This is a genomic window from Streptomyces sp. NPDC044704 (genome assembly GCF_056433525.1).
On sequence record NZ_JBWKGY010000001.1, the window covers coordinates 169,803 to 226,101 of the forward strand.

Here is a 56,299-nt window from a genome sequence, read left to right on the forward strand (position 1 = left end):
CACCCGGACCGCGCTCGTCCCGTACCGGACCGCCACCGGCCCGGCCACCGGCGGCGAGTACCGGGGCGGGGGCATGGGCATCGCGCTCTCGCCGGACGGTGCGCACGCGTACGTCGGGGTGAACGTGCCCGGCGCCCACGGCGTGCTGGAGGTCATCGACACGGCCGCCGGCGAGGTCACCGCCACCGTGCCCGTCGGCCGGCGTCCCTTCGACGTCGACGTCTCCCGCGACGGTGGCGAGGTCTACGTCACCGGCCACGACTCCTTCGACGTCACCGCCGTCGCCGCGGACACGCTCCGGCCCCGCCGCATCGAGGTCGCCCCGTACGGCACCGAGGGCGGGCTCGGCTCCTGGCTGAAGCCGCACTACGCGGCGGTCCGGCCCGCCGACGGCATGCTGCTGCTCCCCTTCGAGGGCGAACGGCTCGCCGTCGTCGATCCGCGCACCGGGCGCACCACCGTCGAACCCATGACGGCGAACACCCACCAGCACGGGGCTGCGGTCACACCGGACGGCCGCCTCCTGGTGGTCGGGACCGGGGCCGTCGACGGGGACGGCGCGGGGCCCTCGCTCACGGTCCGCTCCCCGGACGGGACCGAGCGGGTCCACCCGCTGAGCGGTCCCCACGAGGACGTGGCGGTCTCCCGCGACGGGAAGACCGCCTACGTGACCGGCGGCTTCACCCGGGACGGGTACTGGAACGGCATCACGGTCGTCGACCTGACCACGGGAGGGACCCGGCGGCTCCCCGCGGGCAGCCGCCCGCTGGGCATCGCGGTGTTGTGAACGGGCCCTCGGGGCACCCCGGTCCGGCCCGCCGCTGTCAGCCCAAAGTCAGCCTTTGGTAAGCCATAACATCGGGTTATGACGTCATAACCAGGGGGTGAGTGCCGGGTTAGGGTGTCCTTAGTTTAGGGTTTCCCTTGATCAGTCCGATTTTCGGTCGAAGGGAACCCAGTCATGCCTCGCTCCCTGCGGGTAGCCATCGTCGGTGCCGGCCCCGCCGGCATCTACGCCGCCGACGCGCTGCTGAAGTCCGAGGCGGCTGCCGCTCCCGGCGTGTCCATCGACATCTTCGAGCGGATGCCGGCGCCCTTCGGCCTCATCCGCTACGGGGTGGCACCCGACCACCCCCGCATCAAGGGCATCATCACGGCCCTGCACCAGGTGCTGGACAAGCCCCAGGTCCGCCTCTTCGGCAACGTCGACTACCCGAACGACATCTCGCTCGACGAGCTGCACTCGTTCTACGACGCGGTGGTCTTCTCCACCGGTGCGACCGCCGACCGCGCCCTGAGCATCCCCGGCGTCGAGCTCGACGGCTCCTACGGCGCCGCGGACTTCGTCTCCTGGTACGACGGCCACCCCGACGTCCCGCGCACCTGGCCCCTGGAGGCCGAGAAGGTCGCCGTCCTCGGCGTCGGCAACGTCGCCCTCGACGTGGCCCGCATCCTCGCGAAGACGGCCGACGAACTGCTGCCGACCGAGATCCCGGCCAACGTCTACGACGGCCTCAAGGCCAACAAGGCGCTCGAGGTCCACGTCTTCGGCCGCCGCGGCCCGGCGCAGGCGAAGTTCAGCCCGATGGAGCTGCGCGAGCTCGACCACTCGCCCAACATCGAGGTCATCGTCAACCCCGAGGACATCGACTACGACGAGGGCTCGATCACCACCCGCCGCTCCAACAAGCAGGCGGACATGGTCGCCAAGACCCTGGAGAACTGGGCGATCCGCGACATCGGCGACCGCCCGCACAAGCTCTTCCTGCACTTCTTCGAGTCCCCCGCCGAGATAGTCGGCGAGGACGGCAAGGTCGTCGGCCTGCGCACCGAGCGCACCGAGCTCGACGGCACGGGCAACGTCAAGGGCACCGGCGAGTTCACCACGTGGGACGTCCAGTCCGTCTACCGCGCGGTCGGCTACCTCTCCGACGAGCTCCCCAAGCTCCCCTGGGACGTCGAGTCCGGCACGGTGCCGGACGAGGGCGGCCGTGTCATCGAGAACGGCGAGCACCTGGCCTCGACGTACGTGACGGGCTGGATCCGGCGCGGTCCGATCGGCCTCATCGGCCACACCAAGGGCGACGCCAACGAGACCGTCGCCAACCTGCTGGCCGACCACGCCGAAGGCCGGCTGCTCACCCCGTCCACGCCCGAACCGGCTGCGGTGGAGGCCTTCCTGGCCGAGCGCCAGGTCCGCTTCACCACCTGGGACGGCTGGTACAAGCTGGACGCCGCCGAGAAGGCGCTCGGCGAGGCCGAGGGCCGCGAGCGCGTGAAGATCGTGGAGCGCGAGGGCATGCTGAAGGCGAGCGGCGCGTAACACCCGCGGGGCCACGGGCCCGGTGGACGACTGTGGGGCCCGCCGCCGGCGGGCCCCACAGTCGTCCACCGGCGGACCGGATCAGTCCGTGATGGAGACGAGCTTCTTCGTCTTCAGGTCGGCCTGGACGCGGATCTCGGTCGTGTCGCTGCCCCAGGTCAGGGTGACCGTCGCGTTCGTCTTGCCCATCCCGCTGCCCGTGGACGTCACCTTCCACCGCGTCGGCACGTTCTGCGCGCGCAGCACCCCGTTGGCGTGGTTGGTCTCCTCCCACCGCTCCAGCTCCCGCTGGAGGGGCTCGGAGAGGTAGAAGGCGCGCAGCTGGTCGGCCGTCCTGCCGTCGCCCTCGTACACCGCGTCGATGTAGGAGCCGTAGAAGTCGGCGATCCGGGTGAACGCACCCTCGGGGCTGCCCGAGACGGACGGGGGAGCCGCGGCGGTCGCGGACGTGCCGGAGGCGACGGCGAACGCGAGGGCGGCCGCTCCCGCGGTGGCGGCGACGGCGAGGGAGGTGGTGCGCTTGGAGAACGTGAACATGGATCAGAACCTTTCCCCGTGCTGAGTGCGTGCCATTGCGGTCACTGGCACTGCCCCTGAGGACGGCCTCCCGCACCCGCCGGTTCTTTCCGTCCGGGGAATGGCCGGAATTCGTTCGTACGGGGGATCGCCGGAATGCCGGGGGAGTCGTCGCGGTTGGGGCGGAGGCGATATCCGAACGTACGCACTGGAGAGCTCATGAAGATCGGCATCATCGGCGCCGGCAACATCGGCGGCAATCTCACCCGTCGGCTCACCACCCTCGGACACCAGGTCTCCGTCGCGAACTCCCGCGGCCCCCAGACCCTGACCGCCCTCGCCGAGGAGACCGGAGCCACCCCCGTCACGGTCGCCGAAGCGGCCCGCGGCGCGGAGGTCGTCGTGGTCACCATCCCCTTCAAGAACGTGCCCGACCTGCCCTCCGGGGTGTTCGACGGGGCCGCCGAGGGCTTCGTCGTCATCGACACCGGCAACTACTACCCGCAGCAGCGCGACGGCCGCATCGCCGCCATCGAGGACGAGGGCCGGACCGAGAGCCGCTGGACCGAACAGCACCTCGGTCACCCCGTGGTCAAGGCCTTCAACGGGACCTACGCCGAGGACATCCTCACGCGGCCCCGCCCGGCCGGAGACCCGGAGCGCATCGCCCTCCCCGTCGCCGGCGACGACGAGCGCGCCAAGAAGACCGTCCGGGACCTGATCGACGAGCTCGGCTTCGACACCGTCGACGCCGGCGGCATCGACGAATCCTGGCGGCAGCAGCCGAACACCCCCGTCTACGGGCTGCGCGCGGGCACCGACGCCGTCGTCAAGGCGCTGGCCGAGGCCTCCCCGGTGCGCCCGGAGGAATTCCGCGGCTGAGCTCGCAAACCGTACGCCCGGACGCGGTAACTCTCCGCGTCCGAAGGGATTCCCTGTGCTACGGTAAGATCCAGTTGCGGGTGTGGTTCCCAAATATTTCAAGTGCTCCCGTCGGATTGCCCGGCGGGTGCACTTTTTATTTCCGGATGCTTTTCGGACGGGTCAAACATCACGTCGACTCCGGTGTCCGCACAGTGCGGCCCCGGGTACAGCCCCGAAGGAGAATCCATATGGCATCCGGCACCGTGAAGTGGTTCAACGCGGAAAAGGGTTTCGGCTTCATCGAGCAGGACGGCGGCGGCGCCGACGTGTTCGCCCACTACTCGAACATCGCCACCCAGGGCTTCCGTGAGCTTCAGGAAGGCCAGAAGGTGAACTTCGACGTCACGCAGGGCCAGAAGGGCCCGCAGGCCGAGAACATCGTTCCCGCCTGACCTTCGGGACGCGCGGTACACGAGGGCCGGGGCCCGCACCGACGGTGCGGGCCCCGGCTCGTTCCACACCGTGACCGAAGCGTCATCGCCCGGCCCTCCGCAGGCGGCCCGCCTCCTTGCTACGTTCTCCGGCACCCGGAGCCCCCAGGAGGCCGCCCATGCACGTCAGACCCCGTCTCCTCGTCACCGCGGTCCTGCTGGTGCCGCTCCTGCCGGCGACGGGCTGCACGGACCTGCGGCCGGGCCCGTCGTCCCTCTCCGCCCCGGCCTCCCCGGCTGCCCCGGTCTCCCCGGCCCCGTCCGGCGCGAGCACCGCAGCGACGCCCGCCGCGACGCCCACCGCGGCGTCCCCGTCGGCCCCGGCGCCGGTGACCGCGGCCCCCGTGACCACCGCCGCGACGAACCCGGCCGCGGCGCCGCCGCTCCGTTCCTCCCCGGCCCCCGCCACCCGCCTTTCCCTGTCGGTGAGCACCCGGGGCGGCGGACTCCGCCTGGTGCGGGGCGGTCCGGCCCAGGAATTCACCCTGACCCTGCGCAACGGCAACACCCGGGCCTACCGGCACCTGTTGCTCACCTTCCAGACGGAGTCCTTCGGACCGGCCCCGGGCGACCTCCCCGGCCCGGCGGCCTCCCTGGTCCTCGAACGCCGGGACCCGGCGACGGGCCGCTGGAACCCCGTCGAGCTGCGCATCGCCAACGATTTCAAGCCGTACGCCCTCCACGTCGGCGGCTCGCCCCTCGACCGGGACGCCGTGCGCACCGAGCGGTACCGGCTGCGCGCCACCGCCACCGGCCCCACGGGAAGTTCCCCGCTGGAGGTCCGGGCCCTCGACACCGACGCCCCGGAGGGCGCCGGAGAGGAGCTGGAGCGTCCGGCCCGGCTCACGCTCCCGCACACCACCCGACGGGCCTCCTGAGCCACGACCGCTACCTGGAGCGGCACACCTCCGGGCAGACTGTCCGTCGTGACGACACTGAGCAAAGGCGCCAACCTGCCCGTCGCGGCACCCTCCGTCCGCGCCGTCCTCGGCTGGTCCGCCGGCCCCGGCGTGCCGGACGTGGACGCCTCGGCGCTGCTGCTGACCAGCGGCGGCCGGGTCCGTTCCGACGGTGACTTCGTGTTCTACAACCAGCCGAGACACGCCTCGGGGTCCGTACGCCACCTCGGGAAGCGACCCGGCGCGGACGCGCTGGAGGTGGACCTCGCCGCCCTGGGGGCGGACGTCGAACGCGTCGCCCTGTGCGCTTCCGCCGACGGCGGGACGTTCGGGCAGGTCCCCGGCCTGCACCTGCGGCTCCTCGACTCGGCCTCGGGGGCCGAGCTGGCGCGCTTCGACATGACCGCCGGGGCCGAGACCGCCTTCGTCAGCGGTGAGCTCTACCGGCGGGCCGGCGCGTGGAAGTTCCGGGCGGTGGGGCAGGGCTACGCGAGCGGCCTGGCCGGTCTCGCGACCGATTTCGGGATCACCGTCGACGACGAACCCCCCACCACGGCCGCCGCGCCCGTACCGGCTCCCGCGCCCGTCCGCGCCCCCGCCCCAGCCCCCGCCCCAGCCACCTCCCCCTACCTGCGGGCCGCTCCCGCCTCACCGGCCGTCACCCCCGCGGCCCCGCCCGCCGATTCCGCGGTACGGCTGGTCAAGGGCGAGGAGTGGCTCCCCGTCGACATGCGCAAACGGCTCTCGCTGCGCAAGCAGCAGGTCGCCGTCAGCCTGAGCAAGGCCGGCGCCACCGGGGTCACCGCCCGCGTGATCCTCGTCCTCGACGCCTCCGGCTCGATGAGCGCCCTCTACTCCCGCGGTACGGTGGCGGGCGTCGTCGAGCGCATGGCGGCCGTGGCCGCACAGCTCGACGACGACGGCGAGATGCAGGCGTGGACCTTCGCCACGAACCCGGCCCGACTGCCCGACCTCGCGATCGGTGACCTCCCGGACTGGCTGCGCCTGCACGTGCGCGTCGGCCAGATGAGCCTCTTCGGCCGCAAGAAGCCGCCCAAGGGGCTCCAGCCGGGCCAGGTCGACATGCGCGCCGTCGGCTTCCAGAACGAGGAGCAGAAGGTCATCGCCGAGGTGCGGGACTTCGTCCGCACCCAGTCGTCGTCCGTCCCGACCCTGGTGCTGTTCTTCTCCGACGGCGGCGTCTACCGCAACGACGAGATCGAACGGGAACTGCGGGCCGCCGTGGAGGAACCGGTGTTCTGGCAGTTCGTCGGCCTCGGGCGCGCCGGATTCGGCGTGCTCGAACGCTTCGACACCATGCCCGGCCGCCGCGTCGACAACGTCGGGTTCTTCGCCGTCGACGACATCGACCAGGTCTCCGACCCCGAGCTGTACGACCGGCTGCTGTCCGAGTTCCCGTCCTGGCTGCGTGCCGCCCGGCAGGCCGGCATCCTGCGCTGAACGCGCACCCCGAAAGAAGGAAGACCCTCGTGAGCACCCCCGCCGGCCTCAGGATCCTGCGCGCCGCCGACCGCACCGCCACGCCCTGGAAGAACGGCGGGGGAGTCACCCGCGAGATCGCGGCACGGCCCGAGCACGCCGGCACGGCCGACTTCGCCTGGCGCGTCAGCCTCGCCGAGGTGGACGCCGACGGCCCCTTCTCGGTGTTCCCGGGCGTCGACCGTACGCTCACCCTCGCCGAGGGGGCGGGCATGGACCTCACCGTCGCGGGGGAGCGCCGCCTGGTCGGCGAACGCTACGCACCCCGGCACTTCCCCGGGGACCGGCCCACCGACTGCCGGCTCCTGGACGGACCCGTCGTCAACTTCAACGTGATGTACCGGCGGGACCGCACCGAGGCCCGGACCGCCGTCGTACGCGGCGAGTTGGACCTCGTCGTGGCACCGGACGAGACGGTCCTCCTCGTCGCCCTCGACGGCCCGGCGGCCTTCGACCGCACCGACCCGCCGGGCCCGCCCGCCGAACTGGCGCCGTACGACGCGCTCCTGGCGACCGGCCCGCTCACCGGCCTGGTCCGCACCACGGCCCGGGCGGCCCTGGTACGCCTGAGGACCACCGGGTAGTGAGTTCGATCTTGCAGGCCGGAGGCGGTGCGGGCAGAATCGCCCGGTGACCGAGACCGAAACGGACCAGGACCCCTTCGCGGAACACCGCAGGCTCCTGTTCGCCACCGCCTACCGCATGCTGGGCAGCGTCGCCGACGCCGAGGACATCGTCCAGGACGCCTGGCTGACGTGGCACAAGGCCGACCGCTCGGAGGTCCGTCACCCCAAGGCGTACCTGGTGCGCACGGTGACCAACCTGTCCCTGAACCGGCTCACCTCCGCCCGGGCCACCCGCGAGGAGTACGTCGGCCCCTGGCTCCCCGAGCCGCTGCTGACGGCGCCCGACGCCGCGCAGGGACAGGAAGTCGCGGAGAGCGTGTCGACGGCGATGCTGGTCGTCCTGGAGACCCTCGCACCCGTCGAGCGCGCGGTCTTCGTGCTGCGCGAGGTGTTCGGCTACTCGCACGCGGAGATCGCCGAGGTGCTGGAGCGCCCGGAGCCCACGGTCCGGCAGATCTCCCACCGCGCCCGCAAGCACGTCCAGTCCCGCCGCCCCCGCTACGACACCGACAGCGCGGAGCGCGAGGCGGTCACGGCCCGGTTCATCAGCGCGTGCGCGGGCGGGGACCTGAACGCCGTCATGGAGATGCTCGCCCCCGACGTCACCGCCTGGTCGGACGGCGGCGGCAAGGTCAGGGCGGCGCTCCGCCCGCTGTACGGACCGGACAAGGTGGCGCGCTGGCTGGTGGGCGTGCTGAAGAAGCCCGAGATGGCCCCCGTCACCACCGTTCCGGCCGTCATCAACGGCGAACTGGGCCTCCTCGCCCTCGCCGGGGGCACCCCCATGGGAGCGGTCACCTTCGACCTGGAGCACGGCAAGCTCCGCAACCTCCGCCTCCAGATCAACCCCGACAAGCTCCGCGGCCTGAGCGGGACGGACCCCGAGCGGGCGTGACGCCGCCCCGGCGCGGGGTCACAGGGACTCCGCGCCGCCGCCCGTCAGCGTGCGCAGGACCCGTTCGAGGCGGGCCCTCCGCGCCTGCGGGGTGAGGGACTGGAGCAGCGGCAGGATCAGCTGGTAGCGGCCGGTCCGGTCCAGTGCCCCGAACGCCTCCCGGGCCCGGGGGTCCGCTTCGAGCGCGGCCACCAGGTCCGGCGGCGGCTCCGCCGTCTTCTGCGACGCGTACGCCGCCTCCCACCTGCCGTCCGCCTGCGCCCGGCGCACCTCGGCCAGCCCGGGCTCGCGCATCCGGCCCGCCGCCGTGAGCGCGGCGACCTTGTCCACGTTCACCTTCGACCACAGGCTCCGGGGGCGGCGCGGCACGTACCGCTGGAGGTAGCACCGCTCGTCGAGGGAGCGGCGCTGCCCGGAGATCCAGCCGTAGCAGAGCCCGATGTCGACCAGCTCGTCGTCGGTGACCGAGGGGATGCCCGACCTCTTCTTCCCCACCTTCACCCAGACGCCCTCCGCGCGCGTCCAGTGCTCCGCCAGCCAGCCCTCGAACGCCGCGGCGTCCGCGAAGGCGATGATGTCCACCCCGTCGATCTCGTCCATGGCGCCAGGCTAGGCGGTGTCGTCAGTCCTGTCGTCAGTCCTGTCGTCGAGCGGTGTTCCGCCTACCGTGCGCGGAGCGCCTGCGCCCGGGTCTCGATCGCGGTGATCAGGGCCTCGACGCGCACCAGGAAGATCTGTTCGTCCGTCACCTCGGCCAGCTCGGTGCTCAGCCGGGTGATGTGGGGGAACCCCTGGGCGTCGACCAGGCGGTACTCGCGGCTCCACGAGGACTCGTCGGCCGCCCGGACGTCCGGGTCGAACAGCAGGTAGGCGGCGCGCTGGCCGACGTACGCGAGGAGGGAGTCGCCGACCATCCGGTAGTGGACCGCGGCCTCGGCGCCGTCGAGCCCCGCTTCGCGCACGGCGCCGAGGATGAGCTCGACGACGCGGAACTCGTTGGGCCTGCGGGTGGTGCGGCTGGCCATCGTCGAGCCGACCACCGGGTACTTGAGGGCGACCTCCAGGGAGCCGGCGGCGAGCGCGCGCAGCCGGTCCTTCCAGCCGAGGCCCTCGGGGATGCTGTCGAGGACCTCGCCGAGCGTGCGGTCGGCGACCGACAGCAGCAGCTCGTCCTTGTCGCGGAAGTGCCGGTAGATCGCGGTCGGGTCGGCGCCCAGCTCCTCGCCGAGACGCCGGACGGTGAACGCGTCCTGGCTGCCGCGCGCCGCGATGCGCAGGCTCGCTTCGATGATCGCGTCGGGCGTGAGCTGACTGCCGGCGCGCTTGGACCGGGCGGGTGTGTCGGATGACTTCGGCATGGTGCGGCCAGTGTAACGATGTGGAACAGAGCCAGCGCAACACCGTTGACAACAATGTTGCGCTCCCGTTCACTCCTCCTCAACAACACGCCGTGCGGGCCCCGCCCGCCGAGCCGGAGGATGCGCCGATGTCCGACACCAGGCAGCGCGACACCCAGCGGGCCGACACCGTCTTCGTGGGGGGCAAGGTCTTCACCGGGACCGGCGACGCCCCCGTCAGGGCGGCCGTCGCCATCGGGGGAGGCCGCGTCCTGGCCGTCTCCGACGACAGCGGGGTCCGCGCCCTCGCCGGCCGGACCACCGAGGTGGTCGACCTCGAAGGCGGCCTGCTCGTCCCGGGGTTCCAGGACGCCCACGTCCACCCGGTGGTGGCCGGGGTGCAGATGCTCGGCTGCGACCTCAGCGGGCAGCACTCACTCGACGGCTACCTGAAGGTGGTGGCCGACCACGCCCGGAGCCACCCGGAAGCGGCCTGGATCCGCGGCGGCGGCTGGTCGATGGACGTCTTCCCCGGCGGCACCCCCACCCGCGCCCTGCTCGACGCGGTGGTCCCGGACCGGCCGGTCCTGCTCACCAACCGCGACGGCCACGGAGCCTGGGTCAACACCCGGGCCCTGCGCCTCGCGGGAGTCGACCGCCACACCCCCGACCCCGCGGACGGCCGGATCGAGCGGGAACCCGACGGAAGCCCGGCCGGCACCCTCCAGGAGGGCGCGGTGGACCTCGTCGCCCGCCACGTACCCCTCGCGACCCCCGACGAGTCCCACGCCGGACTGCTGGCCGCCCAGGAGCACCTCTTCTCCCTCGGCGTCACCGGCTGGCAGGACGCCATGATCGGGGCCTTCCCCGGAAACCCCGACAACCACGACGTCTACCTGCGGGCGGCCCGCGAGGGATCCCTGCGGGCCCGCGTCGTGGGCGCCCTGTGGTGGGACCGCGAACGCGGCCTGGAACAGATCCCCGAACTGGAGGAACGCCGCCGCACCGGACGGGCCGGCCGCTTCCGCGCCACCAGCGTGAAGATCATGCAGGACGGCATCGCCGAGAACTTCACCGCCGGCATGCTCGACCCGTACCTCGACGGATGCGGCTGCGCCACCGCGAACTCCGGGCTCAGCTTCATCGAACCGAAGCTGCTCACCGAGGCGGTGCGCCTCCTCGACCGGTCCGGGTTCCAGCTCCACTTCCACGCCCTCGGAGACCGGGCCGTCCGCGAGGTGCTGGACGCCCTCGAAGCGGCCCGCACGGCCAACGGCGCCAACGACAACCGCCACCACCTCGCCCACCTCCAGGTCGTCCACCCGGACGACATCGGCCGCTTCGCCCGGCTCGGCGCGGCCGCCAACATCCAGGCCCTGTGGGCCGCCCACGAACCGCAGATGGACGAGCTGACGATCCCCTTCCTGGGACCCGAACGCGCCGCCCTGCAATACCCGTTCGGCGACCTGCACCGCGCCGGCACACGCCTCGTCGCCGGCAGCGACTGGTCCGTGAGCAGCCCCGACCCCCTGGAGGGCATCCACGTCGCCGTCAACCGGCAGGTGCCCGAACAGGACCCGGGCAGGCCCTTCTTCCCGGAACAGGCGCTGACCCTGGCCCAGGCCCTGACCGCCTACACCGCCGGCAGCGCCTGGGTGAACCACCTCGACGGGGTCACCGGCACCATCGAAGCGGGCAAGTACGCCGACCTCGCCGTCCTCGACCGGGACCCCTTCGAGCACCCCGCCCAGGAGATCGCCGCCACCCGCGTCCGCCGCACCTACCTGGAGGGCGAACAGGTCCACGCGGCCGCCGGCTGAGCCCCCGCCCTCCGGCCCACCCCCCGCCCCACCTCCCGCTCCGCCCCGCGCACCCGGCGGGACCGGCCGGGCCGCCACCGGCCGTGCACACGTACCCCACACGCTCACCCCTCAGGGAGCCAGACCATGCCATCAGCCCGACCGAGAGCGACCCGCCCCAGCCGGATCCGGCACACCGCGGCAGCCTGCCTCGCGGCGGCCGCGGTACTCGTCACCAGTGCGTGCAGCGGCACCGCGGGCCCCGCGGAGGAACCCGCCACCGCCTTCCGGATCACGGACCGCACGCCCGCCGCCACCGCAGCCGTGGACTCCTTCACCTGGTCGACCTTCGCCGAACCGGCGACCATCGACTACGCCTACTCGTTCGACTACCCGCCCAACCAGATCCTCGCCAACGTCTGCGAGGGCCTGCTCCGCTGGAACCCGGACCTGACGACCTCCCCGAACCTCGCCACCTCGTACGCCAACCCCACCCCCACCACCTGGGTCTACCAGATCCGCCCCGGCGTCCGTTTCCACGACGGGACCGAGCTCACCGCGGACGACGTCGTCGCCTCGCTGCGCCGCAACCTCGACCCGCAGGTCGCCTCCGTCTGGGCCTACCCCTTCAGGAACGTCACCTCCGTCGACCGGACCGGCCCCCTGGAGGTGACCGTCACCCTGTCCCAGCCGGACTCCACCTTCAACAAGTACCTCGCGGCCAGCCCTGGCACGGTGGAATCCGCCGCCACCCTCGCCAAGTCCGGCAAGGACTACGGGAACCCGCGGACCGGGGTGAACTGCACCGGCCCCTTCTCCTTCGGCTCCTGGACCTCCGGCCAGTCGCTCACCCTCAAGCGCTTCGACGGCTACTGGAACCAGGACCTCAAGGCGAAGTCCGGCGAGGTCAAGTTCGTCTTCCTGACCGACGCGACGACCCGCGTCAACGCCTTCCAGAGCGGCGAGGTCGACGGCGGCTGGATGGTCCCGCCGAACTCGTACGCCCAACTCGGCTCGACCCGGGCCGGAACGCTCTACTTCGGCCGCAACACCACCGTCGCCCAGGAGGTGGTCGGCAACCTCAAGGGACCCCTCGGTGACGTCCGCGTCCGCCGGGCCCTCCTCATGGCCATCGACCGCAAGGGCATCGTCAAGGCCGGAGCCGGCGGGGCCGGGGAGGTCGCCGACTCCCTCGTCACCGACAACATGTGGAACGAGGCGCCCGCCGCGGCCCGCGAGGCCCTCCTGAAGGACCTGCAAAAATACCCCTACGATCCGGCCGGGGCCAAGGCGCTCGCCGCCGAGGCCGGGGTCTCCGGGCAGAAGGTCGTGATCGCCACCAGCCCGCTCGACTCCCAGACGACCATCATCACCCAGGCCGTCGCCCAGGCCGCCACGGCCATCGGACTCACCCCGCAGATCGACAGCGTCTCCGCCGAGAAGTACTCGACGCTGTTCACCGACCCGGCCGCCCGCGAGGGCATCGACCTGTTCCTCACCTTCTGGTACACCTCGATCACCGACCCGCTCGACATGTACGGCTCCCTGCGCACCGGCGCGTTCAGCAACTACGGCGGCTGGTCCGAGCCCGCCTTCGACGCCGCCGTGGACCGGGCCGTCGCCGCCCACGACCCGGCCGAACACGCGGCCGCCAACGCCGAGGCCCAGCGGATCGCCCTGCGCGAACTGCCCTGGCTGCCGCTCTACACCCAGCCCGTCAGCGTCTTCCTCGGCAAGCGCATCACCGGCGTCCAGCCCTCCATCGCCTACCTCTACTACCCGTGGGCCGCCGAGATCGGGGCCAGGGGATGACGGGCAAGGCCGCCGCCGCGGCGGTGTCGGCCCGTGCCGGACGGGTCCTGCGCAAACTGGCCGGCATGGCCGCCACCCTGTGGGTGACCTCCTTCCTGGTGTTCTCCTCCCTCTACCTCGCCCCCGGGGACCCCGCGAGCTTCCTGGTCCGGGGCCGCAGCCCCGGCCCGGAGCAACTCGCCGAGATCCGCCGCCAGTACGGCTTCGACGAGCCCTTCCCGGTCCGCTACTGGAACTGGCTCGAAGGCGTCCTGCGCGGGGACTTCGGCCGCTCCCACCTCTTCCACCAGGACGTGGCGGCGGTGATCTGGTCGCGGCTGCCCGCGTCCCTGCTCCTGGTGTCCACCGCGGCCCTGATGATCGCCGTCGCGGGCGTCGGTGCGGGCGTCGTCGGAGCCCTGCGCCGCGGCACCCGCACCGACCGGGCGCTGATGCTGGCGGTCACCGTCGGGGCGGCCGCACCCGCCTTCGTCGTCGCCCTGCTGCTGCGCTCCGTCCTGGGCGTGCGCCTGGGCTGGTTCCCGACGATCGGCAACGGCGCCGGCCCCTGGGACCGGCTGCACCACGTGCTCCTGCCGGCCCTCGCCCTGTCGGTGACCTTCATGGCCCTCGTGACCCGCGTGACGCGCTCCGCCATGCTCGACGAACTGCGCCGCGAACACGTCGAGGTCGCCCTCAGCCGGGGGACGCCCCGCCGGACCGTCATCCGCCGGCACGTCCTGCGCAACGCGCTCGGACCGATCGTCACCGTCTCCGCGCTCCTGGTCTCGGGGATGCTCGTGAGCACCGCGATCGTGGAGACCGCCTTCGGGATGTCCGGCGTGGGCTCCCTGCTCGTGCAGTCGGTCGACCAGCTGGACTTCCAGGTCGTCCAGGCGATCGTGCTGCTGGTCGTGGCCGCGTTCGTCGTGGTCAACGCCCTCGTCGACCTGCTCCACCCCCTGATCGATCCGCGTACGGCGGCGGCGGGGAGCGCCCGGTGAAGACACCCGCCCCCCACCTCGCGCCCGCCGCCCCCGGCACGCCGCAGGCCGTCCCGGCCGCGGGCGCCCGCCGCCCCCGGTTCACCCGCCTGCGCGTCCTCGGCGGCAGCCGGCTCCAGCGGGCCTGCCTGCTGATCCTGCTCCTGTTCGTCGCGGTCGCGCTGGCCGCACCCTGGATCGCCCCGCACGACCCGGAGTTCGGCAGCCTCGGCGACACGCTCCTCGGCCCCGGCCCGGGCCACTGGCTGGGCACCGGGCAGGGCGGCCACGACACCCTCTCGGCGCTCCTCGTCGGCGCCCGGACCAGCCTCGTCGGCCCGCTCGCCGTCGTCCTGTTCTCCACCGTCGCGGGCATCGCCGTGGGCCTGTTCACCGCGTGGCGGGGCGGCTGGGCCGACGCCCTCGCCGGCCGGGTCCTCGACGTCGTGTTCGCGTTCCCCGCACTGCTGCTGGCGATCCTCGCGGTCGCCCTCTTCGGCAAGGGGACGACCGCCCCGGTCCTGGCCATGTCCCTCGCCTACATGCCCTACACCGCACGCCTGGTCCGCGGCCTCGCCCTCCAGGAGAAGGCCCGGCCCTACGTCGCGGCCTACCGCGTACAGGGCCACTCCGCGCTCTTCGTGACCGTCCGCGCGATGCTGCCGAACATCGCCCCCACCCTGCTCGCCCAGTCGGCCGTCAACTTCGGCTACGCACTGCTCGACCTCGCCGCCCTCTCCTTCCTCGGACTCGGCGTCCAGCCGCCGACCCCCGACTGGGGCGCGATGATCAACCAGGGGCAGGCCGCCGTCCTCCAGGGACAGCCGCTCTCCGCGATCGTCCCGGCCGTCGCGGTCGTCGTCGTGGTCGTCGCCTTCAACGTCGTCGGGGAGAACCTCGGCGACCAACTCGCGGGGAGGGACTCCCGATGACCCTGCTCCAGTACGAGGACCTGCGCGTCACCCTGCCCGGCACGGCCCGCCCGGTCCTCGACGGCATCCGCCTCCACGTCGGCGCGGGCGAAACCGTCTCCCTGGTCGGCGAATCAGGGTCCGGCAAGTCCGTCACCGCCCGCGCCGCACTCGGCCTGTTCCCCGCCGGCGCCGAGGTCACCGGCCGCGTCCTCGTCGACGGCACCGACCTGGTCGGCGCGGACACCGCGCGCCTGCGCGAGGTGCGCACCGCCAAGGCGGCGATGATCTACCAGGATCCCCGGGCCGCCATCAACCCGGTCCGCCGCGTCGGGGACTTCCTCACCGAATCGCTGCGCCTCGTCCACGGCTGGACCAAGGACCGCGCCCTGACCCGGGCCGCCGAACTCCTCGGCGCGGTCGGCCTGCCCGACCCCGCCCGCCACCTGCGCCAGTACCCGCACGAGCTGTCCGGCGGCATGCTCCAGCGCGTGGTGATCGCCGCCGCGCTCACCGCCGAACCGCGCCTGCTGCTGTGCGACGAACCGACCACCGCCCTCGACGTCAGCACCCAGGCGGAGATCCTCGCCGTCCTGGGCCGCCTCCGGCGAGAACGCGGCCTCGGACTGCTCCTCATCACCCACGACGTCGAACTGGCCGCCTCCGTCAGCGACCGGATCTACGTCATGTACGCGGGCCGGATCGTCGAAACCGCCCCCGTCACCGAGCTGTTCACCGCACCCCGCCACCCCTACACCGCCGGCCTGATCGCCTCCTCGCCACCCCTCGACGGCCACCCGTCCGGCCGCCTCACCCCCATCCCCGGCGCCCCGACGGGCCTGACGGAATCCGCCCCCGGCTGCGCCTTCGCACCCCGCTGCGCCTTCGCCGAGCCCGGCCGCTGCGACCGGTCCGTGCCCGCCCTGCAGGCGCACGGCCCGTCCCGTGCCGCCTGCCACCGCGCCGGCGAACTCACCCTGACCCCGCACGCGCACCAGGAGACCAGGTGACCAGCCCGCCCGCTCCCGCCCTGCTCCAGGTCAACGGCCTGCGCAAGACGTACGGAACCGGTTCCTCGGCCGTCGTCGCCGTCGACGACCTGTCGTTCACCCTGCCCCCCGGCGGAGCGCTCGGCATCGTCGGCGAATCCGGATCCGGCAAGACCACCACGGCCCGGATGCTGATCGGCCTCGAACGCCCCGACGCCGGACGGATCCTCGTACAGGGCCAGCCGCTCGCCCCGTCCGTACGCGGGAAGGCCGCCCGGCTGGCCCGCGCCAAGGCCGTCCAGATCGTCTTCCAGGACCCCTACCTCTCCCTCGACGCCCGGATCACCATCGGCGCGACCCTCGACGGGGTCCTGCGCCTGCACGGATCCCGCGATCCCGCCGCACGGGCGGACCGGGTCCGCGCCCTGCTCGCCCAGGTCGGCCTCGGTGACCGCGAAGCGGCCGCACTGCCCCGCCACCTGTCGGGCGGCCAGCGCCAGCGCGCCGCCATCGCCCGGGCCCTGGCCGTCGAACCGGCCGTCCTCGTCCTCGACGAGGCCGTCTCCGCCCTGGACGTGTCCGTACAGGCGCAGGTGCTGAACCTGCTCACCGACATCAGGCGCGGCACGGGGATCGGCCTCGTCTTCGTCAGCCACGACCTGGCGGTGGTCCGCTACGTCTGCGACGAGGCGCTCGTCATGTACCGGGGCCGGACCATGGAACACCGCCCCGTCGCCGACCTGCTCGGCGACCCCCAGCACCCGTACACCCGGCTCCTGCTGGCGTCCGTACCCCGCCCGGGCTGGGACCCGGACTCCATCAGCCGCCGGCGCCGCGGCCTGGACCTCCGGGCGCCTTGACGGGCGAGGGGGAGCGGCGCCCGTCACCACCGCCGGCCCACCGGAGCGGCGCCCGCGCGGCCCATCACGCCGTGCGGGGCCGCCCGCGGCGGCTCACCATGGGAGGGCGGCCTGCGACGGGAGTGGACGAATGAGTGCCGAACGGTACGAGCTGGTGTTCCCCGACAGCGAGGGACGAGGTCAGGACGTCGTGCTCGTGGACCGGACGGAGGCGAAGGGGCCGGGAGGCCACCCGGTGTACACGGACGCGACCGGCATCGTGCGCGCCGAGATCAGTGACCGGGGCGAGGTCCGCATGCTGGCCACGGGAGCCCAGCAGGCCCCCCTGCGCCGGGTGGTGGCCCGCTCCGTGGAGGAGAACCCCTCCTGACGCCGCCGCCGGGGGTTCGGGCCTCCCCGGTCGCCGGCCGGGCCGTCAGGGTGCGCCCGCCGGGGCGTACCCGCGGGCGACGACCAGGTCCCGGGCCAGTGTCGTGAAGGCGCGGGCGGCGGCGCTCAGGTAGCCGCCGTCGCGCCGGAGCAGGGTGACCGTCCGCGGCGGCAGGGCCGGGACCAGCGGGACCGGGGTCAGCCGGGGATGGTCGTCCGTGACGGCGTCGGGCAGGACGGTGGCCAGACCCGTCCGCCGCACCAGCTCCGTCAGCGCCTGGACGGAGTCCGTCTCGACCGCGACGCGCGGCCGGACCCGGTGGGCGGCGAGGTAGGCGTCGATGTGGGTCCGCGTGGCGAAGTCCCCGCTCAGCAGCGCCAGTCGGAGCTCCGCCAGCCGTGCGACGGGCAGCGGGTCCGGCGGCCCGGCGGGGGCCGGGCCGGCGACGACGAGGCCGAGGGTCTCGGTGTAGAGCGCGGTGGCGGCGATGCCCGGCGGGTGGGGGCCGTCGAAGGCGATGCCGAGGTCGAGGCCGTCGGCCAGCAGCCCGGCCTCGATGCGGTCCTGGGCCAGCTCCCGCACGTCCACGGTGACGCCGGGGTGGGCGGCGTGGAGGGCGGCGAGCAGCGGGCCGAGCAGGTACGCGGTGAAGGTGGGCGTCATCGCCAGCCGCAGGTGGCCGCGGGACAGGTCGGCGACGTCGTGGACGGCGCGCTCGGCGGCCGCGAGGTCCCGCAGCGCGCGGCGCGCGTGCTCGGCGTAGGCCTCGCCCGCGTCGGTGAGGCGCACCGTACGGCCGCCGCGGTCCAGCAGCTGTACCCCCACGGTCCGTTCCAGCTGCTTGATCTGCTGGGAGAGGGTGGGCTGCGAGATCCGCAGCTCCTGCGCGGCGAGGGTGAAGCTGTGGTGCTCGGCGACCGCGAGCAGGTAGCGCAGGTGACGCAGTTCCGGAGCCATGACAACAACTATAGATGCCATCGATGATGTTCATGGATTTTCCGTCTTGGACACTATGACCACAGCTCATGCATGGTGGAACACGTCAGCCCCACGGGGCGGATCCCAACACCGGGGAGTGACCATGCACGGCCTGACCGAGGGCGTCGCGCGTTTCCGGCACGACGTCTTTCCCGCCAAGGCGAAGCTCTTCGCCGATCTGGAGCACCACCACCGCCCGCCCGCCCTCTTCATCGGCTGCTCCGACGCCCGGGTGGTACCCGAACTGATCACCCAGAGCGAACCGGGCGAGCTGTTCGTCATCCGCACGGCGGGCAACCTCGTCCCCGCCCACACCCCGGCTCCGGACGGGGTCGCGGCCAGCATCGAGTACGCCGTCGCCGTCCTCGGCGTCACCGACATCGTGGTGTGCGGGCACTCCGCCTGCGGCGCGATGACCGCCCTCGCCGAACGGCACGACCTCAGCGCCGCACCGGCGGTCGCCGGCTGGCTCCGCCACGCGGACGCCTCCCTGGCCCGCACCGCCGGGGGAGTGGACTCCCTCGTACGGGAGAACGTCCGGGCCCAGCTGGCGAACCTCGCCACCCACCCCTCGGTGGCCCGCGCCCTCGCGGAACGGACCCTCACCCTGCGCGGCTGGGTCTACGACATCCCCACGGGCGCGGTCGAACAGCTCGACACCGCGGACGGCCCGCCCGCCCTCGCCGCCTGAACCCCCACCCGTCCCCCTCCGAAAGGATTCCCTTCCCATGCCGCACGCCCTGTTCGACACCACCGTCCGCCGCGAGCTCGCCGACGCCGCCGTGGCCGCCAAGATCCGCAAGGACCTGACCTGGCGCCAGATCGCCGACGTCACCGGCCTGTCCGTGGCCTTCGTCACCGCCGCCGTACTCGGCCAGCACCCGCTGCCCGAACCCGCCGCCCGGGCCGTCTGCGAACTCCTCGGCCTGGACGACGACGCCGCGCTGTGGCTGCAGACCGTTCCGACCCGCGGCGGCGTCCCCGGCGCCTTCCCCACCGACCCGACCGTCTACCGCTTCCACGAGATGCTCCAGGTCTACGGGACCACCCTCAAGGCCCTCGTCCACGAGGAGTTCGGCGACGGCATCATCAGCGCCATCAACTTCCGGCTGGACGTCAAGAAGGTGGCCGACCCCGACGGCGGCGAGCGCGCCGTCATCACCCTCGACGGCAAGTACCTGCCGACCAAGCCCTTCTAGGCCGCAGGGCGGCTGAGCCGCTGAGCCGCTGAGCCGCAGGGCCGTCAGGTCCGGGCCAGGCAGGTCAGCGCGGCCTCCGTCAGCGCGGTGACCCCGGCCGGGAGCGCCGTGCGGACGTCCGGGGCGAAGTCCGGGGCGTGGTTGGCCGGAAGCGACGCCAGCTTGCCCGCGGCGCCTTCCCCGGGCGCGGCCGCCCAGGCCGCCGGACCGATCGCGCCCAGCATCCAGTAGGCCAGCCGGACCCCCTCGGCGCCGTGCACCTCCCGCCCGGCGTCGCCGAACAGCGCGAAGTCCTCGGTCGCGAGCGACGGCGGCCACATCGCCACCCGCTGCGCACCGAACCGCGCGGTGTGGGCGTCGCGGACCGCCGCAGTCGTCGCCGGATCGGGATGGGTGACGGGAGAGGCGCTCTCACGGACGATCTCCGGCTCCCGCGGGCAGCCCGAGGCGGCGCACTCGGCGCGGACGATCCGCTCGACCCCGGCGGCGGCCCGCGCGAGCGCCGCCTCACCGGCCGCCCGTACCGTGATTCCCAGCTCGGCCCGCTCCGGCACGATCGCGGCGCGCTCGCCCGCCCGGAACGAGCCCACGGTGACGGCCACCTGCTCGGACGGGGCCGCCTCACGGGCCACCACCGTCTGGAGCCGGGTCACCAGGTGCGCGGCGGTCACCACCGGGTCCACCGTCAGGTGCGGGGCCCCCGCGTGCCCGCCGCGGCCGTGGACGACGACCCGGAAGGTGACGCTGCCGGCGGTCACCGGCCCGTACGCGTGCGCGACCATGCCCGCCGGCAGCGGGGCGGAGTGCTGGGCCAGGACGGCGTCCGGGCGGCCGACGCGCTCGTACAGCCCGTCCGCGAGCATCGCCCGCGCACCCTCCAGGGTCTCCTCCGCGGGCTGCCCGACCACGATCAGCGTGCCCCGCCAGTGCGGCGCGTCCGGACCGGCCAGCAGCGAGGCCGTCCCGGCGGCCGCCGCCAGGTGCAGGTCGTGCCCGCAGGCGTGCGCGACCGGGCCCTCGCTCGCGTACGCCAGCCCGGTCGTCTCCCGTACGGGCAGCGCGTCCAGTTCGGCGCGCAGCATCACCGTCGGCCCCGCGCCCCGGCGCAGGACCCCGGCCACCCCGTGGCCGCCGATCCCGCGCGTGGTCTCGTACCCGGCGGACTCCAGCCACCCGGCGAAGGCGCCGGCCGTGCGGACCTCCTCACCCGAGAGCTCCGGGTTGCGGTGCAGGTCCAGGTAGAAGGCGGTCAGCGGCCGCAGGAGCGCGGGCAGTTCCGGGTACGGGGTGGAGACGGTCATGCCGCCCATCCTCGGGCATCGGCTCCGGCCGGGTGCGTCATACCGCTGACACTTCCTGTCAGCGGTATGACAGGAGATGAGCGGGTGATGTGACGTCGCGACCGGCTTTCCTGGAGGAGCACCAGAGAACGACGGTAGCGGTCACCCGTCCGGCGACCGCCCAACCCAAGGAGTCCCCATGCAGAAGTCGCCGCTGGCCTCGCTCGCCGACGAGATCCTGGAGCTGGAGTCGGAGACCTTCGAGATCTCGGACTACTCGGACGCCAGCGAGGTCGTGCTCGCCGGTTCCACGAGCTGCAGCTCCACCTCGACCTGCTCCTCCACCACCAGCACCACCTCCTGCAGCGCCTGACCCGAGCGCGCACACGGATGCCCCGGACCCCACCTGCGCGGGGTCCGGGGCATCCGGCGTACCGGCCCCCTCAGGGGAAGGGGTGCGGCACCATGCGGATCTCCTCCGGCGTCAGATCGCCGTCGCGCAGCCCCGCCCGCCGCGCCGCCGTCCGCAGCCGGGGCATGTACGGGGCCCGCTGGCGCGACCAGCCGAAGTCGATCGGCAGCAGCCCCGGCACGACCGCGCACACCGTCCGCAGCCCCATCGCGCGCTGCTCCGGCGTCGTCTGGTCGACGACGATCACATCGTGTCCGGCACCGGTCAGCTCCCGCACGCACCACAGCAGATCGTCGCGCAGATCACCGCTCACGGGCCGGCCGCCCGCCTCCCACGCCCGGTAGAGCTCCGCCATCGGCTTCACGGCCACCGGTTCGCGGTACGTCCGCACGTGCGGGGCCATCGCCGGCAGCCCGTACAGCTGCGCATGGTCCTTGAGGTGCCTGACGAGCCCGAAGTCCCGGCTCATCGCCTCCAGTTCGCCCCGCCGCTCCGCCACCTGGCCGGGCAGGTGCGGAATGTACGTCAGCACCTCCGACAGCGCCGCCTCCACCGCCGTCCCCGGATCCAGGGCCGCGCCCGCACCGAAGGAGTACAGGCCGGGGCCGCCGTCGCGGCGCACCGCGAGGCCCGTCACCACGGGCACCGCCAGGTCGATCCGGTTGTCGAAGGCGTGGACGTCGTACCCCTGGAGGGCCGCCCGGTCCACCATCATCCGCACCGCCGGCCCCGGTACGGAGGCCAGGTCGATCTCCGTCAGACGCTGGCCGCCGTACCAGGCGAGCAGGAAGGCGTCCCGCTCGATCAGCTCCAGCAGCGCGCCGAGCAGCGCCTCCTCCAGGCAGCTGCCGATCGCGCAGCCGTTGGAGCACTCGAAGACGAAGTTGTCGGAGGCGAGCCCGGCGCTGTAGTAGGCGAGCCGGGCCGGCACCAGCACCGGCCGGTCGTCGCGCAGGGAATGCCCGTACACCCAGGGGATCGGCCGCTCGGGGTCGAACGGCGACACCAGCGGGTCGTCGCGGTAGGTCGCGTCCGGGTAGAACCCGCACTCCGCCGGGTTCAGGGCCCGGTCGCCGAGCTCCGCGTACGAGGCGGTGAGCACCGAGGTGCCGGTGCGCCGGTGGGTTCCGGCGTACCGCTCCAGCCCTTCGAGGAAGGCGAGGTCGCGGCTGGCCGCGAAGCTGTTGGCCTGACCGCTCCACGTGACGTCCGTCAGGCCCGCGTAACCGCGCATGAAGACGCTGCCCGCGACCGGTGCGGTGGTCGGCGAAGTGACGTTGATCCAGGTTCCGCCGCCGAGGACCCCGGTCACCGGATTGGCCAGTGCCGTCCGCGGCATCGGGTACGCGGAGGCCTTGCGCAGCCGCTGCGCGCCCGGGACGGGTGTGGGCCGGGAGACGGGCGTGAAGGGGGCGGGCCCGTCGGTGCCGCCCGGCCCGCAGCCCGGGCACAGCGGATCGGCGGCCAGGGGGTACGTCCGCACCTGGAGGGTTTCCAGGTCCAGGCGGGACACCTGGGGCAGGGCCCGGTCGGCGGCCGCCGGGCCGGGGGCGACGGCGGTGGCCGCGTCGCCGTGGACGGCGGCGTGCAGGGCGAGGGTGGCGTCCAGCGCGTACGGGGACAGCCGGGGCCAGTCCGCGGCGACGGCCGTGACCGGGCCGCTGCCGGTCTCCAGCGCGTCCCGCTCGCTGCGGCTGCGCAGCCGCTGCCAGCGCATGGCCAGGCACTGCCCGCAGGCGGGCGCCGAGCCGTCGCCGCCCCAGGGGCCGATCAGTACGGCCCGGGCCGTGAGGTGGACGGTGGCGGCCGGGCGCACCGCGGCGAAGGGGTCGCGCCCGGCCGGGCCGAGGGCGTCGTGCACGCCCAGGGTGACCACGGGCGCCCCCTGGCCGGAGCCGGCCAGGGCCCCTTCCAGGTGGCGCCGGGCCGTCTCCATCGGGGCCCCGTCGGGGGCCTGGGCCCGTACGGCCCTCAAGGAGGCCGCCGTCATGACGAGTTGCTCCAGCGGAAGGTCTTGAGTCCGATGCCGCCGAACAGCAGGGCGAATCCGAACAGCGCGGCGCAGCCGATGCCGATCGTGGACAGGGAGCCCGAGCCGGTGAGCGCCCCGGTGGCCGCGTCGTTGAGGTAGCGCAGGGGCAGCACCCGCGAGACGCCCTGCAACCAGGACGGCATCATGTCCAGGGGCAGGAAGGAGCCGGACAGGAACGCCATCGGCACCATCATGCAGTTGGCGATCGCGGCGACGGCCTCCGGCGTGTTGGCGTAGGTGCCGACGATCACCCCGATCGCCATGAAGGCCGTGATGCCGAGCACCAGCGCGGGCAGCACCAGCGGCCAGCGCCCGTCCAGCTCCAGGCCGAACCCGGGCAGCATCGCGACGGCGACGAACACCGCGGCCTGCACCACGCCGACCACGAGGGCCAGTACGTACCGCGAGGCGAGCACGGTGGTCAACGGGGTGGGGGTGAGGCGGATCAGCCGCAGCAGGTCGTCGCGCCGCCACTGCATCAGGGTGAAGGCGATCCCGAAGACGGCGGCGTTGGCGACGCCCCAGGACATCACGCCGGGCGCGATGTACGAGATGTAGGGGCGGCCGCTCTCCTCCACGTCCTGACCGCTGAAGATCAGGCCGAAGACGACGAGGAAGAGGAGGGGGAAGGCGAAGGTGAAGAAGAGGGTGGCCTTGTCGCGGACCTGGGCCCGGTAACCGGCGGCGGTCAGTGCCGTGTATGCGCTCATGCCCGGGACTCCGTGGTGGTGTGTGCGGTGGTGTGGCCGGTGAGTTCCAGGTAGACGTCCTCCAGGGTCGCGGTCCGGGTCATCACCCCGTCGAGGCCGGTGAGCGCGTCGACGGCCTGGAGGACCCGGCCGGGCGCGGACGTCTCCAGCACCATCGAGCCGCCCTGCTCGGTGACCCGGTCCACGCCCGGCAGCGCGGCGGCCTCGTCCGGCGCGATCCGGCCGGCGGGGACGAGCAGCCGGGCGGGGGCGCCGGCCGCGGTGACCAGCCGGTGCGGCGAGTCGAGCGCGGCGACCCGGCCGGCGACGAGGATGGCCACCCGGTCGCACAGCGCCTCGGCCTCGTCGAGGTGGTGGGTGGTGTAGACGATGGTGCGGCCCTCGCCCTTGAGGGCGCGCAGCACCTCCCACAGGTCGCGGCGGGCCTGCGGGTCGAGCGCGGCCGTAGGCTCGTCGAGGAAGATCAGCTCCGGGTCGTGGACCAGGGCCGAGGCGATGGCGAGCCGCTGGCGCTGGCCGCCGGAGAGGTTCTCCACCATGACGTTCCGCTGCTCGGTCAGCCCGACCGTCTCCAGCGTGCGGTCGGCGGCGGCCGCGTCCTTGCGGTAGAGCCCGGCGACGGTGGCCAGGTGCTCGCGCGCCGACTGCCGGACGAAGAACGCCGAGGCCTGGGTCTGGACGCCGATGCGCGGCAGCAGGGCGGTGTTGCGGGGCCACGGGCTCTGTCCGAGCACCCGGACGGTGCCGGAGTCGGCCTGGCGCAGGCCCTCGACGATCTCGATGAGGGTGGTCTTCCCCGCGCCGTTGGGGCCGAGCAGGCCGAAGAACTCGCCGCGGCGCACGTCGAGGGAGATCCCGTCCACGGCCTGGCGGTCGCCGTAGCGCTTGCGTACCTCCTGGACGGAGACGGCGGGGGTTTCGGGCGGTGGGGTGCTGTCAGTTGTCATGGGCGGTGCGGTTCCCTCGGTGTCGGAAGGTGTCTCGGGCGGGAGGTGGTGGGTCGCAGTCGGGGTCGGGGTCGGGGTCTGGGTCGATGGCGGGCGGGCGGGCGGGTTCGGGTTCAGGGGCCGGCGCGGCCGACGGCGAGGAGCACGGCGGTGACCGCCGCCGCGGCGAGGAGGAGGACGAGCACGGCCGAGCCGATCCCGTAGCCCAGGTAGAGCCGCCGGGCCCGCGCCGGGTACGCGGCCGCCGCGGCCCGGTCGCGCACCCGCAGCCGCAGGTACGCCGAACTGGCGGGGGCCAGCCGGGTCACGCGCAGCGCGTGCCCGAGGATCGAGTACCCGTCGAGGGGAGGCAGCGGAACCAGGTTGACCAGGGCCTGCGCGCTGCCGAGCAGCAGGAGCGCGCCCAGCACCCGGCCGGTGGCGTCGCCCTCGGGCAGCGCCGCCCACCAGCCGAGGAACGGCAGCAGGAAGAGGAGGTTGGCGAAGGCGCCCGCCCCGGCCACGGCCAGCTGGTCCCGACGGCGCCGCAGGTAGCGGTAGTTGTCGACGGTGCAGTACATGATCGCGACCGGCAGCCGCCAGCGCAGCCCGATCTCCCCGACCGTGCCCCCGACGTGCCGGGCCGCTATCCCGTGCGCGAACTCGTGCAGGGCGGTGCTCAGCCACAGCAGCGTGGCCACCGCGACCAAGGGCACCGGACGGGACAGCAGCCACCACAGGTCGCCGAGGAGCCGCCCGGCGGAGGCGGCCAGCAGCCCCTCCATGGCCAGGCACACCAGCAGCAGTACGCCCAGCACGGCCGGCCGCAGCACCGGCCGCAGGAACGCGTGCAGCCGGGCCGTGGTCGCGTCGGCGTCCGCGACCAGCCGCAGGGTGCCCTTCAGCAGGGTTCCGGTGCGCTGCGGCCCCGGCCCGGCCGCGGGTTCCGGGGCCGGGCCGCCCGCGAGCAGCCGCCGGCTCCCGAGCAGCCCGAGCAACTGCTGCCAGTTGCGCTCGCCGAGCCGCCGCCCGAAGGTCCGCCCGTACGCCTCGCCGATCTCGGCGAGGCTGCGGGACCCGTCCAGCCGTGAGACCAGGAAGTACTCCTTCGGGCCGATCTCGAACGCGGCCCCCGACGCGGGGTCCTTGACCAGGTGCACGACGGCGGCGCCGTTCAGCAGGGGCGGCGACAGCAGGATCCCCGGGCGCAGCGCGGGCCGGTGCTCCGGCATCCCGGACGGCGCGGGTGGGGTCACGGCCCGACCACCCCGGCCGTACCGGCCTCCGTACCCCCGGCGGGGTCCGCTCCGGCGGCCGCGCCCTCGCGCAGGACCCGGCCCAGCAGGTGCGCCAGGTAGGCCTCGTCGCGGATGGTCACGTGCAGCCGGTTGTTGGTCATGTGCATGTACGGGGAGAGCAGCAGCGGCAGCGCCACCGCCGGATCCGTCACCTTCTCGTCCCGGGTGCCGTCCCAGGACCGGAAGACCAGCTCGCCCGAGAGCGCGAGGGCCTCGGCGCGCCGGCGCAGCTCCCGGCAGTGCTCGGCCCAGCCGGCGAGGAAGCCGGGCAGCCGCCCGGTCTCGCCGGAGCCGACGGCCTCCAGGACGGCGGCGAAGCGGCGCCCGAGCCCCGGGCCGGTCTGCGCGTAGGTGCGGTCGTACTCGGCCGATCCGATGAACCCGGTACCGGGGAAGGCCTGGTGCCAGAACCGGTAATAGCGGTCGAGGTAGCCGCCCAGCTCCTCCCGGTCGGGCAGGAACACCCCGGCCATCACCATCATCAGCTGGGCCGCGGTCCCCAGCAGCACGGTCCGCACGTGCAGGTTCATCCCGGCCAGCGCCTCCATGACGAGGTCGCTGGAGTGCGCGAAGTGCCATTCGGCCAGCTCGATCCCGGCCGGGCCGCCGTACTTGCCGTACTCCGGCTCGTAGGGCTCGTAGCTGTACGAGTTGTTGGGCCGCAGGTTCATCCTGCCGTCGGGTCCCATGAAGGCGGCGCGGTCGCCCTCGGGGAACTCGATGTCGAACAGGGTGTTGTAGAACTCGTTGAGGAAGCCCGAGTCCACCTCGTACAGGGCCGGGCGGGCATTGAGGAACGCCGACACCGCCTCCTCGGCACGGCGCCGGACCTCCGGTTCCGCCTCCGGGCAGGCCGGACGCAGCCGCAGCCGTACGTGCGGACCCTCCAGCCAGTAGTTGATGAAGAAGTGGCCGGCCAGCAGGCCGTCCTCGGTGAGCGAGGCGATCAGCGGGCGCACGCAGTTGACCAGCAGCGGCTGCGGGTTGGCGGCGTAGAAGACGTGCATGGCCTGCCACGCGCCGCGCGTCGGGGTCATCTCTGACATCGGGGTCCGCCCTCCGGGCTCGGGGTGTTGGAGTTCGTGGTCGTCGTGAAGGTCTCCACGGCGAGCTCGGAGACGTGCGCGCCGCGCTCCGAGCGGGTGTGCAGGCCCCCGGGGTCCGGGAGCATCTCGCGGAACACGACGCGGTGGCCGGGCTCGCGCAGCAGCGGTTCCAGGGCGGCCAGTGACAGCAGGCTCGCGAAGTCCACGTACTGCGGTTTGGCGCCGAGCGCGGACGGGCCCGCCGACACCGTCGCGAAGACCCGCTCCGGCAGTCCGTGCGCCAGCCGCCAGCGCTGCCACTCCAGGAAGTGCGCCGCCTCCTGCGCTCCCCGCGCGGGCAGTTCGCCCGCCGTCGTGGTCCAGCTGCGGCGGCTGAGCACCAGGTCCCCGTGCACGACCCGCGGCCGTGTCGTCACTCCGCCGTGCGACACCGCCTCCGGCACCCCCGCCCACACGTCGAGCGGGGACATCGAGGACGGCGACAGGAGCAGCAGGGTGCGCGGTACGGCGGGCAGCGCCAGGGGCACCAGGTAGCCCAGGTAGACCGGGATCACCTCCGTGCCGAGCCGCCGCGAGCGCAGCACCACGCGGCCGGTCTCCGGCACGTGCTCCGCGTACAGGTCGTCGAGCCGCAGCAGCCGGTCCTCCGGCAGGGTGCCGCTCTCGCCCGGGCACACGATCTCGTAGTCGGTCAGTCGCCCGTGCAGGTTCAGGTTGGTGGTGACCGGACCTCCGGTGACCTCCGCGAACACCGCGCCCGGCGGGGTGACTTCGGCGGCCGTGGCCCGCAGCTGCCCGTCGAGGGCGTCCTGCCCGCCCTGTTCCTCGTACACGTGGGTGAAGCGGCTGAAGGGGAAGGACAGCCCGCCGTAGGAGCGGTTCAGCACCGTCAGCGGCCCGCCGGTCTCCGGGTCGCGGGCGAACTGGAGGTGGTGACAGCGCGGGGCGAACCCCGGTACCACCGCGTCCAGTTCACCGGCCACGTCCGCCAAGTCGGCCTCGTCCAGCCGCAGTTCGGTCCCGGCGTGTTCCTCGTACGCCGCCCAGTGCGCCCGCATCCGGCCGACGAAGGACCGCCGCGCCGCGTCCAGGGCCCGGATGCCCGGCAGACCCAGCCAGTTCTCCTCCGGCACGTACTCGCCCTGCGCGTCGAAGGGGTGCGCCGCGCCGAGAACGACAGGTACTGGTCGAAGAAGTCCTCGTGGAAGTCGTGGACCAGACCCAGCAGGTCGTCGCAGCGGCCGCCCTGCCCGTACCGGGCCGTGAAGAACCCCTCGAAGGTGATCCGCTGGGCGAGGGTGAGGTCGAAGGCCGGCAGGATCCGCTCCACCGAGCGCAGCGCACCGCCCCCCGAAGCCGCCCACGCGGGGCGGGCGGCCGTCAGGTCACGGCCCGCGCTCACGTCCTCGTACACCAGCGTCTGCGGCAGCGGGGTGTCCGGCGCCGCGCCCAGCTCCGCCTGCACCCGGCGCAGTCCGGCGCGCAGGGCCACCAGCAGCCGTGCGCGCTCGTCCCGGTCCGCCGCCGGATACCGCTCCAGTACCCGGGCGGGCTCCTCCAGCAGCCCGGCGAGGTGGTCGGCCCAGGGCCGCTCCAGCCCCGCGAGCGAGCGCTGGAACGCACGCACCGGATCGCCGCCGTGCACCTCGGTGTCCAGACAGGGCACCCGGACCATGCCGAGCTGGAGCAGGGCGCCGATGTACGCCTCGCACTCGACCGGGTCCGCGCCGTGCTCCGCCGCCAGCCAGTCGGCGAGCTCCCGGTGGCGCAGGTCGCCCCCGCCCGGGCGCTGCGCCCGCTCGGCGAACAGGGCCAGCAGCCGGTCCAGGGTGCCGCTGCGGCGCAGGAAGAACAGCCGGTCCTTGACGGCGTCGAAGGTGACCGCGGCGGCGTCGTCCCCGGCCGTGACCTGGCGGCGCACGTAGCGGATCCGGTCGTCCTCGCGGCCCCAGCCCGAGGCCGGCCGCAGCGGCAGGTCCCGGCGGCGCACCGGGTCGGCGAGGATCAACTCCGCGAGCCGCGCCAGCACCACCACGTTGAGGCGGACGTGACTGTTCCACCGGTCCTCGACCCGGATCCCGCCGGGGGTGTCCCCACCGGTGTCCGGGTCGACGAACGTGCCCGTCGCCACCCCGGTGAAAGTGCTGAAGGGGCTGGTCTTGCAGGCGGTGCGGTAGAGGTACGAGAGCACCGAACGTTCCGCCTTGCGCGCCCGGCCCCCCGGAACCCGGTCCCCGGCGGTGGCCGCGGCGTAGGCGTCGAGCTGTCCCTCCAGGACCGGGGAGGCGAGCAGCAGACCGTGCCGCAGCCGTTCGTCGCCGAGGAGCCCGCGCAGTGCTTCCCGGCCCCGTGCCAGGTCGGCCGCGAGCAGCGGTTCGCCCTCGGCCAGCAGCTTCTCCAGTTCGCGCAGCCGGTTCAGCCATCCGGCCAGCCGCTCGCCGACCGCCTCGGCACCGGCTCGGGCACCGTCACCGGCACGGCCGGCGGCATCAGGGCCGTCCAGGGCCGCGACCGTCCGCAGCGCGGCGTCCGGATCGGCCGGCAGCCTGCCGTTGTGGATCTGGCGGCGCAGCTTCAACAGGTCCCGGCGCAGGGCCGCGCCCGGCCCGCCCGGTTCCGGATCGGTCGCGCCGACCGCCCGGTGCAGTACCTCGCTCAGCCACTGCGCGTCGGTGCGCAGGACCTCCTCCGCCGCGAGGACGTCGGCCGCCCAGCGGCCGGCGTCGGGACAGCGCAGCGCGTCGGCCGCGGAGAGGGGCAGCCCGGCCACGCGCAGCATGAAACGGTCGCCGGCGTGCCATCGAGTGGTGGTGTTCATCCTGGTCTTCCTGCTTCTCTCGTCGCCCGCTCAGGCGATCTCGTGGCGGAAGTCGGCGGGCCGCGGCCGCTCGTGACCGAGCAGCATGATCAGCAGCGGTGCCTCGTCGGTGCCGGTCAGCCCGAGCCGCTCGCGGTACGAGACGTTGTCGAAGCCGAGCGCCACGCCCGCGCCGAGACCGTGGGCGGAGGCGGTGGTGTAGAAGGTCTGCGCGACGGCGCCGACGGCGGCCCCCACCAGCCGGTAGCCGCGGTCGCCCACGGCGTCGAGGACGGCGGTGGTCCGCACGGTGGGCACGAGCACCGCTCCCGCCTGCTCCAGGTTGTAGTTGGACAGGAAGTAGTTGCTCTGGAGGAAGGGCCCGGGCGGACCGGGAACCACGAGCCGCAGCGCGTGGGCCCGCGGGTCGTAGGCGTAGCTGCCCGGCGCGATTCCCTCCACGTGGTTGACGAAGGCGTACAGGGAGGTGAGCCGCGGCCCGTCGGGGCCCTCGGCCTCGCAGCCCACCGAGGTGGCGGCGCAGTCGGCGAGGGCGGCCGCCAGTTGCTCCGCCGGGACGGGCCGGTTCGCCTCGAACCGGCCGAAGCTGCTGCGCCGGGCCCGCAGCGCGTCCGCCGCGCCCAGCGGGGCCGGGGCCGGCGCGGGCAGGGCCACCGGGTCCGCGCCCCGGGGCGGGTGCGCGGCCGCCGCGTCCAGGGCGCCGGGAGCCGGACGGTCGGCGGCGCGGCCGAGGGTCGCCTCGTGGATCCGGCGCAGCGTCTCGAAGGCGAGCACCTCACGGGAACGTTCGCAGTCCCGGTGACGCACCCGCGGCCGCTCGGCCGGGACCCCGCCGCGCGCCACCGGGCCGCTGCCCCGCGCCACCGGCGCCGCGGCCTCCCACTCCAGCGGGACGACCGCGAAGACGCCCTCCTCCTCGGGGGCCACGCCGAGCAGCCGGGCCAGCCGCTCCTCGTCGAACCAGAGCACGGGCGCGATCCGCAGCCCGTACTCCCGCGCCCACAGCCGCCAGGTCTGGAGCACCGCGCCGATGTCCATGCTCACGGCGTGGAAGGAGAAGCTGTTGTACTTGAAGGCGTTCTGCCAGTACTTGACGCTGAGCACCAGGTACTGCGACGCGCCGTCCGCCACCCCGCCGAGCGCCTCGCGCACGTCACCGGTCACATCGCCCGTCAGCAGCCGGCGCAGCCCGTGCTGGTGCGGCGCGTAGTGGTACACCCCGGGCGTCAGCGGCCCGCCCGGCCCGGCCGCCCAGTACACCCCCACCGGATAGAGCCCGCCGCCCGAGGCGGTGCCCCGCGACCAGTTGGCCTGCGTGTAGTGGGGGAGCGCCGACAGGTCGGTGTTGGCCTGCACGCCCAGCCGGCGCCCGGTCAGCCCGTACGAGTCCTGGAGCATCCCGGACAGCAGGGGAAGGGTGAACCCGCCGGCCGGCGCCGGGCCCGCCGCCGCGGCGGGCTCCGGCAGCGGCAGGGTCTCCGCCTCCGGGTAGTACTTGGCCTTGCGGGGGCGGTCGGCCCAGTCGGGCACGAAGTCCACGGGCTCCATCGGAACCCGGCCCCGGTGCATGATGGCACTGGCGTAGTCATGGGCGTAGCCCACAAGTCCTCCTCGGTTCATGTCGGACACGACGGCTGCCGGGTCAGGGGAAGGGGTGCGGGGCCGGGTTCAGGTCGGCGGGCTCCAGATCCCGCTCGCGCAGCCCCGCCTCGCGCAGCGCGGTCCGCAGCCGCGGCATCCCGAGCGCCCGCTGCCGCGACCAGCCGAAGTCGATCGGCAGCAGACCCGGCACCAGCACGCTCACGGTGTGCAGGCCCAGCGCCCGCTGCTCCGGCAGCGTCTGGTCGACCACGACCACGTCGAACCCCTCGGCGGCCACGGCCTCCACGCACCGGTCGAGGTCCTCACGGACGTCGGACGCCACGCCCCCGGGCGGGGCCAGCGCCGAGACGGGCCGCAGCGGTTCACCCGTACCGCCGCGCAGCAGGAAGTCCGCGTGCCGGCCCATCTCCGGCACCCCGTACACCAGGGGGTGGTCGTGCAGCGCGGTGACCAGGTCGAAGTCGGCGGCCATGGCCCGCAGCCGCACCTCGTCCCGTTCGGTGCGCCCGGGCAGGTTCACGGCGTCCGTGGCGATCTCGCACAGCGCCGAGTCCAGCGCCGACTCCGGGTCCAGCCCGGCCCCGGCGCCGAAGCACATGCGCCCCGGCCCGCCGTCGAACCGCTCCGCCACGCCCGTCACCACCGGGACCGGGAAGCTGATCCGGGTGTCGAAGAACCGGGCCCGGTACCCGTACAGCGCGAGCCGGTCGACCATGGCCCGCGTCGACGCCCGGGAACTGGTCGCCGGGTCGATCTCCGGCAGCGGCTGGCGCCCGTACCAGGCGAGCAGGAAGGCGTCGCGCTCGACGACCTCCATCAGCCCGAAGTAGCAGGCCTCGGCCAGACTCCCGCCCGAGGCGCACCCGTTGGAGCTCTCCTGCACGAACCGGTTCTCCAGACCCGGCGCGTGGTAGTACGTCAGCACCTCCGGGACCAGCCGCGGCTCGCGGTCGCGCAGCGACCACCCCCACACCCACGGGATGGTCCGGTCCGGGTCGAAGGGACGTACCCTCGGGTTGTCCCGGTGGAACGCCTCGCTGTACAGGCCCACCCGGCGCGGATCGACGGCCCCGTCGCCGAACTCCCGCAGCGAACCGGTGACACTGGTCGTACGGGACCGCGCCCGCATGCCCGCGTACCGCTCCAGACCCTCCAGCACCCCGACCCGCGCGCTGCGGTCGAAGGTGTCCGTGTGGCCGCCCCAGAACGTCTCGCGCAGGTACTCGCCCGAGCGCATCGAGAAGCACCCGATGGTCGCGGAGGTGGAGGTGGAGGAGACGTCCTGGACCAGCGAGGGCCCCAGCGCCCCGCACAGCGGGTTCGCGAACGCCGCGACCTCGATGCCGTACGCCTCCACGGGCCGCGTACGGAAGCTCCCCGGCCGGTACTTGGGCGCCGCCCCGGCCACGAACTCGCCCGGCGCGTCCACCGTGGGCGTACCGCACACCGGGCACTCCGGGTCGGGCACCAGCGGGTAGTGCCGCACCACGCCGCTGCGCAGGTCCAGCAGCCGCACCTCGGGGAACACCCCGCGATCCGCACCGGCGCCCCCGGGCGCGCCCGGACCGGTCAGCGCCACGACCAGCGCGGCCAGCGCGTCGGCGGCGAAGGCGTACGCGTACGGCCACTCGCCCGCCGCCAGCGTCCCGCCGCCCAGCTCCAGCGCGTCCCGCAGCGCCACGGACCGCACGGCCTGCCAGCGCCGCTCCAGACACCGCGCGCACCCGGCCCCGCCCGCCGCCGCGGCGACCGGCCCGACCACGGCCTGGTACCCGTACAGGCTCACCGGAACGGCCCCGGCACCCGCCTCCTCGGCCGGAGCCGCGAAGGCGTCGCGCAGCCCGAGGGCGGTCAGGGCCACCGGCGGCCCGCCGAGTACCGACAGGGCCCGCTCCAGCAGGTCCGCGAACCGCCGCGCCGCTTCGGCGCCGAGTCCGTCGGCGACGGCCGCCCCGGCCCGCACCAGCGGCGCGGCGAGGCCGTTACGCGTCATCGCCCGGCTCCCGGACCGCCGTGAGCAGCACCCGCACCGTGTGGATCCCGGCGCCCGCCAGCTCCCGCGACCCGGTTTCCGCGACGTACGCGTCGAGCCCCGAGGCGGCGAGCCGCTCCCGTACCCCGTCCCACGAGGCCGCCGGCTCCGCGCCCAGCGGCCCGGCCGCACCCGACACGGCCAGCGCCCGCGCGTCGAGGTCCGCCAGCAGCGGGTCCCCGGTGTCGGCCGGCCCGCCGCCGCCCGCTTCGTCCGCCTCGTACTGCGCCGCGCCCAGCAGCTCCCGCAGGGCCGCGACCGCCGCCGTACGCCGGTCCAGTCCCGCACCGAGCGCCCACCGGCCGCCGGAACGCGCCAGCAGCACCGCCGCTCCGCTGCGCGCCCCCTCGCCGAGGTCCAGCAGCTCCGGCCGCATGCCGAGCCGCTCCGCCGACCGTACGAGGAAGCCGAGTTCCGCGTCCTCGCCGTCCGGCGCCGGCAGCGGCACCGCGGCCGCCGCCGCACCCCGTACGGCCCGCAGCAGCGCGGCGTGCCCGAGCGCGGACAGCAGGCCCGCCGCGGCGGCGTCGGCGGGGGAGGGGCCCGCGCCCGCTCCGGCCCGGGACCGCTCGAAGAGCCGCTCGGCGTTGTGCGGGCCGAACGGCCGCACCGCGCCCGCCGGAACCAGTACGGGCTCCTTCGTCAGCAGGGAGAACGCCCGCTGGTGCGCACCGGCTCCGCCGGGGATCCCGCTGGACGTCGCGAGCGCCGAGGGCGCCACGGGGGTTTCCCGCCCGGTGTCGGTCAGCAGCCCGCGCGCGGGCACGACGTGCTCCGCGTAGACGAGGGCGGCCGCGTCCAGGGCGCGCATCCGGGCCCCGGCGACGTGGTGGATGTCGAAGGCGGCCACCGAGCGGGGCCCCGCGTGCCCGATGCCCAGTTCCACGACGCCGAGCTTCAGCGGGAGCTGCGTCAGTTCCTCGTCGGCGTACCGGGTGAACACCCCGGCGGCCGGGCGGACCAGGGCCGAGCGCCGGTTCAGCTCCTCGACCAGGGCGTCCGCGTCGCGGGCCGTCTCCAGGGTCGGCAGTGCGGGGGTGTCCGTGGTCCCGGCCGCGGCGAGGTCGACCGGCGCGCCCGGTTCCGCGTCCGCGCAGAACGGGCAGCGCGGGTGCGGGAACAGCGGCTCGGCCGTCACGTCCAGCGAGGCCATGTCCTGGACGAGCAGCCGGCCGGCGGTCTCGGCGGGCAGCGCCCCCGACGTCGCGCGGAACACCTCGTACCCGAGCAGGTTGCCGATCATCGCGGCCAGCGGCCGCCCCGGCACGGGCCCCGCCGCCGGCCCGGCGTCCGGCAGCGCCAGGGAGCTCCACAGCTCGGCGGCCCCGGCGCCGCCGCGGGCCGCACCGAGGCGCAGCGCCGCGCAGGCCCAGCATCCGGCGGTGCCCCGCGTCATCAGCGGCCCGACGACCGCGTCACCCCCGTACGTCCAGGCCGGCAGCAGGCTGCGCCCCTCGGGTATCCCGGCGCGCAGCAGCGGGAAGAGCCGGCCGGGAGCGGCCGTCCCACCGGTCACCACGACGAAGTCGAAGCCCGTCAGCTTGTCCCAGTCGAGGGCTCCTTCGGGGTCGGGCAGGGTGTGGATCCGTACCGGGGCGCCGTCGGCCCGCGCCTCCTCGGCCTCCGCGAGCACCTCGGCGCGCTCCAGTCCGGGCAGCAGGCCGATCTCCGCGCAGCCGTTGCGGACCAGGCTCAGCGCGCACCAGAGGGCGACCCGGTCCTCGCCGAGGACGGCGACCCGGGTGCCGCGGAAGCGCAGGAAGCGGGCCTCGGCGTCGTCGGCGTAGTGGTCGGCGTAGGCGATCTGCGGGGCGAACCGGCGGGCGACATCGGGGTCCGCGGCGGCGGCGCCCGCCGCCGGTTCCGGCTCGGCGACGGATCTCGCGAAGTCCCGCTCGTACAGGGTCTTGACGAGTTCGCCGACCATCGCGCGCTGGGGTTCGCCCAGCCCCTGACAGAGCTCGGCCACGGAGTGCTCGCCGGTGAGGTGCGGCACGATCAGCGTGGCGAAGCGGTACGCCGTCTTGGCGTTGAGGCGGAAACCGCCGTCGGAGTTGTGGAACAGCACTCCCTCGGGCGTCTGCGTGAAGAGCACGTCCCGGCGGATCCGGGGCCGGGAGGTGGCGACGGCTTCGTAACTGGCTTGGGACATGGAACACCTCTGATTGCGGTCTGGGTGGGACGGTGACGTGAGGTGGGAAATGCCGGTGAAGGGTGTGCGGGGGTGGGGCAGGGGTGTGGAGGGTGCTCAGTGGGCCAGGGGTGCCACGGCCGCGCCGTCGTGCTCCCGGGCCAGCCACCGCGCGTAGACCCGGAGGAAGGCGTGGATCCGGTACGGCTGGCCGGGCGGGCCGTCCTCCAGCAGCCCGGCCTCCACCAGCTGTTCGAGCACCGGCCCGGTGCCCGCGGCGCAGGGGCCGGGGCCCGGCTCCAGGGAGCCGAACCGCAGGAACGTCTCCCGGAGTTCGGGGGCGAGGGCGCTGAGGGCCTGCCCGAACACCTCCGGGACGGAGAGCCGGGGGTCCTCGGCCAGCGCGAGCCGCCCGGGGGTGTCCTGCGACAGCCAGGCGGCGCAGTCCGCGACGGACAGCCCCGGCCGGGTCAGCAGCCGCCCGGCGGCGATCCGCAGGGCGAGCGGGAAGTACCCGCAGACGGCGGCCAGTTCGCGGGCCGCCCGCTCCTCGGCGGCGATCCGTTCGGCGCCGACGAGCCCGGCGAGCAGCCCGTGGGCTTCGGACGGGCCGAGGACGTCGAGGCGGTGGACCGCGCCGCCGTGCGTGGCGACGACCGCCGCGAGCCCGCGCCGGCTGGTCACGAGCACCGACGCGTCACCGGACGCGGGCAGCAGCGGCAGCACCTGGCCCGCGCCGGCGGCGTTGTCGAGGATCAGCAGCCTTCGTCCGGCGCCGGGCGCGGGCAGCAGCCCGCGAGCCTCCCCTGTCGGCACGCCGCTGCCGTCGGGGCCGGACAGGTCGATGCTGAACACCCCGCCGGGGAAGGCGTCCTGGACCTGGTGCGCGCACTGGCGGGCGAGGGCCGACTTGCCGATCCCGGGGGCTCCGGAGACGACGAGCAGCCGGGGCCCGTCGGGGTCGGCGAGCCGCAGCGCCATGGTCCGCAGGTCCGTCGCGCGCCCGGCGAAGCCGGGCACGGGCGGTATCCCGCCGGGCTCGGCGGGCCGTACGGAGGGCAGCGCGGGCGCCGTCGCGGGCGCGGGCGGGGCCTGCTCCCCGGGCCGGGCGGGCCCCAGCTCCTCGGACCGCAGGATCGCCAGCTCCAGGCGCCGCAGGCCGGGACCGGGGTCGACCCCGAGCTCGTCGCGGAGGCGGTCGCGCACCGTGCGGTACTCGGCCAGCGCCTCGGCCTGCCGGCCGGTGCGGTAGAGCGCCTCGATCAGCTGCTCGGTGAACCGTTCCCGGACGGGGTGCCGGCGCCCGCTGTCGTAGAGGTCGACGAGCACCTGGTGGCAGTTCCCGGCGGCGAGTTCGAGATCGCAGACCCGTTCCAGCACGCGCAGCCGCTCCTGTTCGAGCGCGGGAACCGCGTCCCGCTGGAGCATGCGCGAGGCGACGTTGGCCAGCGGCTGGCCCTGCCAGAGCGAGAGGGACTCGCGGAGCCGGTAGAGCTCCTCGTCCGTACCGGCGGCGGCCCGCGCCTTGGCCGCGAGTAAGCGGAAGAGCACGAGGTCGAGCGTCCCGGTGTCGTTGAGCATCCGGTATCCGCCCGGCACGGCCTCGATGGTGGTCGCGGATATGCCGTATTTCGCGAATAGCCTCCGCAGCCGCAGCACGCACGTCTGCAGGGCCGCCCGGGCCGTGGCGGGCGGTTCCTCGTCCCATACCGCGCGGAGCAGATAGTCGGTGGAAACGACCGTGCCGGGATGGAGGAGAAGAGCGGCCAGCAGGCTGGTCGGCTTGGACGGTTTGAGAACTACGGTCTCGGGGCCGTGCGCGATGCTCAGGGGCCCCAATAGCTGGAACCGCATGATGGTCCCCCGTGTCGGGTCACATGACTGTCGAGATGGGCGTGACGGGGGCGGTGGTCTGCCGAGCCCCGCCCCCGACACACTCCGGAAATAGTCCGGACCAGTGCCCGAGGATGCCCGCCGCCCCCCGTTGGACGGTGAATGACTGGAACACTACATAACGGATCTTGTGAAAGTCGAGTCGTCGGCTGGCTCAATTCGAACCCACCGTTCGGACTTCTCCTCTCAGTCACCCCGACGCCTCGCGGAGTTACTGTCGACCCGCCAAGACTGTTCATAGCTAAACGAGTTCCGATGGCCGGATCGCTTGAGTCCTAATGGAGAAATCCGCGCCGCCGCATCTCCACCACGACCGGATTGCAGCGCTCCGCCCGGCGGATTCCGACCTCGACAACCGGAATCCGCCCTGATGGCGGCGGGGGAGGGCGGGTTACTCGAACCGTGCGGTGTCGCCCGCGCCCCGGCGAACGATTTCGGCCTCGCCGCTCGAGAAATCGATGACGGTCGTCGGCCGGGTACCGCAGTCGCCCGAGTCGAGGACCGCGTCCACTTCGTGGTCGAGCCGCTCCTTGATCTCCCATCCCTGCGTCATCGGTTCCTCCTCGTCGGGCAGGAGCAGGGTGCTGGAAACCAGCGGTTCGCCGAGTTCCGCGAGCAGCGTCTGCGTCACGAGGTGATCGGGAATCCGGACACCGACGGTCTTCTTCTTCGGGTGCAGCAGCTGGCGCGGCACCTCGGAGGTCGCGCGGAGGATGAAGGTGTACGGGCCGGGGGTCGCGGCCTTGATCGCGCGGAACACGTCGTTGTCCACGTGCGCGAACTGGCCCAGCTGTGCGAAGTTCTGGCACACGAGGGTGAAGTGGTGCCGGTCGTCGAGGTCGCGGATCGACCGGATCCGGCCGAGGGCCTCCCGGTTGCCCAGCTGGCATCCGAGAGCGAAACAGGAGTCGGTCGGGTACGCGATGAGCGCCCCGGAGCGGATGCTGTCGGCCACGCTGCTGATGGTGCGCCGCTGAGGATTCTCGGGGTGCACGTCGAAGTACTTCGCCATCCGCCGAGCCTACGGGACCGGAACCCGCCGTTCGGCCGCCGTCGCGCGGGACGCCGCGGGGGCCCCGGCTGCCGCGAACGGCCCGCCCCCGCAAGCGGAAGTGCTCCGTCCGGGTTCTCTTCGGGGACCCGTTCGGCCCCAGGGCCGAGTTTGTGATCATCGTTTTGGCTCCCGATCGTTTTGATGCTGCCATCCGGCCGTGCGATATCTGGGAGGGCTGCGTGGCGATGCCGCGGACGAAACGGACGAGGGCCTGGAGTGTCGTGGCCGCGGTGACGGGCGCCGTACTGGTCGTGGCCGCCGCGCCGGGCCGGGCCCCCGGCGCGGACGTCCCGCGCCGCGGCGCGGGTACGCCCCCCGGGGCGGCCGTGACCCTGCTGGTCGCCCGCGCGCTCGACGTCGGCCGCGGGTCCGGCGGGGTGCGGTGCGCCGCGGGGACCTACCGGGCCGGCCTGTGCGGTGCCTGGCGCGAACAGCGGGTGCTGGCGACCGCCCGGGGCGACGGAGCCGTCCTGCGCGGCCCGTACGCGGTCGCGGGGGACGTCCTGCCCACCGACCCCGACGGCCCCCTGGAGATCGCCGCCGAGTCCGCGGGCCGCCTCACCGACGTGAGCGTCCACGACGCCCACGGCCGGCACCTGGCCGGCGAACTGCTCCCCGGCACCGGCCGCTGGCGCAACACCGAACCACTGCGGGCGGGCGAGAGCTACACCGTGCGGGTCGGCGCCCAGGACGGGTCCGGCGCACCGGTCGGCGCGACCATGGCCTTCAGGACCTCGCCGCCCGCCGACGGAGGCCGCCTCACCGCCGAGTTCGGCCCCCTGCCCGGCACGTACGGCGCGGGCGAGATCGTCACGGCCGAACTCAGCCGCCCGGTGCCCGCGGCCGACACCGAAGCCCGCGTCCGGCTGGAGCAGGCGCTCCAGGTGACCTCGGAGCCGCACGTCGAGGGCGCCTGGCACTGGGTCGACGACTCCACCCTGCACTTCCGGCCCCGCACCTACTGGCCCGCCCACACCGTCGTCCGCGTCAGCAGCGGACTCGACGGGGTCGAACTCGGCGACCAGGGGTACGGGGGGCCCTCCGAGCCCCTCCGGTTCACCGTCGGCGACCGGATCGAGGCCGTCACCGACTCCGCCGCCCACGAGATGACCGTACGCCGCAACGGACGGGTCATCAGGACCATCCCCGTCACCACCGGCAAGGCGGGCTTCCTGACCCGCAGCGGCATCAAGGTCGTCCTCGGCAAGGAGCGCAAGGTCCGCATGCGCGGCGACTCCGTCGGGATCAAGCGCGGCACCAAGGAGTTCTACGACCTGCCCGTCCTCTACGCGACCCGCGTCACCTGGAGCGGCGAGTACGTCCACGCCGCCCCCTGGTCGGTCGAGGCGCAGGGCGAGGAGAACGTCAGCCACGGCTGCACGGGCATGAGCACCGAGGACGCCGCCTGGTTCTTCGAGACGGTCCGCGAGGGCGACATCGTGGAGGTGGTCAACAGCGGGGGCGACGAGATGCCCCCCTTCAGCAACGGCATCGGCGACTGGAACCTGGACTGGCGCACCTGGCTGTCGGGCAGCGCCCTCGCCGCCGCACCCCCACGGGACCCCGCCCCGCTCCGCGCGTCCCGCCTCCACCCGACGACCTGACCCGCCGTCGGCCGGCTGACCCGCCGTCGGCCGACGGGGCGGCCGGCGCCCGCCGGGCCGGGGCCGATGTGCTGAACCGCACGGCCCCGAGGCATCCCCGCCCCGCGCACCGGGCACCCACCACCGGTGACCCCTCTCCAGCTGCGCAGCCCCGCACCGCAGGCCGTCACCCGCCCGCGCCGGGCCCTGGTCGCCGGCGCGGCGGGCAACTTCGTCGAGTGGTACGAGTTCGGCGTCTACGGCTGCTTCGCCACGGTCATCGCCGCCCGGTTCTTCACCCCGGACCCCGCGACGGGCCCGGCCGGCGCCGGACCGCTCATCGCCACCTACGCCTCCTTCGCCGTGGCCTTCTTCTTCCGCCCCGCGGGAGCCCTGCTGTTCGGCCGGCTCGGGGACCGCGTCGGCCGCCGCCCCACCCTCGTCCTCGTCATCTGCCTCATGACGGCCGCCACCGCCCTCATCGGCCTGCTGCCCACCCGGGCCACGGCCGGCGACGCCGCCCCCTGGCTGCTCACCCTGCTGCGCGCCCTCCAAGGCCTTTCCGCGGGAGGCGAGTTCGGCGGGGCGGTCGCCCTGATGACCGAGTACGCGCCCGCCGGGCGGCGCGGCCGCTACGGCGCGTGGCAGTCCTTCACCGTCGCCCTCGGCCTGCTCGCGGGCGCCGCCACGGCCGCCACGGCCGCCTCCCTGCTCTCCCCGGCGGCCCTGTACGACTGGGGCTGGCGGATCCCGTTCCTGCTCGCCCTGCCCCTCGGCGCGGTGGCGCTGTGGCTGCGCACCGGCCTGACGGAGCCGCCGCCCCCGCCCCGGGCCCCCGCGCCGCCCCCGCGGGATCCCGCCGCCGCGGCGCCCGCGGCCCCCGGCACCGCCCGCGCCGTCGTGCTCGGCATCGGCCGGATCATGGGCTGGTCGGCGGCCGGGTACACCTTCCTCGTCGTGCTCCCCTCCTACCTCCAGTCCACCCTCGGCGCGACCTTCCGGGAGGCCCTGATCGCCACCACCGTCGCCAACCTCGGCTTCGCCGCCGCGATCCTGCCCGCCGGCATCCTCAGCGACCGCGTCGGCCGCCGCCCCGTCATGCTCTGCGGCGCCCTGTGCGTCACCCTCTTCGCCCTCCCGCTCCTGCACCTCCTCCAGGACCCGGCCGCCTCCGCGACGGCCAAGGCGGCCGCCGTACTCGGCGCGGGCGCCGCCGTCGGCCTGCTCGCCGGCCCCGGGCCCGCCATGCTCGCGGAGATGTTCCCCGCGTCCGTGCGCTGCACCGGGCTCGGGCTGGCCTACTCCCTCGCCAACGCCGTCTTCTCCGGCTGCGCGGGCCTCGCCGTCACGGCCCTGACCGCCGCGACGGGCGACACCGACGTCCCCGCCTACTACGCCGCCGGCGCCTGCGCCCTCAGCGCCCTCGCCCTGGCGGGCCTGCGCCGAGACGACCACCTGCGGCCCCTGCGATGAGGGTCGTCGGCCTGATGTCGGGCACCTCCTACGACGCGATCGACGCCGCCGCCGCGGACCTCGCGTTCACCGACGGGGGCGACGCCCTGCGGCTGGTCCCGCTGGGCATGATCAGCGCCCCCTACGAGGACACCCTGCGGACCGCGCTCGCCGCGGCCCTGCCCCCCGCGGCCACCACCCTGGCCGACGTGTGCGCGCTCGACACCCGCATCGGGCAGGCCTTCGCGGCACTGGCCGTCCGCGCCGACCGCGAACTGTGCGGTGGTCAGGCCGAGTTGATCGCCTCGCACGGGCAGACCGTCTACCACTGGGCATCCGGCGGAACCGTGCACGGGACGCTCCAGCTCGGCCGTCCCGCCTGGATCGCCGAGGCCACCGGCCGCCCCGTCGTCGCCGACTTCCGCCCGGGCGACGTCGCGGCGGGCGGCCAGGGCGCCCCGCTGGTCAGCCTGATCGACCTGATGCTCCTGCGCGGCCGCCCCGGCGCGCCGGCCGCCCTCAACATCGGCGGGATCGCCAACGTCACCGCCCTGCCCGCGTCCGGACCGCCGCTGGCCTTCGACACCGGGCCCGGCAACGCCCTGCTGGACGCGGCCGCGCGCCGACTCGCCCCCGGCGGGCCGGGGTTCGACGAGGGCGGCGCCCTCGCGGCCGCCGGACGGGTCCACGCGCCGCTGCTGCGGCGCCTGCTGGCCGAGCCGTACTACCGGCTGCCCGCACCCAAGACCACCGGCAAGGAGCTCTTCCACCCCGGCCACCTGGACGCGGCCCTCGCGGGCTTCGGCGGCCTGCCGCCGCAGGACGTCATGGCCACGCTCACCCGGCTCACCGCGCGGACCGTCGCCGACGCGCTGGGCCCGCTCGGCGTCACCGAGGTCTTCGCCTCCGGCGGCGGCACCCGCAACCCGGTGCTCATGGCCGCGCTCCGGGAGGAGCTGCCCGCGGACACCGCCCTGCTGGACTCCGGCGTGCTCGGCCTGCCCGCCGGCGCGAAGGAGGCGTACGCCTTCGCCGTCCTCGGGTTCCTGGCCCTGCACGGGCTCCCCGGCAACGCCCCCGCGTGCACCGGCGCCCGCGGTCCCCGGATCCTCGGCTCCCTCACCCCGGGCCGGGGCCCCCTGCGCCTGCCGCCCGGGCCGGCCTACCCGCCGGCCTCCCTGGTCGTCGTCCCGCCCCCGACGGAAGGATCCCGGCCCGGATGATGCACCGTCCGTGAGGGCACTACGGAGGCGACCGGCTGTCGAACGTACATCCGAACGACGGGTGCCCCGCCTCGCCGGAACGGTCCGCCGTCCGCATAGTGAGTGGAGGAACGGCAGGCGGAAGGGGACGTCCCGTGCCATCGGTGCGACCGGGGGGCGAGCAGGCTCAGGGCCCCTTCCGGTCCGAGCCCGGAACCCTGCTCGAACACGTCTCCGTGGCCGTCTTCGGCATCGACGACCAGGGAGACGTCTGCTACTGGGGCCCCGGCGCCCACGACCTCTTCGGCCACCACGCGGGCGAGATCCTCGCGCGGCCCGGCGGGCTCCTCCTCGCCGAGGGCCCCGCGGCGGCCTCCCGGCTGGTGGAGCGGGCCAGGACCGAGGGCTACTGGCGGGGCCGGCTCACGGCACGCCACCGCGACGGCACCGCCTTCGCCTGCGGATTCCGGGTCTTCCCCGTGACCGGCACCGGCGGCCGCTCGGTGGTCATGGGCCTGGCCAGCCGCAGCGAGGAGCTCGACCGGGTCAAGGGCAACCTGGCCTTCCTCGACGCGCTCTTCGAAACCTGCCCCATCGGCCTGGTCATGCTCGACCAGGACCTCCGCTACGTCCACCTCAACCAGGCCCTCGCCGACATGGACGGCCTGCCCATCGCGGAACACCTCGGCCGCCGCATCGACGAGGTCATGATCGTGACCGACGGCGACGAGTTCCGGAGCATGCTCCACGCGGTGGCCGACGAGGGCGCACCCGCCGTCGGGGTGCTGACCGGCCTGCACCCCCTCGGCCATCCGGACCGTGACCAGGTGCGCTCGGTGAGCTTCTTCCCCCTCAGCGGCGCCGTCGGCACGCGGCCCGGGCTCGGCGGACTCATCCTGGACGTCACCGACCGGGAACGGGCCATCCTGGAAGCCGCCGCGGGACGCCGCCGCCTCGCCCTGCTGGACCGCGCCTCCACCACCATCGGCACCACCCTGGACGTGGGGCGGACCGCCCAGGAGCTGGTCGACGTGGCGATGCCCGAGTTCTGCGACGGCGCCGTGGTCGAAGTCGTGGAGTGGATGGACGAGACCGAGCTCTTCGACCCCGACCGCCCCCTCCTCACCCGCCGCATCGCCTCCGGGACGGTCCTGCCGCCGCCCGCCACCGAACTCGTCAGCGGAGTGGAGCGGGTGCGCTACCCGCCCGGCTCCGTCATCCACGACATGCTGCGCACCGGCCGGCCCGTCTCCGCCACCGTCGACGAGGACTTCCTGACCCGCACCGTCTCCATCGAGTCCCGCGCGCGCCTCATGGCCGAGAGCGGGGTGGCCTGCGTCCTCGTCGCACCCTTGATCGCCCGGGGCACCGTCCAGGGCATCGCCGTGTTCGGCCGTTCCGGCGGCCGCCCGGCGTTCACCGGGGACGACCTCGCCCTGGCCGGGGAGCTGGCCTCCCGCGCCGCGATCTGCCTGGACAACGCCCGCCTGTACAGCCGCGTCCAGGACATCTCCCTCACCCTCCAGCGAGCCCTGCTGCCCAGCGCGCAGGCGACCAGCCCCTACGCGGAGGTGGCGCACCGCTACGTCCCCGGCGGCCGCGTCACCGAGGTCGGCGGAGACTGGTACGACGTGATCGAACTGCCCGGCCACCGGGTCGCCCTGGTGGTCGGCGACGTGATGGGGCACGGGGTCCCGGCCGCCGCGGCCATGGGCCGGCTCCGCATCACCACCAAGGCCCTGGCCCGGCGAGAGGTCGAACCGGCCGCCATGCTCGGCGAGCTCGACGCGCTCGCGCGGGAGGCCGGCATCGAGCTGGCCACCTGCCTCTACCTCGTCTACGACGCGACGACCGGACGCGCCCGCATCGCCAGCGCCGGCCACCCCCCGCTCCTGGTCCTCCACCCCGACGGCACGGTACGGACCGTCGACGAGGTCCTCGGCGTGCCGCTCGGCGTCGGCGGCTTCCCCTTCCGCACGACGGAGATCGAACTCCCCGAGCGGGCGGTCCTCGCCCTGTACACCGACGGACTCGTCGAGGCGCGCGGCCGGGACATCGAGGCCGGGCTCGACGCGCTGCGCGCCGAACTCGGCCGCCCGGGCGGCCCGCAGGACACGCTGGAGACGACCGCCGACCGCATCCTGGCCAACCTGCTGCCCGACCCGGCCGCCGACGACACGGTCCTGGTCCTGGCCCGCGTCCGCCGCGCGCCCTGACGGGACGGGGAGGTGCGCCGCGGGCCCGCCGGGTCCAGGGTGGAAGGGGGACGTACGCACCACTGACCGAGGTGAGCGAGGGACGATCCATGACGGCGACGACGCGCGAGAACACACCGGTGGAGATCGAGGGCGGCGGCGTCGAGCTGCGCACCCGGGAGATCGGCGGCGGCCTGTCCGTCGCCTTCGTGCGGTTCCCCGCGGGGACCGACATGGCTCCCGCCCTCAAGGGCATGCCGGACGACCTCTGCCCCTGCCCGCACTGGGGCTACCTGCTCAAGGGCCGGCTGAAGATGGTGACGAAGGACGGCGAGGAGGTCTACGAGGCGGGTCAGGCCTTCTACTGGCCGGCCGGCCACGCCCCCGTGGCCCTGGAGGACTGCGAGTACGTCGACTTCTCCCCGACGCGGGAGTTCACCGAGGTCGTGGACCACATCAAGGCCCAGGGCTGACCCGCCCGCCGCCGCCCCCCGGCGGCCGTTCGCGCCGCGGCCCGCGCCCGCCGAACAGCACGAGGCCCCGGGGCGTCGCGGCCCCGGGGCCTCGTACGGTCACTTCGCTTGACCGCCGGTTCAACGATCCGGGGCCCGGTACGTCACGCCGGGACACCGCCTAGGGTGGCGTCGTGACGAAACCGAACACGGGCGCGAGCGGGTACCGGGTGCTGTACGGGTGCATGGGGCTGGGCGGGAGCTGGGATCCGGCGCCGTACGGGCCCGCGGACATCGACGCCGCCGAGGCGGCCGTCGAGGCGGCCCTCGACAGCGGCATCACGGCCTTCGACCACGCCGACATCTACCGCCACGGCAAGTCCGAGGCGGTCTTCGGCGAGGTCCTCGCGCGGACGCCCGGACTGCGCGAACGCATCACCCTCCAGACCAAGTGCGGGATCCGCCTCGCGGACGGCACCGGCCCGGGCCGCTACGACCTGCGCGGCGAGAGCATCACGCGGCGGGTCGAGGAGAGCCTGACCCGGCTGCGGACCGACGCGGTCGACGTCCTGCTCCTGCACCGCCCCGACCCCCTCGCCGACCCCGACGACATCGCGCGGGCCCTGACGTCCCTGCACCGGCAGGGCCTCGTGCGCGCCTTCGGCGTGTCCAACATGGGGGCCGCGCAGATCGCCCGGCTCCAGGCGGGGATCGGCCTGCCGCTCGTGGCGAACCAGCTGGAGATGAGCCTGCACAGCCGCGACTGGGTCGAGGCCGGGGTGCTGCTCAACACCCCCCGGGCCGCCGCCAACGGCTTCCCCTTCGGCACGCTGGAGCACTGCGCCGACCACGGCATCCGCCTCCAGGCCTGGGGCGCGCTGGCCCAGGGCCGCTTCACCGGCCGCCAGGAGACCCCCGCCGAACGGGCCACGGCCGACCTCCTGGCCAACCTCGCCCACCGCAAGGGCACCACGCCCGAGACGGTCCTGCTGTGGTGGCTGATGCGGCACCCCGCCGGCATCGCCCCGGTCATCGGCAGCGCCCGCCCGGACCGCATCCGCGCCTGCCGCGACGCGGCCCGGCGCGAGCCCGACCTCACCCACGAGGAGTGGTACGAGCTCTGGGTCACGGCCCGCGGGGTACCGCTGCCCTGAGCAGCGGCACCACCGCCCCGAGCATCGGGTTCCGCCGTGTCGTAACACCTCCGCGACCTCGCCCGGGGCCGATAGTGGGGCGGTGAGCGAGAGCGCGGAGGGACCCGGCCCGGCCGGTGACGGCGGCGGCGCGGCCTGGTCCGGGAGCGAGGGCGCGCAGGCCTTCGCGGCGGTGGAGGCGGCCACGGACTGGCTCCTCGGCTACCCCTTCGTCTTCCGGGCCCTGTCCGACCGGATCGGCGCCGGCTCGGTCCTCGTGGACTACGGCTGCGGCCCCGGCAAGGTCGCCGACCGCGCGGCCCGCCGGCTCGGCGCGTACGTCATCGGGGTCGACACCTCGCCCGAGATGCTCGACCTGGCCCGCGACCGGGCGCGGGCCGTCGCCGAGTTCCACCTCGTGGAGGACGGCCGGGTCACCGCCCTGGCGGACGGCTGCGCCGACGCCGTCATGTGCAACCACGTCCTGGCCTCGCTGCCCACGCGGGAGGCGGTCCTCGCCGTCTTCACCGAGATCCGCCGGCTCCTGCGCCCCGGCGCCCCCTTCGCCCTGCTGAGCACCGACCCCGCCCGCAGCGGCACCGCGTACGCGTCGCTGCGCATCGGTGAGGCGGGCGAGGAGTACGGGCCCGGCGACCCGCTGACCGTACGACTGCTGCGCACCGACGGCTCCTGGCAGGAGATGAGCAACCACGCCTGGCCCGTCGGCGTCCTGCCGGCCCTGCTGGACCGCGCCGGCTTCGGGGACGTCGTCCAGCACCACCCCACCGTCGACGAGGCGCTCGACGTCGCGGACCCGGACCTCGTCCGCAGCCGCCCGTGGCGGGCCGAACGGGCGGACCCGCCCCTGGTGGTCACCACCGCCCGGGCGCTCTGACCACCCGTCGAACCCGGCCGGAGGCCCGCTGGAGCCCGGGCAGCGGCCCCCGGCCCCCCGCCCCCGGCCCCGCCTAGGATGGCCGCATGACCGCTGCCTCCCCCGGCCCGACGGCCGCCCCCGCCCCGAGGAACCACGGCGGCTCGCTGGCCAGGTCCCAGCGGTCGTTGGGCGATCCACGGCTGGAGTACCCGCTGTGGCCGCCGCTGCCGCGCGGCTGCCCCGGTACCCGGACGGAGCGGACGGACTTCCCCCTGGAGGTCGACTACGCCTACGAGCACACCCCCGCCGGCCTCTTCGACGCACCGGTGCGCGCCGGACTGGAACGCTGGGCGCCGCTCCTGCCCCCGCTCGACGCACCCGGGCTGGGGGAGGGCGCCACCCCGCTGCTCCCCTTCGGCGACGGAGTCTGGATCAAGGACGAGTCGCGCAACCCCACGTGGAGCCACAAGGACCGGCTCAACCGGGTCACGGTGAGCGCGGCCGTCCACGAGGGAGCACCGGGCATCGCCGTGGCCTCCTCCGGGAACCACGGCGCCTCGGCCGCGGCCTACGCCGCCCGCGCCGGCCTGCGGTGCGTGGTGCTCGCCTCCGCCGGCGCCCCGCCCGCCGTCGCCTCGTTCCTGCGGGCGTACGGCGCCGTCGTCCTGCCCGTTCCGGCGCCCGACCGCTGGCCGCTGCTGAACGAGATCACCGACCGGCTCGGCTTCCACCCCGTCAGCAACCTGACGCGCACGCACACCGGACACCCCTTCGGCGCGGAGGGGTACAAGACCATCGCCTACGAGATCCACGCCGAGATCGGCGTCCCCGCCGCCGTGTTCGCCCCCACCGGGTACGCCGAGATGCTCTTCGGCATCGGGAAGGGCTTCGCGGAACTGCGCCGGCTCGGCGTCACCGACCGGGTGCCGCGCATGATCGGCTGCGAACCCGCCGCGGGCGGCCCGCTGTCGGCGGCGATCCGCTCCGGCACCCCCGCCGCCGTCGTACCGGTCGGCCCCACCGACGCGTACGCCATCAGCTGCGCGGCGGGCGGACACCGGGGGGTCCGCGCCGTCCTCGACAGCCGGGGGGCCGCCCTGCTGGTGACGGACGCCGAGCTGTCCGGCGCCCAGGCGGCCCTGGCCGCCCAGGGGATCTGGGCGGAGCTGTCCGCCGCGGCCGGACTGGCGGGGCTGCGGCAGCGGACCGCCGCCGGAGAGGAGTTCGACGGGCCCGTGGTGTGCGTGTCCACCTCCAGCGGCTTCAAGGGCCTCGGCGTGGGCGCCGAACCCCTGGAACCCGTCGACCCCGCCTGGGACACCGTCTCCCGGCTGCTGGAGGACGCCGGCATCGGCTGACGCGCCCGGGGGAGTATTCCGGTTGCCTCCCGGGGCCCCCGGCTGACAGGGTCCCCGGATGCCCACCTTCACCACCGCCGACGGAACCCGCCTCGCCTACCGCGTACTCGGGGACGGCGATCCGCTCCTCTGCGTCCCGGGCGGACCGGCCGACTCCCGCTACCTCGGTGACCTCGGCGGACTGTCCGCGCACCGCCGCCTCATCGCCTTGGACCTGCGCGGCACCGGCCGCTCCGAAGTCCCCGAAGACCCCTCCTCCTACCGCTGCGACCGGATCGTCGACGACGTCGAGGCCCTGCGCGTCCACCTCGGTCTCGACCGCACCGACCTGCTCGGCCACTCCGCCGGCGCCAACGTCGCCACCCAGTACGCGATCCGCCACCCGGAGCGCCTCGGCAGGCTCGCGCTGATCACCCCGGGCAGCCGGGCCGTCGGCATCGAGGCCACCGGCGAGGAACGGCGCGCGCTCGCCCGGCTGCGCGCGGACGAACTCTGGTTCCCCGGGGCGTTCGCCGCCCTGGAGGCGATCACCCGCGGCACCGGCGGCGACTGGGAGGCCGTCAGCCCCTTCTTCTGCGGCCGGTGGGACGACGCGGCGCGCGCACACCAGGCGGCCGCCCGCCCGGCCAACGGGCAGGCCGTCGCCGGATTCGGAGCGGAGGGCGCCTTCGACCCGCCGGGCGCCCGGGAGGCGCTCGCCGGCTGCGGGGTGCCGACGCTGCTGCTGGCCGGGGAGTACGACCTGAACAGTCCCCCCGGGACCGTGGCCGCGTTCGCCGGCCTGTTCCCCGACGCGAGGCTCGTCGTACAGCCCGGGGCCGGGCACTACCCGTGGATCGACGACGCCGACCGGTTCACGGCGGCGGTACGGGCCTTCCTCGGCTGACCGGAGCCGCCCGCGGAACGCCGCTCAGCCCGTCGGACGCCGCTCAGCCCGCGGACGGCAGCGGATGGCCGTCGTTGTCGGTCGGGTCGAGCTGGCTGGAGAACCGGTTCAGGAAGGCGTCGTACCAGCCGTCCGGCCGCCGGGTCAGGGTCGCGCCGTCCTGCCAGGTGCCGTTGTCATCCCACCACTGGCTGTCGTACGGGTCGCCCTGGTTCTGGTGGATGTTGTGCATCCCCAGGCCGTGGTGGCGGAACGGCTCCCCGAAGACCAGGATCTCCCTCCCGGGTACCAGGATCGGCTCCAGCGCGCGGGCGGCGTCGAGGTTGGAACCGGAGGTCCACGGCCGCTGCGGGCTCCACCGGTCCGCGAGCGCCCGGAGCAGGGCGGGAGGGCGGCGCAGGAAGAGGCAGCCGGACCGGTCCGCGAGCGCCGGGTGCCGCAGGTAGTCCAGGGCGCCCGAACCGGAGCTCATGGAGAGGTCGTGGTACCCGGGAGCCAGGGACGGCACCGGATCGAGCACCGAGGGCGCGAGCACGAGCGTCTTCCACCGCACCCCGGTGGCCGACTCCTTGCTGTCCACGTCGACGGCGCACCGGTAGCGCCCGGCGGGAGCGTCGACCTCCAGATTGACGTGGAACCAGGCGCCCTGGGTGTCGGGCCGGTCGCGGAAATGGCGGTGCAGCGTCCCTGACAGCACGCCGTAGGCGTCGAGTGGCATGCCGTCCAGTCAACCACCGGCCCGCCGCCCGCGCCCGGGACGCGCGGGGAACCGGTACCCGTGATCCGGTCCCCGCGCGGCCCCCGGTCCTCCGTCCTCAGGACGGGCGGCGGCGCAGACGCGTCGTCAGGTGGTGCTGGAGCGGCTGCCCCACGGCCGCCATGTCCTGCAGCACCGTCAGCTCCCCCTCGCCCAGCGTGTAGTGGCGCCGGGTCGCGGTGACCTCCTTGGCCCGCGGGGTCAGCGCCACCTCCTTCGTCGCGATCTCGATCTCGGAGCCGGTCACCTGCCCGACGTACGTCTCGACGATCCCCGTGGGGTGGGCGAGCACGACCTCCAGGGACGCGTCGGGCAGCACCCGCCACCAGCCGGCCTCACGGCCCGCCGGCCGCACCGGGGCACCGGAGCCGTCGATCAGCCAGGCCCGCGCCTCGTACCGCAGGAAGGGGCGCCCGTCGTGACTGAAGGTGATCTCCTGCTCGTAGCGGAAGTCCGCGTCGAGGGTCGGGTACTCGCCCTCGCCCCGTCCGTGCCAGCGGCCCAGCAGCGGCAGCACCGGAGCCAACTGCGGATGCGGGGCCGGTCCTTCACCGAGGACGTGGGTGTCGGGGTAAGGATTTTCCTGCACCGGATCGAACATGTTCACCTTGTCTCTACGGGGCGTCGCGCGAACCGCAGCCTAGTGCCGTGACCGGAAAGGTCCACCGGCCACCGACCTAGCGGGACGGCCGGCCGGCTCCGCGTCCCGTCCACCGGGCGATCTCCTGGTCCAGTACGCCCGGGGGGAGGTACTCCGCCGGACCGTTCCACGCGTCCCGGTCCTCGTACGGGGGGATCCCCGGGAAACCGGGGTAGCCGGGCTCACCCAGCCGGACGCCGAGCCGGACGGCCACGTCCTTGCGCAGGCGGGGGAGGAGCGCGTACAGCCGGTCGCCCGGGCACGCGGTGTCGTTGAAGTCCCGGTGCCCGTGGATCTCGGACGGATCGATGCCGTACCGGTCGCAGACGTGCGTGCACAGCGCCACCAGGGCCTCGAACTGCTGGGCCGGCGGCTCCTCGCTGGTGTACGTGCCCTCGTTCTCGATGCCGACGGACACGTCGTTCTGGCCCACGCAGTGCGCGGACCGCACCTGCCGCAGGCCCGAGGTCAGCTCGGCGAGGGAACGGTGGCGGCCCTCGGTGACGAAGGCGCCCCGGCTGATGGTGAAGTGCTGACCGGTGTCGATCCAGCCCTGCACGTCCATGTGGTAGTTCTGGATCGCCCGCGCCAGCGCGAACGCGCGCTGCTGCGAGTAGTCCGTCACGTTCTTCGTCGCCGTGTGGTGCACGACGATCCGCCGCGGCGCGGAAGCCAGGACCACGACGGACTCGGACGGCTCCCGGGCACCCCACGCCTCACAGCCGAAGACCGCGGGACCGGTGGCGGCCGACGCGTGGGCACGTCCGGCCCCCGGCCACCCGGCCGCCGCCCCCAGCCCGAGCGCGCCGGCCAGGACCATCCGGCGGCTGAGGCCGGGCGAAGAGAGGGCGCGAGCGCGCATGGGAAGCTCCTTCTCACGAGGACGGGGCACCGCGGGGCCGCGGCGCCTACCGCCCAACGAGCAAAGGATCACCGGGGAACGGACCCGCCCCCGGACGGCGGAGCGACCGGACCCGGCCGGCCGTACGCCCGAACGTATGATCATCCTCCGTCGGACCCGGTCCGGGACCGTCCGCCCCCGCCCGCGCCACCGCCCAGGAGACCCGCGCATGACCGGCACCGCCGACCAGACCGAGCAGACCGGCCGACCGGACGGGGCCGACCAGGCCGAGCGGATCGCCCGCCGTCTCGCCGGCTACGAGAGCCACTTCGCCCGGCTCTTCGCCGCGTACTTCGACGGACTCGAAGGCACCCTCGACGCGCCCCCGCACAGCGCCTTCGCCCCCGAATGCCTGTCCCTCCTGCGGGACCTGTCCCTGCGCGGCGGCAAGCGCCTGCGCGTCGCCCTGCTCCACGAGGCCGCCCGCCTCGTCACCACCGACCCCCTCCCGGGGCTGGACGACGCCGCGCTGAGCATCGAACTCCTCCAGACCCACGGCCTGATCCACGACGACATCATCGACAACAGCCCCACCCGCCGGTCCGGCCCCTCCACCCACCACGCCTACCGCGCCCGCTTCCCGGACCACCCCCGGGCGGCCCTCGGCCTCGCCGTCCTCGCCGGAGACCTCGCCGCGTTCCTCTCCCAGCAGGTCCTCCTCCGCTCGGCGGCGCCCCTGCCGCTGCGCCACGCCATGCTGGAGGTCCAGACCGGGGCGGCCACCGCCACCCTGCTCGGCCAGATCGCCGACCTGGAACGGGACTTCACCGCCCTCCCCGACGAGGCGACCCTGCACGAGGTCGCCGAGTGGAAGTCGGCCCGCTACTCCGTCCTCGCCCCGCTCCGGCTGGGCCTGCTGGCGGCCGGCGCCGACCCCCGGCGGCACGACGCGGAGCTGCGCCGCTACGCGCGCCTGGTCGGGATCTGCGGGCAGATGCGCGACGACTACCTGGACCTGTTCGGCGACGCCCCGGACCTGGACAAGGGCGCGGGCAACGACCTGCGCGAGGGCCGGCGCAGCTACGCGGTCACCGCGGTCCTCGCCGCGGCCACCGGCCCGGACCTGGCCGTGGTCGAAGCGGCCCTCGGCGACCCGGACTGCTCCGCGGACACCGTCGGGGCGGTGCGGGACATCGGCCGGCGCCGCGGCGCCGAGGACCGCCTGCGCGCGGGCATCCGGCGCCACGCCGCACTCGCCTCGGCGGAGGCCGCCGGCTGGCGGCCCCGCTGGCGGGAGGAGGCGGTGACGTTCTTCGAACTGCTGCCGCTGCAGACCCTGGCCGGGATCGCCTAGTGCCGTGACCGCACCAGTGCCGTGACCGGCACCGGCCCGGCCGGCCCTGCGGGGCGCCCGAGGTCCTACGCGAGGCCGGCGCCCGCCGGGGACAGGTCCCGGAGCCGCTCCAGACGGGCGCGGGACTCCTCGTCCTGCGGGACGTAGGCCACCAGCCGGGGGCCCGCCGCCGGGCCCAGCCACAGGTCGGTGTGCCGCAGGTGCAGCAGCCCCACGTGCGCGTTGCGGATGTACTTCGTCTTCCCGCCCTGGGCCACCACCTCGTGCCGCGCCCACACCTCCCGGAACTCCGCCGACGCCCCCTCCAGCCGGGCCAGCAGCGCCTTCCAGGCCGGCTCGGCCAGGTGCTCGGCCATCGAGGCCCGGAACTTCGCCGCCATCAGCCGGCTCGCCTCGGGCATGTCCACGATCGCCGCCCGCCAGTCCGGGTCCGTGAACGCCAGCCACAGGCAGTTGCGGTCCTCGGGCGGCAGCCGGTCCAGGTCCCCCAGCAGCCGCCCGTACGTCGTGTTGTACGCGAGGATGTCGTAGCGGCTGTTCTGCACGCACGCCGGGATCGGCCCCAGCTGGTCGAGCATCGCCCGCAGCTCCGGCGTCACGCTCGGGCAGCGGGTGTGCGGGGCCGGATCGAGGCTGCCGGCCAGCGAGAACAGGTGGGCCCGCTCGCTCCGGTCCAGGAGCAGGGCGCGCGCGAGGGCGTCCAGTACCTGCGCGGACACCTGGATCTCGCGGGCCTGTTCGAGCCAGGTGTACCAGGTGACACCGACCGCCGAGAGCTGCGCGACCTCCTCGCGGCGCAGCCCCGGGGTGCGGCGCCGCCGGCCGCGTACGAGGCCGACCTGCTCGGGGGTGATCCGCTCCCGGCGGCTGCGCAGGAACTCCGCCAGCTCGTGCCGGCGCACATCGGATTCGGGGGCCACGGTGGTCATGGGTCCAGGGTGCCGCACCCCGTAGCCGGTTGCCAGGTACTGCCTGTACCAGGATGAGGAGACTCTGGTACCAGGCTGAGGGCCGGAGGATCGTCGTACCCGTGACCGAAGCAACCGTACGCACACCCCCACCGTTCCCGTCGGCCTCCGCCGCCCGCTCGGGCCCCGCCGCGCCGGATCCGGCCGGCCCCGAGCCCGCGGCGCTGAGCACGCCGGGACTGTTCACCGTGCTGCTGGGCGCGGCCCTCCCGCTGATCGACTTCTTCATCGTCAACGTGGCCCTGCCCGCCATCGACGCCGACCTCGCGGCCGGACCGGCCATGCTGGAACTGGTCGTCGGCGGCTACGGCGTCGCCTACGCCGTCCTCCTCGTCCTGGGCGGCCGCCTCGGCGACACCGTCGGCCGGCGCCGGCTCTTCCTGGTCGGCATGGCCGCCTTCGGGCTCACCTCCCTCGCCTGCGGACTGGCCCCGACCGCCTGGACCCTGGTCGGGGCGCGGGTGGCGCAGGGAGCCGCGGCCGCGCTGATGCTGCCGCAGGTCCTCGCCACCATCCAGGCCACCACACGGGGCCCGCGCCGGGCCCGGGCGATGAGCCTGTACGGGGCGACCGCCGGGCTGTCGATGGTCGCCGGGCAGATCCTCGGCGGCGTCCTCGTCGCCGCCGACCTCGCCGGGTCGGGCTGGCGCTCCGTGTTCCTGGTCAACGTTCCCGTCGTGCTCCTGGGCCTCCTGCTCGCCGTCCGCGCCGTGCCCGAGACCCGCTCGCACCGCCCGGCCTCGATCGACGTCCCCGGGACGCTGCTGCTCGCCCTGTCGCTGGTCTCCCTGCTCCTGCCTCTGACCGAGGGCCGGGCGGCCGGCTGGCCGCTGTGGACCCTGCTGTCCCTCGCGGTGTTCCCGTTCGCGGCCGCGGCCTTCTACCTGACCGAGCGCCGGGCCGACCGGCTCGGCCGCACCCCGCTGGTGCCGCCGAGCCTGCTGCGGCTGGAGTCGCTGCGGCGCGGACTGGTGATGGTGGTGCCCTTCTCGATCGGCTTCAGCGGGTTCATGTTCGTCATCGCGGTCGCACTCCAGCAGGGGCTGGCGATGGGGCCCGTACGGGCCGGGCTGGCGCTCGTCCCCATGGCCGTCGCCTTCTTCGCGGCCTCGCTCGCCGGACCCCGCCTCGTCGGACGCTTCGGCAGCCGGGTCGTCACCGCGGGCGGCGTGCTCCAGGCCCTCGGCATCGTCCTGCTCCTGATCTCCCTCCGGCAGGGCTGGCCCGGCCTCGGCCTGGCCGCACTCGCGCCCGGCGTCGCCGTCGCGGGCCTGGGCCAGGGCCTCCAGCTGCCCGTGCTCATGCGCCTCGTGCTCTCCGACGTACCGGCCGACCGGGCCGGAGTGGGCGGCGGCGTCATGATCACCACCCAGCAGTCGGCACTCGCGCTGGGCGTCGCGACCCTGGGCAGCCTCTTCCTGGCGCTGACCGAGTCCGTGGGGATGCGCGACGCGCTCCTGCTCACCCTGCTCGTCCAACTGGGCCTGATCGCCCTGACGACCCTCCTCAGCCTGCGCCTGCCGCGCCTCGTGAACTGAGCGCTCGCGGCCGCTACGGGGTGATGTTCTGGTTCAGGTGGAAGAGGTTCCCGGGGTCGTACCGCCGCTTGACCTCGACCAGCCGGTCGTAGTTGCCCTTGTAGTTGACCCGGATCCGGTCCTGGTCGTCGTCGGCCATGAAGTTGATGTAGCCGCCCTCCTGCGAGTGCGGGGCGGTGGCCTCGTAGTAGTCGCGGACCCAGGCGATGTTGGCCTCGTTGTCGGCCGGGTCGGGCCACATGCCCGCGATGACCGTCGCGAACGAGGCGTCGCGGTAGGCGAAGGCGGTGGCGTCCTGCGCCACCCGGTGGCAGGCCCCGTTGACGGGGTAGATGTGCACGGTCGAGTTCACCGCCGGTACGCGCGGCCCGTGCACCAGGTGCGCCTCGATCGCCTCGTCGGTGAGCTCGGTGACGAAGTTGGCCTTCCAGTAGTGCTGGAGGCCGGGCGGCACGAGCGCGTCGAACGCCGAGTTGAGGGCGGGGTACGGCATCGGGC

At 74.4% G+C, this 56,299-nt stretch carries 49 protein-coding genes and 1 pseudogene (2 of these 50 only partly in view); 29 read left to right on the forward strand and 21 right to left on the reverse strand.

Annotation, left to right across the window (positions count from 1 at the left end; all coding sequences use genetic code 11):
- Together AC07B0_RS00745 and AC07B0_RS00750 are read left to right on the forward strand one after the other, a co-directional pair.
- Positions 1 to 787, forward strand: the 3' portion of a protein-coding gene (locus tag AC07B0_RS00745) for a hypothetical protein (RefSeq protein WP_478896038.1). 356 nt of this gene lie to the left of the window's left edge; the window shows 787 of its 1,143 coding nt (coding positions 357-1,143); its start codon lies beyond the left edge, outside the window; its stop codon occupies positions 785 to 787.
- Between the two features lie 174 nt (positions 788 to 961).
- Positions 962 to 2,323, forward strand: a complete 1,362-nt coding sequence (locus AC07B0_RS00750; RefSeq protein WP_356871891.1) for an FAD-dependent oxidoreductase — start codon at positions 962 to 964, stop codon at positions 2,321 to 2,323.
- 81 nt (positions 2,324 to 2,404) lie between these two features.
- Here the strand turns inward: AC07B0_RS00750 and AC07B0_RS00755 are convergent, their stop codons facing one another.
- The gene (locus AC07B0_RS00755; RefSeq protein ID WP_356871889.1) at positions 2,405 to 2,860 is read right to left on the reverse strand and encodes a hypothetical protein; all 456 of its coding nucleotides are present in this window, start codon (positions 2,858 to 2,860) and stop codon (positions 2,405 to 2,407) included.
- Positions 2,861 to 3,058: 198 nt separating this feature from the next.
- Between AC07B0_RS00755 and AC07B0_RS00760 the strand changes: the two genes are divergently transcribed.
- From AC07B0_RS00760 to sigJ, 6 genes are all read left to right on the forward strand, one after another.
- Positions 3,059 to 3,721 (forward strand): NADPH-dependent F420 reductase, encoded by a 663-nt coding sequence (locus tag AC07B0_RS00760; RefSeq protein WP_478896040.1) that lies wholly within the window; start codon positions 3,059 to 3,061, stop codon positions 3,719 to 3,721.
- A 230-nt stretch (positions 3,722 to 3,951) separates the two neighbouring features.
- Positions 3,952 to 4,155, forward strand: a complete 204-nt coding sequence (locus AC07B0_RS00765) for a cold-shock protein (RefSeq protein ID WP_030228921.1) — start codon at positions 3,952 to 3,954, stop codon at positions 4,153 to 4,155.
- A 158-nt stretch (positions 4,156 to 4,313) separates the two neighbouring features.
- Complete coding sequence (locus AC07B0_RS00770; protein WP_478896042.1) at positions 4,314 to 5,072, forward strand: hypothetical protein; 759 nt, start codon at positions 4,314 to 4,316, stop codon at positions 5,070 to 5,072.
- A 48-nt stretch (positions 5,073 to 5,120) separates the two neighbouring features.
- Entirely contained in the window at positions 5,121 to 6,554 is a 1,434-nt protein-coding gene (locus AC07B0_RS00775; RefSeq protein WP_478896044.1) for a VWA domain-containing protein, read from the forward strand.
- Positions 6,555 to 6,583: 29 nt separating this feature from the next.
- Positions 6,584 to 7,177, forward strand: a complete 594-nt coding sequence (locus AC07B0_RS00780; RefSeq protein WP_478896046.1) for a HutD/Ves family protein — start codon at positions 6,584 to 6,586, stop codon at positions 7,175 to 7,177.
- 118 nt (positions 7,178 to 7,295) lie between these two features.
- Complete coding sequence (gene sigJ / locus AC07B0_RS00785) at positions 7,296 to 8,114, forward strand: RNA polymerase sigma factor SigJ (protein ID WP_478896687.1); 819 nt, start codon at positions 7,296 to 7,298, stop codon at positions 8,112 to 8,114.
- An 18-nt stretch (positions 8,115 to 8,132) separates the two neighbouring features.
- On the opposite strand, the gene AC07B0_RS00790 is transcribed toward sigJ, so the two are convergent.
- Together AC07B0_RS00790 and AC07B0_RS00795 are read right to left on the reverse strand one after the other, a co-directional pair.
- A complete protein-coding gene (locus AC07B0_RS00790) occupies positions 8,133 to 8,714 on the reverse strand; it encodes a YdeI/OmpD-associated family protein (protein WP_356871877.1) in 582 nt (193 codons plus the stop codon).
- 62 nt (positions 8,715 to 8,776) lie between these two features.
- Positions 8,777 to 9,472, reverse strand: a complete 696-nt coding sequence (locus AC07B0_RS00795; RefSeq protein ID WP_356871875.1) for a TetR/AcrR family transcriptional regulator — start codon at positions 9,470 to 9,472, stop codon at positions 8,777 to 8,779.
- Between the two features lie 128 nt (positions 9,473 to 9,600).
- Between AC07B0_RS00795 and AC07B0_RS00800 the strand changes: the two genes are divergently transcribed.
- From AC07B0_RS00800 to AC07B0_RS00830, 7 genes are all read left to right on the forward strand, one after another.
- Entirely contained in the window at positions 9,601 to 11,271 is a 1,671-nt protein-coding gene (locus AC07B0_RS00800) for an amidohydrolase (RefSeq protein WP_469384235.1), read from the forward strand.
- 126 nt (positions 11,272 to 11,397) lie between these two features.
- Positions 11,398 to 13,062 (forward strand): ABC transporter substrate-binding protein, encoded by a 1,665-nt coding sequence (locus AC07B0_RS00805; RefSeq protein ID WP_478896048.1) that lies wholly within the window; start codon positions 11,398 to 11,400, stop codon positions 13,060 to 13,062.
- Entirely contained in the window at positions 13,059 to 14,045 is a 987-nt protein-coding gene (locus tag AC07B0_RS00810; RefSeq protein ID WP_469384233.1) for an ABC transporter permease, read from the forward strand. Before AC07B0_RS00805 ends, AC07B0_RS00810 begins: the two co-directional genes overlap by 4 nt.
- The gene (locus AC07B0_RS00815) at positions 14,042 to 14,956 is read left to right on the forward strand and encodes an ABC transporter permease (protein ID WP_356871867.1); all 915 of its coding nucleotides are present in this window, start codon (positions 14,042 to 14,044) and stop codon (positions 14,954 to 14,956) included. The genes AC07B0_RS00810 and AC07B0_RS00815 overlap by 4 nt, the downstream gene beginning before the upstream one ends.
- Positions 14,953 to 15,945: an ABC transporter ATP-binding protein gene (locus AC07B0_RS00820; protein ID WP_478896051.1), complete on the forward strand. Its 993-nt coding sequence runs from the start codon at positions 14,953 to 14,955 to the stop codon at positions 15,943 to 15,945. The genes AC07B0_RS00815 and AC07B0_RS00820 overlap by 4 nt, the downstream gene beginning before the upstream one ends.
- Positions 15,942 to 16,784, forward strand: a complete 843-nt coding sequence (locus AC07B0_RS00825) for an ATP-binding cassette domain-containing protein (protein ID WP_478896052.1) — start codon at positions 15,942 to 15,944, stop codon at positions 16,782 to 16,784. Before AC07B0_RS00820 ends, AC07B0_RS00825 begins: the two co-directional genes overlap by 4 nt.
- A gap of 130 nt (positions 16,785 to 16,914) precedes the next feature.
- Positions 16,915 to 17,154 carry a DUF6296 family protein gene (locus tag AC07B0_RS00830; protein WP_356871861.1) on the forward strand — a complete coding sequence of 80 codons (240 nt, stop codon included), beginning with the start codon at positions 16,915 to 16,917 and terminating at the stop codon, positions 17,152 to 17,154.
- A 45-nt stretch (positions 17,155 to 17,199) separates the two neighbouring features.
- On the opposite strand, the gene cynR is transcribed toward AC07B0_RS00830, so the two are convergent.
- A complete protein-coding gene (cynR, locus tag AC07B0_RS00835) occupies positions 17,200 to 18,111 on the reverse strand; it encodes a transcriptional regulator CynR (RefSeq protein WP_478896054.1) in 912 nt (303 codons plus the stop codon).
- 124 nt (positions 18,112 to 18,235) lie between these two features.
- On the opposite strand from cynR, the gene AC07B0_RS00840 reads away from it, so the two are divergent.
- Both AC07B0_RS00840 and cynS read left to right on the forward strand, forming a co-directional pair.
- Positions 18,236 to 18,823 (forward strand): carbonic anhydrase, encoded by a 588-nt coding sequence (locus AC07B0_RS00840; protein WP_478896055.1) that lies wholly within the window; start codon positions 18,236 to 18,238, stop codon positions 18,821 to 18,823.
- A 37-nt stretch (positions 18,824 to 18,860) separates the two neighbouring features.
- Positions 18,861 to 19,331: a cyanase gene (gene cynS / locus AC07B0_RS00845; RefSeq protein ID WP_356871854.1), complete on the forward strand. Its 471-nt coding sequence runs from the start codon at positions 18,861 to 18,863 to the stop codon at positions 19,329 to 19,331.
- 44 nt (positions 19,332 to 19,375) lie between these two features.
- On the opposite strand, the gene AC07B0_RS00850 is transcribed toward cynS, so the two are convergent.
- On the reverse strand, positions 19,376 to 20,632 hold the full coding sequence (locus AC07B0_RS00850; protein WP_356871852.1) for an amidohydrolase: 1,257 nt from the start codon (positions 20,630 to 20,632) through the stop codon (positions 19,376 to 19,378).
- A 178-nt stretch (positions 20,633 to 20,810) separates the two neighbouring features.
- Here AC07B0_RS00850 and AC07B0_RS00855 point away from each other — a divergent pair, with 178 nt between their 5' ends.
- Positions 20,811 to 20,984, forward strand: a complete 174-nt coding sequence (locus AC07B0_RS00855) for a thiazolylpeptide-type bacteriocin (RefSeq protein WP_037917023.1) — start codon at positions 20,811 to 20,813, stop codon at positions 20,982 to 20,984.
- A gap of 70 nt (positions 20,985 to 21,054) precedes the next feature.
- Here the strand turns inward: AC07B0_RS00855 and AC07B0_RS00860 are convergent, their stop codons facing one another.
- The 11 genes and pseudogenes from AC07B0_RS00860 to AC07B0_RS00910 all read right to left on the reverse strand — a co-directional run bounded on the left by AC07B0_RS00860 (position 21,055) and on the right by AC07B0_RS00910 (position 38,523).
- Positions 21,055 to 23,013, reverse strand: coding sequence for a TOMM precursor leader peptide-binding protein (locus tag AC07B0_RS00860; protein ID WP_478896057.1), 1,959 nt, complete (start codon positions 23,011 to 23,013; stop codon positions 21,055 to 21,057).
- Complete coding sequence (locus tag AC07B0_RS00865; RefSeq protein ID WP_356871847.1) at positions 23,010 to 23,765, reverse strand: ABC transporter permease; 756 nt, start codon at positions 23,763 to 23,765, stop codon at positions 23,010 to 23,012. Before AC07B0_RS00865 ends, AC07B0_RS00860 begins: the two co-directional genes overlap by 4 nt.
- Positions 23,762 to 24,712 (reverse strand): ABC transporter ATP-binding protein, encoded by a 951-nt coding sequence (locus AC07B0_RS00870; RefSeq protein ID WP_469379068.1) that lies wholly within the window; start codon positions 24,710 to 24,712, stop codon positions 23,762 to 23,764. The genes AC07B0_RS00865 and AC07B0_RS00870 overlap by 4 nt, the downstream gene beginning before the upstream one ends.
- Before the next feature lie 113 nt (positions 24,713 to 24,825).
- Positions 24,826 to 25,923, reverse strand: coding sequence for a M50 family metallopeptidase (locus tag AC07B0_RS00875; protein ID WP_356872032.1), 1,098 nt, complete (start codon positions 25,921 to 25,923; stop codon positions 24,826 to 24,828).
- Between the two features lie 20 nt (positions 25,924 to 25,943).
- Positions 25,944 to 27,026, reverse strand: coding sequence for a lantibiotic dehydratase C-terminal domain-containing protein (locus AC07B0_RS00880; RefSeq protein WP_478896689.1), 1,083 nt, complete (start codon positions 27,024 to 27,026; stop codon positions 25,944 to 25,946).
- Positions 27,023 to 29,853 (reverse strand): annotated as a pseudogene (locus AC07B0_RS00885) (lantibiotic dehydratase). Before AC07B0_RS00885 ends, AC07B0_RS00880 begins: the two are co-directional and overlap by 4 nt.
- 30 nt (positions 29,854 to 29,883) lie before the next feature.
- Positions 29,884 to 31,455, reverse strand: coding sequence for a SagB family peptide dehydrogenase (locus AC07B0_RS00890; protein WP_478896059.1), 1,572 nt, complete (start codon positions 31,453 to 31,455; stop codon positions 29,884 to 29,886).
- A 40-nt stretch (positions 31,456 to 31,495) separates the two neighbouring features.
- The gene (locus AC07B0_RS00895; protein ID WP_478896060.1) at positions 31,496 to 33,448 is read right to left on the reverse strand and encodes a TOMM precursor leader peptide-binding protein; all 1,953 of its coding nucleotides are present in this window, start codon (positions 33,446 to 33,448) and stop codon (positions 31,496 to 31,498) included.
- Positions 33,438 to 35,639, reverse strand: coding sequence for a TOMM precursor leader peptide-binding protein (locus AC07B0_RS00900; RefSeq protein ID WP_478896061.1), 2,202 nt, complete (start codon positions 35,637 to 35,639; stop codon positions 33,438 to 33,440). Before AC07B0_RS00900 ends, AC07B0_RS00895 begins: the two co-directional genes overlap by 11 nt.
- Before the next feature lie 96 nt (positions 35,640 to 35,735).
- The gene (locus tag AC07B0_RS00905) at positions 35,736 to 37,472 is read right to left on the reverse strand and encodes an AfsR/SARP family transcriptional regulator (protein ID WP_356871833.1); all 1,737 of its coding nucleotides are present in this window, start codon (positions 37,470 to 37,472) and stop codon (positions 35,736 to 35,738) included.
- Positions 37,473 to 37,902: 430 nt separating this feature from the next.
- Complete coding sequence (locus AC07B0_RS00910) at positions 37,903 to 38,523, reverse strand: L-threonylcarbamoyladenylate synthase (RefSeq protein WP_356871831.1); 621 nt, start codon at positions 38,521 to 38,523, stop codon at positions 37,903 to 37,905.
- Between the two features lie 263 nt (positions 38,524 to 38,786).
- Here AC07B0_RS00910 and AC07B0_RS00915 point away from each other — a divergent pair, with 263 nt between their 5' ends.
- The 9 genes from AC07B0_RS00915 to AC07B0_RS00955 all read left to right on the forward strand — a co-directional run bounded on the left by AC07B0_RS00915 (position 38,787) and on the right by AC07B0_RS00955 (position 49,703).
- Positions 38,787 to 40,169, forward strand: a complete 1,383-nt coding sequence (locus AC07B0_RS00915) for a L,D-transpeptidase (RefSeq protein ID WP_478896062.1) — start codon at positions 38,787 to 38,789, stop codon at positions 40,167 to 40,169.
- Between the two features lie 126 nt (positions 40,170 to 40,295).
- Positions 40,296 to 41,621 carry an MFS transporter gene (locus AC07B0_RS00920; protein WP_478896063.1) on the forward strand — a complete coding sequence of 442 codons (1,326 nt, stop codon included), beginning with the start codon at positions 40,296 to 40,298 and terminating at the stop codon, positions 41,619 to 41,621.
- Positions 41,618 to 42,823 (forward strand): anhydro-N-acetylmuramic acid kinase, encoded by a 1,206-nt coding sequence (locus AC07B0_RS00925; RefSeq protein WP_478896065.1) that lies wholly within the window; start codon positions 41,618 to 41,620, stop codon positions 42,821 to 42,823. Before AC07B0_RS00920 ends, AC07B0_RS00925 begins: the two co-directional genes overlap by 4 nt.
- Positions 42,824 to 42,957: 134 nt before the next feature.
- Positions 42,958 to 45,018: a SpoIIE family protein phosphatase gene (locus tag AC07B0_RS00930; RefSeq protein WP_478896067.1), complete on the forward strand. Its 2,061-nt coding sequence runs from the start codon at positions 42,958 to 42,960 to the stop codon at positions 45,016 to 45,018.
- An 89-nt stretch (positions 45,019 to 45,107) separates the two neighbouring features.
- Complete coding sequence (locus AC07B0_RS00935) at positions 45,108 to 45,470, forward strand: cupin domain-containing protein (RefSeq protein WP_356871821.1); 363 nt, start codon at positions 45,108 to 45,110, stop codon at positions 45,468 to 45,470.
- Between the two features lie 173 nt (positions 45,471 to 45,643).
- On the forward strand, positions 45,644 to 46,603 hold the full coding sequence (locus AC07B0_RS00940) for an aldo/keto reductase (protein WP_478896069.1): 960 nt from the start codon (positions 45,644 to 45,646) through the stop codon (positions 46,601 to 46,603).
- 82 nt (positions 46,604 to 46,685) lie between these two features.
- Positions 46,686 to 47,477, forward strand: a complete 792-nt coding sequence (locus AC07B0_RS00945) for a class I SAM-dependent methyltransferase (RefSeq protein WP_478896071.1) — start codon at positions 46,686 to 46,688, stop codon at positions 47,475 to 47,477.
- An 86-nt stretch (positions 47,478 to 47,563) separates the two neighbouring features.
- On the forward strand, positions 47,564 to 48,817 hold the full coding sequence (locus AC07B0_RS00950; protein WP_478896073.1) for a threonine synthase: 1,254 nt from the start codon (positions 47,564 to 47,566) through the stop codon (positions 48,815 to 48,817).
- 58 nt (positions 48,818 to 48,875) lie between these two features.
- Positions 48,876 to 49,703: an alpha/beta fold hydrolase gene (locus AC07B0_RS00955; RefSeq protein ID WP_478896075.1), complete on the forward strand. Its 828-nt coding sequence runs from the start codon at positions 48,876 to 48,878 to the stop codon at positions 49,701 to 49,703.
- Positions 49,704 to 49,746: 43 nt separating this feature from the next.
- Here AC07B0_RS00955 and AC07B0_RS00960 read toward each other — a convergent pair whose 3' ends face one another.
- The 3 genes from AC07B0_RS00960 to AC07B0_RS00970 all read right to left on the reverse strand — a co-directional run bounded on the left by AC07B0_RS00960 (position 49,747) and on the right by AC07B0_RS00970 (position 51,962).
- Positions 49,747 to 50,421 carry a DUF2278 family protein gene (locus AC07B0_RS00960; RefSeq protein WP_478896077.1) on the reverse strand — a complete coding sequence of 225 codons (675 nt, stop codon included), beginning with the start codon at positions 50,419 to 50,421 and terminating at the stop codon, positions 49,747 to 49,749.
- Positions 50,422 to 50,518: 97 nt separating this feature from the next.
- Positions 50,519 to 51,061, reverse strand: coding sequence for a heme-binding beta-barrel domain-containing protein (locus tag AC07B0_RS00965; RefSeq protein ID WP_467292034.1), 543 nt, complete (start codon positions 51,059 to 51,061; stop codon positions 50,519 to 50,521).
- Positions 51,062 to 51,137: 76 nt separating this feature from the next.
- The gene (locus AC07B0_RS00970) at positions 51,138 to 51,962 is read right to left on the reverse strand and encodes a peptidoglycan recognition protein family protein (protein ID WP_478896078.1); all 825 of its coding nucleotides are present in this window, start codon (positions 51,960 to 51,962) and stop codon (positions 51,138 to 51,140) included.
- Between the two features lie 208 nt (positions 51,963 to 52,170).
- Here AC07B0_RS00970 and AC07B0_RS00975 point away from each other — a divergent pair, with 208 nt between their 5' ends.
- Entirely contained in the window at positions 52,171 to 53,295 is a 1,125-nt protein-coding gene (locus tag AC07B0_RS00975) for a polyprenyl synthetase family protein (protein WP_356871805.1), read from the forward strand.
- Positions 53,296 to 53,360: 65 nt separating this feature from the next.
- On the opposite strand, the gene AC07B0_RS00980 is transcribed toward AC07B0_RS00975, so the two are convergent.
- The gene (locus AC07B0_RS00980; protein WP_356871803.1) at positions 53,361 to 54,224 is read right to left on the reverse strand and encodes an MmyB family transcriptional regulator; all 864 of its coding nucleotides are present in this window, start codon (positions 54,222 to 54,224) and stop codon (positions 53,361 to 53,363) included.
- Between the two features lie 53 nt (positions 54,225 to 54,277).
- Here AC07B0_RS00980 and AC07B0_RS00985 point away from each other — a divergent pair, with 53 nt between their 5' ends.
- Positions 54,278 to 55,801: an MFS transporter gene (locus AC07B0_RS00985; RefSeq protein WP_478896079.1), complete on the forward strand. Its 1,524-nt coding sequence runs from the start codon at positions 54,278 to 54,280 to the stop codon at positions 55,799 to 55,801.
- 13 nt (positions 55,802 to 55,814) lie between these two features.
- Here the strand turns inward: AC07B0_RS00985 and AC07B0_RS00990 are convergent, their stop codons facing one another.
- Positions 55,815 to 56,299, reverse strand: the final stretch of a protein-coding gene (locus AC07B0_RS00990) for an FAD-binding oxidoreductase (protein ID WP_478896081.1). Its footprint extends 886 nt past the window's final position; only the last 485 of its 1,371 coding nucleotides appear in the window; its start codon lies off the right edge, out of view; it ends in the stop codon at positions 55,815 to 55,817.

What these genes read in the sequence shown, in the direction of transcription:
- AC07B0_RS00950 (WP_478896073.1), top strand. Translation starts at nt 47,564, where the DNA reads ATGACCGCTGCCTCCCCCGGCCCGACGGCCGCCCCCGCCCCGAGGAAC.
- AC07B0_RS00900 (WP_478896061.1), bottom strand. Translation starts at nt 35,639, where the DNA reads ATGTCCCAAGCCAGTTACGAAGCCGTCGCCACCTCCCGGCCCCGGATC.
- AC07B0_RS00805 (WP_478896048.1), top strand. Translation starts at nt 11,398, where the DNA reads ATGCCATCAGCCCGACCGAGAGCGACCCGCCCCAGCCGGATCCGGCAC.
- AC07B0_RS00795 (WP_356871875.1), bottom strand. Translation starts at nt 9,472, where the DNA reads ATGCCGAAGTCATCCGACACACCCGCCCGGTCCAAGCGCGCCGGCAGT.
- AC07B0_RS00760 (WP_478896040.1), top strand. Translation starts at nt 3,059, where the DNA reads ATGAAGATCGGCATCATCGGCGCCGGCAACATCGGCGGCAATCTCACC.
- AC07B0_RS00905 (WP_356871833.1), bottom strand. Translation starts at nt 37,472, where the DNA reads ATGCGGTTCCAGCTATTGGGGCCCCTGAGCATCGCGCACGGCCCCGAG.
- AC07B0_RS00820 (WP_478896051.1), top strand. Translation starts at nt 14,953, where the DNA reads ATGACCCTGCTCCAGTACGAGGACCTGCGCGTCACCCTGCCCGGCACG.
- AC07B0_RS00830 (WP_356871861.1), top strand. Translation starts at nt 16,915, where the DNA reads ATGAGTGCCGAACGGTACGAGCTGGTGTTCCCCGACAGCGAGGGACGA.
- AC07B0_RS00875 (WP_356872032.1), bottom strand. Translation starts at nt 25,923, where the DNA reads ATGCCGGAGCACCGGCCCGCGCTGCGCCCGGGGATCCTGCTGTCGCCG.
- cynS (WP_356871854.1), top strand. Translation starts at nt 18,861, where the DNA reads ATGCCGCACGCCCTGTTCGACACCACCGTCCGCCGCGAGCTCGCCGAC.
- AC07B0_RS00850 (WP_356871852.1), bottom strand. Translation starts at nt 20,632, where the DNA reads ATGACCGTCTCCACCCCGTACCCGGAACTGCCCGCGCTCCTGCGGCCG.
- AC07B0_RS00865 (WP_356871847.1), bottom strand. Translation starts at nt 23,765, where the DNA reads ATGAGCGCATACACGGCACTGACCGCCGCCGGTTACCGGGCCCAGGTC.
- AC07B0_RS00955 (WP_478896075.1), top strand. Translation starts at nt 48,876, where the DNA reads ATGCCCACCTTCACCACCGCCGACGGAACCCGCCTCGCCTACCGCGTA.
- AC07B0_RS00790 (WP_356871877.1), bottom strand. Translation starts at nt 8,714, where the DNA reads ATGGACGAGATCGACGGGGTGGACATCATCGCCTTCGCGGACGCCGCG.
- AC07B0_RS00970 (WP_478896078.1), bottom strand. Translation starts at nt 51,962, where the DNA reads ATGCGCGCTCGCGCCCTCTCTTCGCCCGGCCTCAGCCGCCGGATGGTC.
- AC07B0_RS00910 (WP_356871831.1), bottom strand. Translation starts at nt 38,523, where the DNA reads ATGGCGAAGTACTTCGACGTGCACCCCGAGAATCCTCAGCGGCGCACC.
- AC07B0_RS00810 (WP_469384233.1), top strand. Translation starts at nt 13,059, where the DNA reads ATGACGGGCAAGGCCGCCGCCGCGGCGGTGTCGGCCCGTGCCGGACGG.
- AC07B0_RS00965 (WP_467292034.1), bottom strand. Translation starts at nt 51,061, where the DNA reads ATGTTCGATCCGGTGCAGGAAAATCCTTACCCCGACACCCACGTCCTC.
- AC07B0_RS00870 (WP_469379068.1), bottom strand. Translation starts at nt 24,712, where the DNA reads ATGACAACTGACAGCACCCCACCGCCCGAAACCCCCGCCGTCTCCGTC.
- AC07B0_RS00880 (WP_478896689.1), bottom strand. Translation starts at nt 27,026, where the DNA reads ATGACCCCGACGCGCGGCGCGTGGCAGGCCATGCACGTCTTCTACGCC.
- AC07B0_RS00980 (WP_356871803.1), bottom strand. Translation starts at nt 54,224, where the DNA reads ATGACCACCGTGGCCCCCGAATCCGATGTGCGCCGGCACGAGCTGGCG.
- AC07B0_RS00770 (WP_478896042.1), top strand. Translation starts at nt 4,314, where the DNA reads ATGCACGTCAGACCCCGTCTCCTCGTCACCGCGGTCCTGCTGGTGCCG.
- AC07B0_RS00765 (WP_030228921.1), top strand. Translation starts at nt 3,952, where the DNA reads ATGGCATCCGGCACCGTGAAGTGGTTCAACGCGGAAAAGGGTTTCGGC.
- cynR (WP_478896054.1), bottom strand. Translation starts at nt 18,111, where the DNA reads ATGGCTCCGGAACTGCGTCACCTGCGCTACCTGCTCGCGGTCGCCGAG.
- AC07B0_RS00935 (WP_356871821.1), top strand. Translation starts at nt 45,108, where the DNA reads ATGACGGCGACGACGCGCGAGAACACACCGGTGGAGATCGAGGGCGGC.
- AC07B0_RS00925 (WP_478896065.1), top strand. Translation starts at nt 41,618, where the DNA reads ATGAGGGTCGTCGGCCTGATGTCGGGCACCTCCTACGACGCGATCGAC.
- AC07B0_RS00750 (WP_356871891.1), top strand. Translation starts at nt 962, where the DNA reads ATGCCTCGCTCCCTGCGGGTAGCCATCGTCGGTGCCGGCCCCGCCGGC.
- AC07B0_RS00895 (WP_478896060.1), bottom strand. Translation starts at nt 33,448, where the DNA reads ATGACGCGTAACGGCCTCGCCGCGCCGCTGGTGCGGGCCGGGGCGGCC.
- AC07B0_RS00985 (WP_478896079.1), top strand. Translation starts at nt 54,278, where the DNA reads ATGAGGAGACTCTGGTACCAGGCTGAGGGCCGGAGGATCGTCGTACCC.
- AC07B0_RS00960 (WP_478896077.1), bottom strand. Translation starts at nt 50,421, where the DNA reads ATGCCACTCGACGCCTACGGCGTGCTGTCAGGGACGCTGCACCGCCAT.
- AC07B0_RS00975 (WP_356871805.1), top strand. Translation starts at nt 52,171, where the DNA reads ATGACCGGCACCGCCGACCAGACCGAGCAGACCGGCCGACCGGACGGG.
- AC07B0_RS00855 (WP_037917023.1), top strand. Translation starts at nt 20,811, where the DNA reads ATGCAGAAGTCGCCGCTGGCCTCGCTCGCCGACGAGATCCTGGAGCTG.
- sigJ (WP_478896687.1), top strand. Translation starts at nt 7,296, where the DNA reads ATGCTGGGCAGCGTCGCCGACGCCGAGGACATCGTCCAGGACGCCTGG.
- AC07B0_RS00840 (WP_478896055.1), top strand. Translation starts at nt 18,236, where the DNA reads ATGCACGGCCTGACCGAGGGCGTCGCGCGTTTCCGGCACGACGTCTTT.
- AC07B0_RS00800 (WP_469384235.1), top strand. Translation starts at nt 9,601, where the DNA reads ATGTCCGACACCAGGCAGCGCGACACCCAGCGGGCCGACACCGTCTTC.
- AC07B0_RS00860 (WP_478896057.1), bottom strand. Translation starts at nt 23,013, where the DNA reads ATGACGGCGGCCTCCTTGAGGGCCGTACGGGCCCAGGCCCCCGACGGG.
- AC07B0_RS00755 (WP_356871889.1), bottom strand. Translation starts at nt 2,860, where the DNA reads ATGTTCACGTTCTCCAAGCGCACCACCTCCCTCGCCGTCGCCGCCACC.